53 protein-coding genes and 2 riboswitches (2 of these 55 running past the window's edge) are annotated in these 56,463 nt (G+C 72.2%); of the genes, 23 read left to right on the forward strand and 30 right to left on the reverse strand.

Annotation, left to right across the window (positions count from 1 at the left end; translation table 11 throughout):
• On the forward strand, positions 1-2,252 hold the 3' portion of the coding sequence (locus ACFWWU_RS13765; RefSeq protein WP_384143729.1) for a DUF3488 and DUF4129 domain-containing transglutaminase family protein. It extends 175 nt beyond the left edge of the window; 2,252 of the gene's 2,427 nt are visible here — the last part of the coding sequence; its start codon lies off the left edge, out of view; it ends in the stop codon at positions 2,250-2,252.
• Between the two features lie 154 nt (positions 2,253-2,406).
• Here the strand turns inward: ACFWWU_RS13765 and ACFWWU_RS13770 are convergent, their stop codons facing one another.
• The 3 genes from ACFWWU_RS13770 to ACFWWU_RS13780 form a co-directional block, all read right to left on the reverse strand.
• Complete coding sequence (locus ACFWWU_RS13770) at positions 2,407-2,811, reverse strand: DUF3040 domain-containing protein (protein ID WP_384143732.1); 405 nt, start codon at positions 2,809-2,811, stop codon at positions 2,407-2,409.
• Between the two features lie 273 nt (positions 2,812-3,084).
• Positions 3,085-3,873, reverse strand: coding sequence for a methyltransferase (locus ACFWWU_RS13775; RefSeq protein ID WP_384143735.1), 789 nt, complete (start codon positions 3,871-3,873; stop codon positions 3,085-3,087).
• Positions 3,874-3,940: 67 nt separating this feature from the next.
• Entirely contained in the window at positions 3,941-4,471 is a 531-nt protein-coding gene (locus tag ACFWWU_RS13780) for an SAV_6107 family HEPN domain-containing protein (protein WP_384143738.1), read from the reverse strand.
• 164 nt (positions 4,472-4,635) lie between these two features.
• Here ACFWWU_RS13780 and ACFWWU_RS13785 point away from each other — a divergent pair, with 164 nt between their 5' ends.
• From ACFWWU_RS13785 to ACFWWU_RS13805, 5 genes are all read left to right on the forward strand, one after another.
• A complete protein-coding gene (locus ACFWWU_RS13785) occupies positions 4,636-5,559 on the forward strand; it encodes an ATP-binding cassette domain-containing protein (RefSeq protein ID WP_384143741.1) in 924 nt (307 codons plus the stop codon).
• Entirely contained in the window at positions 5,531-7,618 is a 2,088-nt protein-coding gene (locus ACFWWU_RS13790; protein WP_384143744.1) for a YhgE/Pip family protein, read from the forward strand. Before ACFWWU_RS13785 ends, ACFWWU_RS13790 begins: the two co-directional genes overlap by 29 nt.
• Positions 7,619-7,661: 43 nt before the next feature.
• Positions 7,662-8,270 carry a TetR/AcrR family transcriptional regulator gene (locus ACFWWU_RS13795; RefSeq protein ID WP_384143746.1) on the forward strand — a complete coding sequence of 203 codons (609 nt, stop codon included), beginning with the start codon at positions 7,662-7,664 and terminating at the stop codon, positions 8,268-8,270.
• 334 nt (positions 8,271-8,604) lie between these two features.
• Positions 8,605-9,255, forward strand: a complete 651-nt coding sequence (locus tag ACFWWU_RS13800; RefSeq protein WP_384143749.1) for a DUF4126 domain-containing protein — start codon at positions 8,605-8,607, stop codon at positions 9,253-9,255.
• A 33-nt stretch (positions 9,256-9,288) separates the two neighbouring features.
• Positions 9,289-10,734 carry a phytoene desaturase family protein gene (locus ACFWWU_RS13805; RefSeq protein ID WP_384143752.1) on the forward strand — a complete coding sequence of 482 codons (1,446 nt, stop codon included), beginning with the start codon at positions 9,289-9,291 and terminating at the stop codon, positions 10,732-10,734.
• A 19-nt stretch (positions 10,735-10,753) separates the two neighbouring features.
• Here ACFWWU_RS13805 and ACFWWU_RS13810 read toward each other — a convergent pair whose 3' ends face one another.
• The 5 genes from ACFWWU_RS13810 to ACFWWU_RS13830 all read right to left on the reverse strand — a co-directional run bounded on the left by ACFWWU_RS13810 (position 10,754) and on the right by ACFWWU_RS13830 (position 15,065).
• Positions 10,754-11,629 (reverse strand): hypothetical protein, encoded by an 876-nt coding sequence (locus ACFWWU_RS13810; protein ID WP_384143755.1) that lies wholly within the window; start codon positions 11,627-11,629, stop codon positions 10,754-10,756.
• A 54-nt stretch (positions 11,630-11,683) separates the two neighbouring features.
• Complete coding sequence (gene metF / locus ACFWWU_RS13815; RefSeq protein WP_384143758.1) at positions 11,684-12,601, reverse strand: methylenetetrahydrofolate reductase [NAD(P)H]; 918 nt, start codon at positions 12,599-12,601, stop codon at positions 11,684-11,686.
• A gap of 129 nt (positions 12,602-12,730) precedes the next feature.
• Positions 12,731-13,390 carry a thiamine phosphate synthase gene (gene thiE / locus ACFWWU_RS13820; protein WP_384143761.1) on the reverse strand — a complete coding sequence of 220 codons (660 nt, stop codon included), beginning with the start codon at positions 13,388-13,390 and terminating at the stop codon, positions 12,731-12,733.
• Between the two features lie 102 nt (positions 13,391-13,492).
• A complete protein-coding gene (locus ACFWWU_RS13825) occupies positions 13,493-13,858 on the reverse strand; it encodes an Rv2175c family DNA-binding protein (protein ID WP_267043143.1) in 366 nt (121 codons plus the stop codon).
• Positions 13,859-13,901: 43 nt separating this feature from the next.
• A complete protein-coding gene (locus ACFWWU_RS13830; RefSeq protein ID WP_384143944.1) occupies positions 13,902-15,065 on the reverse strand; it encodes an NAD(P)/FAD-dependent oxidoreductase in 1,164 nt (387 codons plus the stop codon).
• A 145-nt stretch (positions 15,066-15,210) separates the two neighbouring features.
• Positions 15,211-15,323, forward strand: a riboswitch (TPP riboswitch).
• On the opposite strand from ACFWWU_RS13830, the gene thiO reads away from it, so the two are divergent.
• From thiO to ACFWWU_RS13860, 6 genes are all read left to right on the forward strand, one after another.
• The gene (gene thiO, locus ACFWWU_RS13835) at positions 15,321-16,484 is read left to right on the forward strand and encodes a glycine oxidase ThiO (RefSeq protein WP_384143764.1); all 1,164 of its coding nucleotides are present in this window, start codon (positions 15,321-15,323) and stop codon (positions 16,482-16,484) included. Its footprint overlaps the riboswitch before it by 3 nt.
• Positions 16,481-16,693 (forward strand): sulfur carrier protein ThiS, encoded by a 213-nt coding sequence (gene thiS / locus ACFWWU_RS13840; protein WP_384143768.1) that lies wholly within the window; start codon positions 16,481-16,483, stop codon positions 16,691-16,693. Before thiO ends, thiS begins: the two co-directional genes overlap by 4 nt.
• Before the next feature lie 5 nt (positions 16,694-16,698).
• Positions 16,699-17,496 carry a thiazole synthase gene (locus ACFWWU_RS13845; RefSeq protein ID WP_384143770.1) on the forward strand — a complete coding sequence of 266 codons (798 nt, stop codon included), beginning with the start codon at positions 16,699-16,701 and terminating at the stop codon, positions 17,494-17,496.
• Positions 17,497-17,581: 85 nt separating this feature from the next.
• Complete coding sequence (pknB, locus tag ACFWWU_RS13850; protein ID WP_384143773.1) at positions 17,582-19,489, forward strand: Stk1 family PASTA domain-containing Ser/Thr kinase; 1,908 nt, start codon at positions 17,582-17,584, stop codon at positions 19,487-19,489.
• A 6-nt stretch (positions 19,490-19,495) separates the two neighbouring features.
• Positions 19,496-20,347 (forward strand): deoxyribonuclease IV, encoded by an 852-nt coding sequence (locus ACFWWU_RS13855; protein WP_384143775.1) that lies wholly within the window; start codon positions 19,496-19,498, stop codon positions 20,345-20,347.
• Between the two features lie 68 nt (positions 20,348-20,415).
• A complete protein-coding gene (locus ACFWWU_RS13860; protein WP_384143778.1) occupies positions 20,416-20,943 on the forward strand; it encodes a DUF4396 domain-containing protein in 528 nt (175 codons plus the stop codon).
• A 21-nt stretch (positions 20,944-20,964) separates the two neighbouring features.
• Here the strand turns inward: ACFWWU_RS13860 and ACFWWU_RS13865 are convergent, their stop codons facing one another.
• Positions 20,965-21,615 (reverse strand): sulfite oxidase-like oxidoreductase, encoded by a 651-nt coding sequence (locus tag ACFWWU_RS13865; protein WP_384143781.1) that lies wholly within the window; start codon positions 21,613-21,615, stop codon positions 20,965-20,967.
• A 184-nt stretch (positions 21,616-21,799) separates the two neighbouring features.
• Here ACFWWU_RS13865 and bfr point away from each other — a divergent pair, with 184 nt between their 5' ends.
• Entirely contained in the window at positions 21,800-22,276 is a 477-nt protein-coding gene (bfr, locus tag ACFWWU_RS13870) for a bacterioferritin (protein WP_024755581.1), read from the forward strand.
• Between the two features lie 4 nt (positions 22,277-22,280).
• On the opposite strand, the gene ACFWWU_RS13875 is transcribed toward bfr, so the two are convergent.
• Positions 22,281-22,529: a bacterioferritin-associated ferredoxin gene (locus tag ACFWWU_RS13875; protein WP_384143784.1), complete on the reverse strand. Its 249-nt coding sequence runs from the start codon at positions 22,527-22,529 to the stop codon at positions 22,281-22,283.
• Between the two features lie 134 nt (positions 22,530-22,663).
• Positions 22,664-24,010 carry a class II 3-deoxy-7-phosphoheptulonate synthase gene (locus ACFWWU_RS13880; RefSeq protein WP_317601835.1) on the reverse strand — a complete coding sequence of 449 codons (1,347 nt, stop codon included), beginning with the start codon at positions 24,008-24,010 and terminating at the stop codon, positions 22,664-22,666.
• A gap of 202 nt (positions 24,011-24,212) precedes the next feature.
• Between ACFWWU_RS13880 and ACFWWU_RS13885 the strand changes: the two genes are divergently transcribed.
• The 3 genes from ACFWWU_RS13885 to ACFWWU_RS13895 all read left to right on the forward strand — a co-directional run bounded on the left by ACFWWU_RS13885 (position 24,213) and on the right by ACFWWU_RS13895 (position 29,092).
• A complete protein-coding gene (locus ACFWWU_RS13885; RefSeq protein ID WP_384143948.1) occupies positions 24,213-26,969 on the forward strand; it encodes an N-acetylmuramoyl-L-alanine amidase in 2,757 nt (918 codons plus the stop codon).
• 90 nt (positions 26,970-27,059) lie between these two features.
• A complete protein-coding gene (locus ACFWWU_RS13890; protein WP_071892416.1) occupies positions 27,060-27,116 on the forward strand; it encodes a trp operon leader peptide in 57 nt (18 codons plus the stop codon).
• A gap of 104 nt (positions 27,117-27,220) precedes the next feature.
• Positions 27,221-29,092 (forward strand): anthranilate synthase family protein, encoded by a 1,872-nt coding sequence (locus tag ACFWWU_RS13895; protein ID WP_384143787.1) that lies wholly within the window; start codon positions 27,221-27,223, stop codon positions 29,090-29,092.
• Here ACFWWU_RS13895 and ACFWWU_RS13900 read toward each other — a convergent pair.
• From ACFWWU_RS13900 to ACFWWU_RS13915, 4 genes are all read right to left on the reverse strand, one after another.
• Positions 29,089-30,087 (reverse strand): 2-hydroxyacid dehydrogenase, encoded by a 999-nt coding sequence (locus ACFWWU_RS13900; RefSeq protein ID WP_384143790.1) that lies wholly within the window; start codon positions 30,085-30,087, stop codon positions 29,089-29,091. The genes ACFWWU_RS13895 and ACFWWU_RS13900 overlap by 4 nt on opposite strands.
• A 126-nt stretch (positions 30,088-30,213) precedes the next feature.
• The gene (locus ACFWWU_RS13905; protein WP_384143793.1) at positions 30,214-30,900 is read right to left on the reverse strand and encodes a response regulator; all 687 of its coding nucleotides are present in this window, start codon (positions 30,898-30,900) and stop codon (positions 30,214-30,216) included.
• Positions 30,897-32,111 (reverse strand): MacS family sensor histidine kinase, encoded by a 1,215-nt coding sequence (gene macS, locus ACFWWU_RS13910; protein WP_384143796.1) that lies wholly within the window; start codon positions 32,109-32,111, stop codon positions 30,897-30,899. Before macS ends, ACFWWU_RS13905 begins: the two co-directional genes overlap by 4 nt.
• Before the next feature lie 85 nt (positions 32,112-32,196).
• A complete protein-coding gene (locus ACFWWU_RS13915; protein ID WP_384143799.1) occupies positions 32,197-32,928 on the reverse strand; it encodes a lysophospholipid acyltransferase family protein in 732 nt (243 codons plus the stop codon).
• Between the two features lie 177 nt (positions 32,929-33,105).
• Between ACFWWU_RS13915 and ACFWWU_RS13920 the strand changes: the two genes are divergently transcribed.
• A complete protein-coding gene (locus ACFWWU_RS13920; RefSeq protein ID WP_384143802.1) occupies positions 33,106-33,888 on the forward strand; it encodes an alpha/beta hydrolase in 783 nt (260 codons plus the stop codon).
• Positions 33,881-34,648, forward strand: coding sequence for a hypothetical protein (locus tag ACFWWU_RS13925; protein WP_384143805.1), 768 nt, complete (start codon positions 33,881-33,883; stop codon positions 34,646-34,648). The genes ACFWWU_RS13920 and ACFWWU_RS13925 overlap by 8 nt, the downstream gene beginning before the upstream one ends.
• Positions 34,649-34,879: 231 nt before the next feature.
• On the opposite strand, the gene ACFWWU_RS13930 is transcribed toward ACFWWU_RS13925, so the two are convergent.
• The 6 genes from ACFWWU_RS13930 to ACFWWU_RS13955 all read right to left on the reverse strand — a co-directional run bounded on the left by ACFWWU_RS13930 (position 34,880) and on the right by ACFWWU_RS13955 (position 39,839).
• Positions 34,880-35,626 (reverse strand): endonuclease/exonuclease/phosphatase family protein, encoded by a 747-nt coding sequence (locus tag ACFWWU_RS13930; protein ID WP_384143808.1) that lies wholly within the window; start codon positions 35,624-35,626, stop codon positions 34,880-34,882.
• A 162-nt stretch (positions 35,627-35,788) separates the two neighbouring features.
• Positions 35,789-36,730 carry an ROK family glucokinase gene (locus ACFWWU_RS13935; RefSeq protein WP_384143811.1) on the reverse strand — a complete coding sequence of 314 codons (942 nt, stop codon included), beginning with the start codon at positions 36,728-36,730 and terminating at the stop codon, positions 35,789-35,791.
• A gap of 66 nt (positions 36,731-36,796) precedes the next feature.
• Positions 36,797-37,291: a DUF5304 domain-containing protein gene (locus ACFWWU_RS13940; protein WP_384143814.1), complete on the reverse strand. Its 495-nt coding sequence runs from the start codon at positions 37,289-37,291 to the stop codon at positions 36,797-36,799.
• A gap of 41 nt (positions 37,292-37,332) precedes the next feature.
• Positions 37,333-38,490 carry an ArsA-related P-loop ATPase gene (locus ACFWWU_RS13945; RefSeq protein WP_384143817.1) on the reverse strand — a complete coding sequence of 386 codons (1,158 nt, stop codon included), beginning with the start codon at positions 38,488-38,490 and terminating at the stop codon, positions 37,333-37,335.
• Between the two features lie 31 nt (positions 38,491-38,521).
• A complete protein-coding gene (locus ACFWWU_RS13950) occupies positions 38,522-38,965 on the reverse strand; it encodes an SRPBCC family protein (RefSeq protein WP_384143820.1) in 444 nt (147 codons plus the stop codon).
• Positions 38,966-39,071: 106 nt separating this feature from the next.
• A complete protein-coding gene (locus ACFWWU_RS13955; RefSeq protein ID WP_384143823.1) occupies positions 39,072-39,839 on the reverse strand; it encodes a metallophosphoesterase in 768 nt (255 codons plus the stop codon).
• A gap of 254 nt (positions 39,840-40,093) precedes the next feature.
• Here ACFWWU_RS13955 and ACFWWU_RS13960 point away from each other — a divergent pair, with 254 nt between their 5' ends.
• Positions 40,094-41,890, forward strand: a complete 1,797-nt coding sequence (locus ACFWWU_RS13960; RefSeq protein ID WP_384143826.1) for an AMP-dependent synthetase/ligase — start codon at positions 40,094-40,096, stop codon at positions 41,888-41,890.
• A gap of 128 nt (positions 41,891-42,018) precedes the next feature.
• Here the strand turns inward: ACFWWU_RS13960 and ACFWWU_RS13965 are convergent, their stop codons facing one another.
• The gene (locus ACFWWU_RS13965; RefSeq protein WP_384143829.1) at positions 42,019-43,161 is read right to left on the reverse strand and encodes a glycosyltransferase family 4 protein; all 1,143 of its coding nucleotides are present in this window, start codon (positions 43,159-43,161) and stop codon (positions 42,019-42,021) included.
• 85 nt (positions 43,162-43,246) lie between these two features.
• Between ACFWWU_RS13965 and ACFWWU_RS13970 the strand changes: the two genes are divergently transcribed.
• Positions 43,247-44,512 carry a glycosyltransferase 87 family protein gene (locus ACFWWU_RS13970; RefSeq protein WP_384143832.1) on the forward strand — a complete coding sequence of 422 codons (1,266 nt, stop codon included), beginning with the start codon at positions 43,247-43,249 and terminating at the stop codon, positions 44,510-44,512.
• A gap of 47 nt (positions 44,513-44,559) precedes the next feature.
• Entirely contained in the window at positions 44,560-46,089 is a 1,530-nt protein-coding gene (locus ACFWWU_RS13975; RefSeq protein ID WP_384143835.1) for a DUF2079 domain-containing protein, read from the forward strand.
• Between the two features lie 179 nt (positions 46,090-46,268).
• Here the strand turns inward: ACFWWU_RS13975 and ACFWWU_RS13980 are convergent, their stop codons facing one another.
• From ACFWWU_RS13980 to ACFWWU_RS14000, 5 genes are all read right to left on the reverse strand, one after another.
• On the reverse strand, positions 46,269-47,522 hold the full coding sequence (locus tag ACFWWU_RS13980) for a hypothetical protein (RefSeq protein WP_384143838.1): 1,254 nt from the start codon (positions 47,520-47,522) through the stop codon (positions 46,269-46,271).
• A 69-nt stretch (positions 47,523-47,591) separates the two neighbouring features.
• Positions 47,592-48,614, reverse strand: coding sequence for an NlpC/P60 family protein (locus ACFWWU_RS13985; RefSeq protein ID WP_384143841.1), 1,023 nt, complete (start codon positions 48,612-48,614; stop codon positions 47,592-47,594).
• A gap of 190 nt (positions 48,615-48,804) precedes the next feature.
• Positions 48,805-49,851, reverse strand: coding sequence for an NlpC/P60 family protein (locus ACFWWU_RS13990; RefSeq protein ID WP_384143844.1), 1,047 nt, complete (start codon positions 49,849-49,851; stop codon positions 48,805-48,807).
• A 258-nt stretch (positions 49,852-50,109) separates the two neighbouring features.
• Positions 50,110-51,474, reverse strand: coding sequence for an NYN domain-containing protein (locus ACFWWU_RS13995; protein ID WP_384143847.1), 1,365 nt, complete (start codon positions 51,472-51,474; stop codon positions 50,110-50,112).
• 33 nt (positions 51,475-51,507) lie between these two features.
• On the reverse strand, positions 51,508-51,750 hold the full coding sequence (locus ACFWWU_RS14000; RefSeq protein ID WP_017238847.1) for a hypothetical protein: 243 nt from the start codon (positions 51,748-51,750) through the stop codon (positions 51,508-51,510).
• Positions 51,751-51,907: 157 nt separating this feature from the next.
• On the opposite strand from ACFWWU_RS14000, the gene ACFWWU_RS14005 reads away from it, so the two are divergent.
• Both ACFWWU_RS14005 and ACFWWU_RS14010 read left to right on the forward strand, forming a co-directional pair.
• Complete coding sequence (locus tag ACFWWU_RS14005; RefSeq protein ID WP_384143850.1) at positions 51,908-52,642, forward strand: rhomboid family intramembrane serine protease; 735 nt, start codon at positions 51,908-51,910, stop codon at positions 52,640-52,642.
• Positions 52,639-52,920, forward strand: a complete 282-nt coding sequence (locus tag ACFWWU_RS14010; RefSeq protein WP_024755605.1) for an Lrp/AsnC family transcriptional regulator — start codon at positions 52,639-52,641, stop codon at positions 52,918-52,920. The genes ACFWWU_RS14005 and ACFWWU_RS14010 overlap by 4 nt, the downstream gene beginning before the upstream one ends.
• Positions 52,921-52,991: 71 nt before the next feature.
• Here the strand turns inward: ACFWWU_RS14010 and ACFWWU_RS14015 are convergent, their stop codons facing one another.
• The 3 genes from ACFWWU_RS14015 to ACFWWU_RS14025 all read right to left on the reverse strand — a co-directional run.
• On the reverse strand, positions 52,992-54,458 hold the full coding sequence (locus ACFWWU_RS14015; RefSeq protein WP_384143854.1) for an aminotransferase class V-fold PLP-dependent enzyme: 1,467 nt from the start codon (positions 54,456-54,458) through the stop codon (positions 52,992-52,994).
• Positions 54,459-54,667: 209 nt separating this feature from the next.
• Positions 54,668-54,784: riboswitch (SAM riboswitch) on the reverse strand.
• A 76-nt stretch (positions 54,785-54,860) separates the two neighbouring features.
• The gene (trpD, locus tag ACFWWU_RS14020; RefSeq protein WP_384143857.1) at positions 54,861-55,925 is read right to left on the reverse strand and encodes an anthranilate phosphoribosyltransferase; all 1,065 of its coding nucleotides are present in this window, start codon (positions 55,923-55,925) and stop codon (positions 54,861-54,863) included.
• A gap of 132 nt (positions 55,926-56,057) precedes the next feature.
• On the reverse strand, positions 56,058-56,463 hold the end of the coding sequence (locus ACFWWU_RS14025) for a cytochrome bc complex cytochrome b subunit (RefSeq protein ID WP_384143860.1). Its footprint extends 1,220 nt past the window's final position; the window shows 406 of its 1,626 coding nt (coding positions 1,221-1,626); the start codon falls outside the window, past its right edge; it ends in the stop codon at positions 56,058-56,060.

The raw sequence follows: 56,463 nt of genomic DNA on the forward strand, positions 1-56,463 counted from the left end.
CCCTGCTGGCGCAGGCGGCCGTCGCGCTGCTCGCGCTGACCCTGTTCTTCGCCCGGGAGCAGGCGGTCCTCTGGCTGATCCCCGGCCCGCAGGCCATCGCGCACGCCGTCGACCTGTTCTCGGCGGGCGCCGAGGACGTCGGCCGGTACGCGATCCCGGCGCCGGACACCGAGGGCATCCGGCTCATGCTCGTCGGCGGTGTGGTCGCGATCGGGCTCCTGGTGGACGCCCTCGCGGTGACCTTCCGCAGGGCGGCCCCGGCCGGTCTTCCGCTGCTCGCGCTGTACTCGGTGGCCGCCGGTCTCTCGGGCGGCGGCGCGGGCTGGCTCTGGTTCCTCCTCGCGGCCTCCGGCTATCTGCTGCTGCTCCTCGCGGAGGGCCGCGACCGGCTCTCCCAGTGGGGGCGGGTCTTCGGCGGCGCCCAGCGTGCCGGCCGGCCGGGCTCGGCGGTCGCGAGCGGCGGCACCGCCTTCGCCCCGGCCCGCACCGGCCGCCGGATCGGCGCCGTCGCGATGGGCGTCGCCATGGTGGTGCCGCTCGCGCTGCCGGGTCTCTCCGGCGGCCTGTTCGGCGGCGGCAGCGGCGCGGGGAACGGGGGGTCGGGCACGGGCGGCACCATCTCCGCCGTGAACCCGCTGGTCTCCCTCCAGGACAATCTGCGCCAGCCCGAGGACCGGGAGGTCCTCCGCTACCGGACCAACGCCCTCGACAACAGTGGCCTGTACCTGCGCCTCGTCGCCCTCGACCAGTTCGACGGCGCCTCCTGGAAGTCCTCGGTCCGCCCGATCGAGGACGTGCCGAAGCAGTTGCCGTGGCCCGAGGGGCTCGGCCAGGACGTCAAGGTCAGCGAGGTGACCACCAACATCGTCGCCTCCGACGCGTACGAGCAGCGGTGGCTGCCCATGCCGTACCCGGCGGGCCGGGTCGACATCAGCGGGAAGTGGCGCTTCGAGCCGGCCGGCCGGATGCTCGTCGGCGACGACAAGCAGACCACCGCCGGCGCCCGCTACCAGGTCTCCAGCCTGGACGTGCAGCCCACGTCCGGGCAGCTGGCCGCGGCCGGGACCGCTCCGGAGAAGCTGCGCGCCGAGTACACGAAGGTCCCCGAGTCCCTCCCCGCCGATGTGCGGGCGAAGGCCCGGGAGGTCACCAAGGACGCGCGCAACGACTACGAGAAGGCGGTGAAGCTCCAGGACTGGTTCGCCGAGGACGGCGGCTTCCGCTACGACGTCGAGGTGAGCTCCGGGACCGGGGTGCAGGCGATCTCCCGCTTCCTGAAGGACAAGGAGGGCTTCTGCGTCCACTTCTCCTTCTCCATGGCGGCGATGGCCCGCTCGCTGGGCATCCCCGCGCGGGTGGCCGTCGGTTTCATGCCGGGCACGACGCAGACCGACGGCTCGGTCTCGGTGGGCATCCGGGACGCGCACGCCTGGCCCGAGCTGTACTTCGACGGGGCGGGCTGGATGCGGTTCGAGCCGACGCCGTCGCGGGGCTCCACCCCGGCGTACACCCGGCAGAACACGCCCTCGGGCACGGCCACCGGTCCCACGCGGCCCCAGCAGAGCGCCTCGGCCCAGCCGTCCGCCGCGCCGAGCGCCTCGGAGAGCTGCACGCCGCAGATGCGCCGGCTCGGTGACTGCGGTCCGGACACCGCCGTGGCCGGCGACGTCTCGGACGGTTCCGGTGCGGATCCGCTGAAGGTGGGGCTGCTGTCCCTGGGGGCGCTCGTGGTGCTCACGCTGCCGTTCGTTCCGGCGCTGTGGCGGACCCGTGTGCGGGCCCGGCGGCTCGGTCCGGGCGGCGGACGCGGCCCGGAGGACCTGGTGGCGCGGACGCTCGCGGTCTGGCGGGAGATCACCGACACGGCCTGGGATCACGGGGTCGAGCCGGACGAGTCGATGACGCCGAGGAAGACGGCGGCGCGCATGGTCCGACTGGGTGAGCTGAGGGGCGAACCGGCGGACGCCGTGCACCGCGTGGCCCGTGCGGTGGAGGAGGCGCTCTACGCGCCCCGGCCCGTGCCGGCCGCGGGTCTCGCCGAGGAGGCCGCCCGGATCAGGGCGGGTTTCCACGCGAGCGCGGACCGCTCCGCGCGCCTCCGCGCCACCCTGGCCCCGCGCTCGGCGGTCCGCCTCCGCTGGGAGGCGTCGGCCCGCTGGTCGGCCGCGACGGCGACGTGGTCGGTACGACGCCACACGCTGGTGTCGCGCGCGACGTCCCGGTTCCGCCGCACCCCCCGCGAAGCGGGCTGACGCCAGGGGGCGGGGTCGCCACCGGCGGCCCCGCCCCCCTGGCTCCCCACGTACGGACGGGGGTACGGCCGAGCCCCGCAGGGCGTCGCGCGTCTGCGCGGGCCCTGCGGGGCTCGGTCATGTAAGGGGTGCGGGGCTGCCGCTCAGGGGGCCGTCAGTGGCCGCCGCCCTGCTGTTCGTCGCGGCGGCGCTGCCACCGCTCTTCGATCCGATTCATGGTGGAGCGTCGCTGCCGGGTCTGGCGACCACCGGTCGTCGTCCCGCCACTGGCCTGCTGTTCACCTGGCTTGGGCGCCTTGCGCCATCCGGTGACCGCCAGGACCGCGCAGCCCAGCATGACGAGGAATCCCACCACGCTGATCCAGATCTGCTGTGCGACCATTCCGGCCATGAGGAGCGCGATACCCACCAGGAAGCCGGCGACTGCCTGGTAAACCCGTCGGCGGGTGTACGTGCGCAGCCCGCTTCCCTCGAGCGCTGTCGCGAACTTGGGATCTTCGGCGTACAGCGCTCGCTCCATCTGCTCGAGCATTCGCTGCTCGTGCTCCGAGAGCGGCACGGAGTCCTCCTAGTCGTCGGTCGCGGGGGCGACCGGTTTGCGGCCCTTTCAGGATAGGCAGGGAATCGCCCCCGTGAAACCCGCCCACAATGCCGAATAGCCAATCCGGGCCGCCATGCGGATCGGTTGCTGAGGCGTTGATTCCCCGGCGCCATCTCCGTCATGCCGGATGGTGTCCCCCGATCATACGGGGCCGAACCCCAGATCGGGCGGGCAGTGGCGTACTCCATCGACACCCGCTGCCCGCACCGCCGAACGGGTGCCGGTGGCCAGTCAGGCGCGCTTCTCGCCGAGAACGTGCAGCTGGGTGGCGATGGCGTGGAAGGAGGGCAGCTCCGCGGCGGCGGCCTCCAGCTTGAGCAGGGCCTCCGCGGCCCCCGGCTCGGTGTCCACGAGGACGCCCGGAACCAGGTCGGCGAAGACCCGGACGCCGTGCACGGCGCCGATCTCCAGTCCGGCCTCCGCCGTCAGCTCGGCGAGCTGCTCGGCGGTGAAGCGCCGGGGCACGGGGTCGCCCGCGCCCCAGCGGCCGTCGGGGTCGGTCAGCGCGTGCCGGGCCTCGGTGAAGTGTCCGGCGAGCGCGCGGGCCAGCACGGCGCCGCCGAGCCCGGCGGCGAGCAGGCTGAGGCTGCCGCCGGTGCGCAGCGCGGCGACCGCGTTCCGCACGCCCTCGGCGGGGTCGTCGACGTACTCCAGGACGCCGTGGCAGAGCACGACGTCGTACCCCTCGCGCTCGACCACGTCGAAGAGACCCCGGACGTCGCCCTGAACGCCGGTGACGCGGTCGGCGACCCCGGCCTCGGCGGCCCGTCGCTCCAGCGCGAAGAGCGCGTTGGGGCTGGGGTCGACGACGGTGACGCGGTGACCGAGGCGGGCCGCCGGTACGGCGAAGTTCCCGGAGCCGCCGCCCGTGTCGAGGACATCGAGGCTGTCCTTCCCGGTGGCCTTGGCCCGGCGGTCGAGGGCGTCCTTGAGAACGTCCCAGACGACGGCGGTACGCAGGGAGGCGCGCGACGGTCGCGACGACGTCTCTCGACCGAAGACAGGGGAAGGGTCCGGCACGGCTGTTGACTCCTCGGTGACGGGTACGGACGCTCCCCACCCTATGGCCTCGGGCCCGCGTTTCGGATCATCCGCCGCCCTCTCCGGCCCCCGGCTGGCGGGGCAGCACCGGCTGGAGGACGAGCAGCCGCTCAACCAGCCGCAGGAACAGGGCGGCGTCCCGGAGCAGGTCGTCGGCCTCGCGTCGGCTCGCCGCGCTCGTGATGCCCGCCTCGGCGCGGGCCCTGCGCTGGGCGCCGGAGGCGAAGAGGGCGCTCCACTCGGTCAGCTCGGGCGCGAGCTGCGGAAGCAGCTCCCAGGTGCTCCTTATGCGCTGCCGGTGGCGGGGCGCGGTCTCGGGCCTGCCCCGGGCGGCGAGCACGGCGGCCGCGGCCCGCAGGGCGGCGAGGTGGGCGGTGGCGTACCGCTCGTGGGGCCGGTCGAGCGTGGCGGCCTCGACCAGTCCGGTGCGGGCCTTGGCGAGCAGGTCGAGGGCGGCGGGCGGGGCGGTGGCGCGGCGCGGGACGGGGTGGACGTCGGAAGCGGGTCCGGACCGAGCGGGGGTGGCGTGGCCACCGGGGCGGGGGCGGGGCGCGGCTGCTGCGGAAGGGCTGGCCATGACGTGCCTCCTGTCGTCGCGTGACGGCTCTGTGGCCGTATGTGTCCATCGTGCAGGGCCCCACTGACAATCCGGCTGACCTGGGGTTTTGCCTGATCGACTACCCCGCGCTAACTTTTGCACTGACCAGTCAGTGCAAAAATGGGGAAGTGGGGGGTGGGCCCGTGGGAGCGGAGGCAGAGGAGCAGCCGCACGGCGCCGCCGTCGTCGCGGACGGCTTCGGACTGAAGGGACCGCGCGGCTGGGCCTTCCGGGAGGTCTCCTTCCGGGCCGGGCCGGGCGCGCTGGTGGCGATCGAGGGACCGTCCGGCTCCGGCCGTACGTGCCTGCTGCTCGCCCTCACCGGCCGCATGAAGGCCACGGAGGGACACGCCGAGGTCGGCGGGGTGCGGCTGCCCCGCAAGCTGGGCGCGGTGCGCCGGATCAGCGCGCTCGGCCAGGTACCCGGCGTGAGCGAGCTGGACCCCGCCTTCACGGTCGCCGAGCACCTGCGCGAGCGGGCCCTGCTCCAGCGCCGCTACGACGGCTCCGTACGGGCGCTCCTGCGGCGCCCCGCCGAGCGGGCGGCGCAGGCGCGGGCCCGGATCGACGAGGCCGTCGCGGCCTCCGGCCTCGACCTCGCCGCCCTGCCGAAGGGCGAGCGGACCTCCGTACGCGATCTGGAGCGGCTCGAAGCGCTGCGGCTCTCGATCGCCCTGGCCCTCATCGGCCGGCCCCGGCTGCTCGCCCTGGACGACACGGACCTCAAGCTCTCGGACGCCGACCGGGCCGAGGCCTGGGCACTGCTGCGCTCGGTGGCCGAGGCCGGGACGACCGTCCTCGCGGTCTGCGCGGAAGCCCCGGCGGACACCCAACGGATCACGACGATCGCCGACACGGCGGATCCCGAGGAACCGGAGAGGCCCGCGGAGCCGAAGGCAGACCCGGAAACGGAGCCGGAGGCAAAGCCGGAAGCCGGGCCGGAAACGGAGCCGGAGGCAGGGCCGGCAACGGAGCCGGAAGCCGGGCCGGCAACGGAAGCAGACGACACCGCAGACGACACCGAGGAGGGGGCGGCCGATGCGCTCGCCGAAACTGGCCGCTCTTGAGCTGAAGCGCTTCGGCAGGGGGAAGCTGCCGCGCGCCGCGCTCGTCGCGATCCTGCTGCTGCCGCTGCTCTACGGCGCCCTGTACCTGTACTCGTTCTGGGACCCGTACAGCAGGCTCGACAAGATCCCCGTCGCCCTCGTCAACGAGGACCGGGGCGCCACCGCCGACGGCAAGAAGATCAACGCCGGCGACGACATCGCCGAAGGGCTCCTGGAGAGCAACACCTTCGCGTGGCACCGGGTGAGCGACGCCGAGGCGCGCAAGGGCGTCGAGGACGGGACGTACTACCTGTCCCTGACCATGCCCGGCGACTTCAGCTCGCGGATCGCCTCCAGCTCCGGCGACTCCCCCGAGACCGGCGCCCTCCGGGTTCGGACGAACGACGCCAACAACTACATCGTCGGCCAGATCTCCCGCACGGTCTTCTCCGAGGTGCGCACGGCGGCCTCCACCAAGTCCTCGCGCACCTTCCTCGACAAGATCTTCATCTCCTTCTCCGACATCCACGAGGCCACCGCGAAGGCCGCCAAGGGCGCGGACGACCTCAAGGACGGTGTGGACAAGGCGAAGAAGGGCTCCAAGGACCTGGCCGACGGCCTCAAGGACGCGAAGCAGGGCAGCGGCGACCTGGCCGCCGGGCTGAAGAAGCTCGACAAGGGCGCCAAGGAACTGGAGAGCGGTTCCCGCAAGGTCGCCAAGGGCACGCAGGAGCTCGCCGACAAGGTGAACGGCACCGCCGACAAGGTCCGCCCGTACCTGGCGAACAACGGCACGTCGATCCGCGACAGCGCCCGCCTCGCCTCGGACTCCATCGCGGCCGCCCGCAACAACCTCGACGACCTGGTCCGGCGCGCCCCGGTGGTCCGCGCCGCCGCGCACAAGGCGGACGACGGCCTCGCCGCCCTCCACCGCGAGGAGTGCGAGACGAACCCGGAGCCCGACGCCCGGGTGTGCGGGGTGCTCAAGAAGGCCTCGGTCTCCGCCGACGACGTGGCCACCATCGCCGACGACGTGCACGTCCTGACCAAGGACAGCACCGGCGACCTCAAGACCCTGGACGCACGGCTCGTCACGCTCAAGAAGCAGGCCGACGAGCTGGCCGTCCGCGCCCCGCACCTCGACGAGGACGTCGAGGGCGCCATCAAGAAGATCAACGAGCTCAACGCGGGCGCCAAGAAGGTCGCCGAGGGCGCGGACCGACTGCACACCGGCATCGGCGGCGCCAAGACCGGGTCGGCGAACCTCGACACCGGTGTCGGCAAGCTCAAGAAGGGCGCGGGCGAGCTCGACGGCGGTCTGTTCAAGCTGGCCGACGGCTCCGGCGCACTGGCCGTCGGTCTGCACGACGGGGTCAAGCAGATCCCCGACTACGACGAGAAGGACCGCGACCGGCGTACGGAGGTCATGGCCGACCCGGTGCAGCTGGCCTCGCAGTCGATGCACAAGGCGCCCAACTACGGCACCGGCTTCGCCCCGTACTTCATCCCGCTCTCCCTCTGGGTCGGCGCGATGGTCGCGTACATGATCATCCAGCCGCTGAACCGGCGCGCCCTCGCCGCCGGCGGCTCCGCCTGGCGGATCGCGCTGGCGGGCTGGCTCCCGGTGGCGGCGATCGGCGTCCTCCAGGTCGGGGCCCTCATGTCGGTCCTGCACTGGGGCCTCGGCCTCCAGATGGCCAGGGCCGCCGGCACGGTCGGCTTCCTCGCCCTGGTCACCTGCTGCTTCGCCGCGATCATCCAGTGGCTCAACGCCCGCTTCGGCGCGGCGGGCCGGATCCTCGTGCTCGCGGTGCTCATGCTCCAGCTGACCTCGGCGGGCGGCACGTACCCCGTCCAGACCAGCCCGGGCTTCTTCAACGCGATCCACCCCTTCCTGCCGATGACCTACGTGGTCGAGGCGCTGCGCCGGCTGATCACGGGCGGCGGGATCGAACCGGTCTGGCAGGCCTGCGCGGTGCTGACCGCGTTCACCCTGGGCGCCCTGGCCCTGACCGCCCTCTCCGCCCGCAAGCGTCAGGTCTGGACGCTCGACCGACTCCACCCCGAGCTGACCCTGTGAGACAGGGCCGGTGACACCCGCGACACCTGTGAGAATCGACCCCATGGACAGCAGCAGCACCCGACGCCAGGCCACCCGCGCGAAGCTTTACGAGGCGGCCGTCACCCTCATCGCGGAGCAGGGATTCTCCGCGACGACGGTCGACGAGATCGCCGAGCGGGCCGGCGTGGCCAAGGGCACGGTCTACTACAACTTCAAGAGCAAGTCCGAGCTCTTCGAGGAGCTGCTGCGGCACGGGGTCTCGCTGCTCACCGCCTCGCTGCGGGCGGCGGCGGAGGAGACCGACGAGCGGGGCGGGAGCCGGGTCGACGCGCTGGACGCGATGATCCGGGCGGGACTCGTCTTCATCGACCGCTACCCGGCCTTCACCCAGCTGTACGTGGCCGAGCTCTGGCGCACCAACCGGGCCTGGAACTCGACGCTCCTGGTGGTCCGTCAGGAGGCCGTCGCGGTGGTCGAGGGGGTGCTGCGGGAGGGTGTCGCGGCCGGTGAGCTGAGCGAGGACATCGACGTCCAGCTGACGGCGGCGGCGCTGGTCGGCATGGTGCTCGTGGCGGCGCTCGACTGGCAGGCCTTCCAGAGCGAGCGTTCGCTCGACGACGTGCACGCGGCGCTCTCGCGCCTGCTCCACGGCCGGGTCGGCGGCCGGTAGGCCCGCTCCGGCACCTCAGGGCACAGGACCGCGACACGCCCGAACCACCCTCCCCACCACGCGAAGAGGCCGGTGCGGCGAGGCTCGATCCCCCCGAGCCTCGCCGCACCGGCTTCCTTCTTCGCGTGCACCCCCGTGCACCCCCGTGGCACATCCCCCGTACCCCGGAGTCGGCAGGCGCGCGGCCCCGTTCCGCAGCCCCGTGCCGGCGGTACCGGAGCCGCGCCCCTTCCGTGGGCTCCACTCTCCCCTCTCGGCCGGTCCGCGCCCATCCGCGTACCTACTCATCTCGACCTCTAGGTACGGATACTCAGTCCTGGTTACGATCGCGGGCGTGTCGGTACTCCCCCTGGTGTTCACCAGCGGCTGGGCGAGCGGGATCAACGCGTACGCGGTGGTCCTGCTGTTCGGCGTCTTCGGCGCGACCGGGCTGACCGACGAGGTGCCCGAGTCCTTGCAGCGCACCGATGTCCTCGTCGTCGCGGGCGTGCTGTTCCTGTGCGAGGCGGTGGCGGACAAGATTCCGTACGTCGACTCGGCCTGGGACTCCGTCCACACCGTGATCCGGCCGATCGCGGGGGCCGTGATCGCGGCCCTCCTGGCCGGCCAGAACGGCTCGCTGCCGGAGCTCGCGGCGGGCGCGGTCGGCGGCTCGACGGCCCTCCTGAGCCACTTCGTCAAGGCCGGGACGAGGATGGCGGTCAACACCTCGCCGGAGCCGTTCTCCAACGTCGCGCTGAGCCTGGCGGAGGACCTCGGGGTGGCCGCGATCGTCACCTTCGCGATCTTCAACCCCGTGGCGGCGGCGAGCATCGCAGCCGTCCTGCTCGTCCTCGGCCTGGCCATACTGTTCTTCCTCGCCCAGCGGATCCGCCGCTTCCTGCGCCGCAGGTCCCAGCGTCGCGAGGAGCGTCACCTCATGGACGCCACCGCGGGGAGACGTACGCGGACGCCACCCCCACCTGACGAGTCCGACCACTTCTGAGCGGTGTCCGACCTGCCGGATAGGGTCGCTGACATGGCACGGATTGTGGTGATCGGCGCGGGACTCGGCGCCATGGCGACGGCGGCCCGACTGGCCGTGGCGGGCCACCGGGTGACGGTGTACGAGCGGACGGCGACGTACGGCGGGGCGGTCGGCCGCTTCGCCCGCGAGGGCTTCGCCTTCGACACCGGCCCGGGGCTGCTGCATCTGCCCGCCGTCTACCGGGACCTGTTCGTGAAGACGGGCAAGGAGCCCCTGGAGGAGTGCGTCGCGCTGACCCAGGTCGATCCGGCGAGCCGTCATGTCTTCGCCGACGGCACGCGCGTCGACCTGCCGAACGCCTCCCGGGCCGGCACGGTCGCCGCCCTGGACGCGGCGCTCGGCGCGGGCGCGGGCGAGCGCTGGGGCGAGTTCCTGGTGCGGGCCCGCGAGGCCTGGGACCGGACCCGGCGCCCGCTCCTGGAGGAGCCGCAGCCGGCGGACCCGACGCCGCTGGCCCGGGAGCCGTACCCGGCGCTCAAGGCGGGCCTGCTGCGCCGTCCGACGACGACGCTCGCCCAGGTCGGGGCGCGGGAGCTGGGCGACCCCCGGCTCGCCGCCCTGCTCGACGCGTACGCGTGGTCGTACGGTTTCGACCCGGCGACCGCCCCGGCGGCGGCCGTCGTCCTGCCGTACATGGAGCAGACGTTCGGCAGTTGGTACGTGGGCGGGGGCCTGCGGGCGCTCGCCGACGCGGTCCACGAGCGGTGCCGGAAGCGGCGGGTGGAGTTCGTCTTCGAGACACCGGTCGAGGACGTCCTGGAGAAGGACGGCCGGGCGGTCGGCGTCCGGCTGGCCGGGGGCGAGACGGTCGAGGCGGACCACGTGGTCTCCGGGGCGCCGGTGCCCGCGCTCTACCAGGAGCACGTCGTCGCGTCGGGCCGCGCCGACGACGACTGGCCGCACTACCAGACCAACGGGACGAGCCGGGTGACGGTCTGTCTGGCCCTGCGCGGCCCCCGGGAGGCGGCTGCGGTCCACCGCACGGTGGTGCACGCGGCCGGCGAGCGGCCGGCCGTGACGGTGCTGCGGCCGGACGACCCGGCGCTGCGGCCCGACGCGGAGCACGAGTCGGTGACGGTCACGGCGACGGTCCGCACGTCTCCGGAGCGGGACCCACAGGGCTGGGAGGCCTTCGCCGACCGGATGGTCGAGGCGGCCGGGGAGGCGGTGCCGGGGCTGCGGGAGCGGCTGTTGTGGCGGCACGTCCGCACGCCGGAGGACGTACGGCGGGACACCGGGTCCGCGGAGGTGCCGGGACCCGCGCTCGCCGGCGCGCGCGGGCTGCTGCTCCCGGCCGCCAACCGCTCCCCGCTGCCGGGGCTCTGGTTCGCGGGCGGCTGGTCCCACCCGGGCGGCGGACTCGCCCACGCGGGCATGTCGGGAGCGCTGGTGGCGGGCCTGATCGTGGAGGGCGCGGAGTTCCGCGGCTCGCGGTGACGGGCCCGCCGGAGTCCGCTCAGTAGCGGTACTGCTGCTGCTCGTCCGGGTGCTGCTCGTAGCCGTACGGGCTCTGCGGCTGCGGCGCCTGCTGCGGGGGCTGTTCGGTGTCGCGCTGCTGCGGGACCCAGACGCCGCCGGGCGGGGTGTCGTAGGTGTACGACGGGGCGTAGGGGTCGCCGTAGTACGAGGTGTACTGCTGGCCGTCCGTGCCCGGGCCGATGTACGGGTCGGAGTAGGCGGCGTACTGCTGCTGCGGGGCGGGCGCGCCGTAGTCGTAGGCCGGCTGCTGCTGCTCGTACGCCGGGGCGTACGGGTCGTAGGCGGGCTGCTGCGGCTGCTCGTACCCCGTGCCGTAACCCGCGCCCTGACCGGAGTCCTGGTGGCCGGAGTCCTGGTGGCCGGTGCCGTGGTGGCCGCCGTCCTGGTGGCCGGTGCCATAGATCCCGTACTGGCCGGTGTCGTCCGGCAGCGGCTGGGGTTCGTAGACCGCGGTGGTCTCGGCGGCGGTGGCGTCGTCATAACGCTCGCCGTCAGCCGGGGCGTAGGCGTCGACGGCGTCGTACGAGACCTCGGTGACCTCGAGCGTGGGCCCCGCCTGGGTCTGGGCGCCCGCCTTGCGGCGGCGGCTCGCCCCCGGGTTGCCGCCGATCGCCCAGCCGGTGGAGAAGCCGCGGCGGAAGGAGAGCGTCACATAGGTCTGGCCGACGGCGAAGGCGACCGCGCCGGCGATGATGACCGCCACCGAGGGCAGCAGCACGCCCAGGACGACGCCGAGGAATCCGGTGAAGGCGAGCAATCGCCATCGCAGCCGCGCTTTGTACTGGAGGAGCACCTCCCCCAGCAGCCACAACGCGACCACGCCGAATGCGATATAGAGGACCGTCCACCCCATGCCCCGCCGCCCCTCTCCACGGTCACCGCCGCGAGTCGGGGCGGGTACGACCGGTCACGACTGCTGGTGCAGTCCGAGATTCTCGTAGATCTCGAGCGTCGCGGTGGAGCTGTTCAGCGTGATGAAGTGCAGTCCGGGGACACCCTCGGAGAGCAGACGCGCGCAGAACTCCGTCGCGAACTCGATGCCAATGGAGCGTACAGCGGCCGGATCGTCCTTGACCGCGAGGATGCGGTCTTTCACATCCGCCGGGAAAGCGGCGTTGCTCAGCTGGGGCAGCCGGTCGAGGGTCTTCACATTCACAACGGGCATGACCTCGGGGATGATCGGGGTCTCGCAGCCGGCCTTCGCCACGCTGTCCCGCAGCCGCAGATAGTTCTCCGGGTCGAAGAACATCTGGGTGATCGCGTAGTCGGCGCCCGCGCGGCACTTGTCCACGAAGTGCCGGATGTCCGTGTCCCAGTCGGTGGAGCGGGGATGCATCTCGGGGAAGGCCGCGACGCCGACGCAGAAGTCTCCCGACTCCTTGATGAGCCGGACGAGGTCGGCGGCGTACCGGACGCCCTCCGGGTGCTCGATCCACTCCCCCAGCGGGTCGCCGGCCGGGTCGCCGCGCAGCGCGAGCATGTTGCGGATGCCGGCGTCGGCGTACTGGCCGAGGATGTTGCGCAGTTCGGCCACCGAGTGGTCGACGGCGGTGAGGTGCGCGACGGGGGTGAGCGTGGTGTCGGAGGCGACCTTCTGGGTGGCCTTGACCGTGCCGCCCCGGGTGGTGCCGCCGGCGCCGTAGGTCACGGAGACGAAGCTGGGGCCGACTGCCTCGACCCGGCGCATCGCGTTCCAGAGACCCTGCTCGCCCTTCGCGGTCCGCGGCGCGTAGAACTCGAAGGAGTACGACGTGCCGCCGGAGGCGAGGATCTCGCGGACCGTGCGTGCGCGGTCCGAGCGGATGGAAGCGGTACCTAGGGCCATACGGGCAGGTTAGACGGGGGACGCGGACCCGCGTAGACAGCGTCCGCGTTGTGGACAATTTTTCGGACATTCTTCCGGGACGCCGCTCAGGGCGCCCGGAGAACACCGCCAGGCCCCCGCGGGACCCGATCAGGCGCCGGCGCGCTCCCGGACGCGCTTGGCGAGGGCGGCGGTCGCGGCCGCCGGGTCCTCGGCCTCGGTGATCGCGCGGACGACGACGATCCGGCGGGCGCCCGCGTCCAGGACCTCGTCGAGGTTGGTCTCGTCGATGCCGCCGATGGCGAACCAGGGGCGGTTCTGAGCCAGACCCGCCGCGTACCGCACGAGGTCGAGCCCCGGCGCGTACCGCCCGGGCTTCGTGGGGGTGGGCCAGCAGGGCCCGGTGCAGAAGTAGTCCACGCCCGGTTCGACGGCGGCCGCGGCCGCCTCGGACTCGGCGTGGCAGGAGCGGCCGATCAGTACGTCGTCACCGCCGCCGAGGATCGCACGGGCCGCGGGCACGGGCAGGTCGCCCTGGCCGAGGTGGAGCACGTCGGAGGCGATGGCGTGGGCGACGTCGGCCCGGTCGTTCACCGCGAGGAGCTTGCCGTGGCGGCGGGCGGCCTCGGCGAAGACGGCGAGGTGCTCCAGCTCCTCGCCGGCCTCCATGCCCTTGTCGCGGAGCTGCACGATGTCCACGCCGGAGGAGAGCACGGCGTCGAGGAAGGCGGGCAGGTCACCCTGGCGCTTCCGGGCGTCGGTGCACAGGTAGAGCCGGGCGTCGGCGAGCCGCTCACGAGGCGTGGGCATGGGTGGGTTCCCCCCGTCGGTGTCGCCGGTGCCGCGGTGGCCGGCCCGTGAGGGGCCGGCCACCGCGTCACCCGCTGGTGGCGTCTTCGGTGCGTGCGCGCGTCAGAGGGCGAGCGCCTGGGCGCGGCGCTTCACCTCCGTGCCGCGATTCTCGTTGAGCGCCTGCGCGGGCGTGCCCGGCAGACTCTCGTCCGGAGTGAAGAGCCACTCCAGCATCTCCTCGTCGGTGAAGCCGTCGTCCCGCAGGACGGTCAGCAGCCCGACGAGGCCCTTGACGATCGCGTCGCCCTGGATGAAGGCGGCGGGGATCTGCAGGGCGTTGTTCTCTCCACGGCGCACGGCGATGAGCTGACCTTCCTTGATCAGCTGCCGCACGCGCGTCACCTCGACATCGAGCATCTCCGCGATGTCGGGCACGTAGAGCCAGGCGGGGACGAGCGCATCGATCTTTACGTCAATCTCGGTCACAGGACAAGCCTGCCATCCCGGACCGACAGCCGGTACCCGGGCCCTACCTCACTGCCGCCTTCAGAGGGACGGACGGGTCGGCGGCGCGCTCCGGATCGACGGGGGTGGCCGCCTCGATGAGCTTGCGGCCCTGGGCCAGGTCACGGGGGCGGCCGACGGCGAGGAGGGCCACCGGAACCCCGGCGCGCAGCCAGAGCACGGACCAGGTGTCGTCCGCCGGGTCGCCGCGCCACAGGAGCTCGTCGGCGTCCGCGTGGTGCCCGGCGTACTGGACGAACCGGCCGAACTGCTCGGACCAGAAGTACGGCACCGGGTCGTACGGGCCGGTGTCGGCGCCGGTGATCGTCGCGGCGACCGTGCGCGGGCCCTGGAGCGCGTTGTCCCAGTGGTGCACGAGGAGGCGCCGGCCGTAGCGGGCGGAGGGGTAGGAGGCGCAGTCGCCGACCGCGTACACGTCGGGCAGGGAGGTGCGCAGCCGCTCGTCGGCCGTGACGGCGCCGCTCGGGTCGAGGGCGATGCCGGAGCCGGCGAGCCAGCCGGTGGCGGGGCGGGCGCCGATGCCGACGACGACCGCGTCGGCGGGCAGCTCGCGGCCGTCGGCGAGGACGACCCGGCCGGGTTCGACCGTGTCCACGCGCGCGTGGGTGAGGAGTTCGGCGCCGTTCGCCCCGTACCAGCCGACCATGGGGGCGGTGACCTCGGCGGGCAGGGCCCCGGCGAGGGGGCGGTCGGCCGCCTCGACGACGGTGACGGCGCAGCCGGCCTCGCGCGCGGCGGTGGCGAACTCGGCGCCGATCCAGCCCGCGCCGACGACCACGACGGTGTGGCGGCGCTCCAGGACGGGGCCGAGGCGCACGGCGTCGTCGAGGGTGCGCAGCAGGTGGACCCCGGGGACGCCCTCGGCGCCGGGCAGGGTGACGGGGTGGGCTCCGGTGGCGACGACCAGGACGTCGTACGGGACGGGCCCGGCCTCGGTGTCGATCTCGTGGTCGGCGGCGCGCAGCCCGGTGACGTCGACGCCGAGGCGGAGTTCGACGTCGAGCGCCTCGAAGTCGACGTCGAAGGCGGAGTCCTCGGCCTTGCCGAGGAGGATCGCCTTGGAGAGCGGGGGCCGGTCGTAGGGCTGGTGGGGCTCGGCCCCGATGAGGGTCACGGGGCCGGTGAAGCCCTGTTCGCGCAGGGCGACGGCGGTCTGCACACCCGCCATCCCGGCTCCGACGATCACGACCTGCTGCTGGGACTGCTTCTGCTCGCTCACCCGACCACCTTACGCATCTGACGATCCGTCAGGAAGACGGTGGTTCGGGGAGGGGCCTGGGACCGCACCGGGGCTGCGGCTAGTCTGGCGGGCGTAAAGCACTCGCGGGAGCCCGGACGCACCGGGCTGAGAGGGAGGCTGGCCGGCCTCCGACCGTACGAACCTGATCCGGGTCATGCCGGCGAAGGGAGGGGCTGGACGCCCATGCGTTCTTCCGATGTCCTCGTGGTCGGGGGCGGCATCATCGGCCTGGTCACGGCCTGGCGGGCCGCACGGCGCGGGCTGCGCACCGCCGTGGTCGACCCGGATCCGGGCGGCGGCGCCGCGCGGGTCGCGGCCGGGATGCTCGCCGCCGTCACCGAACTCCACTACGGCGAGGAGACCCTGCTCGGGCTCAACCTCGCCTCCGCCGCGCGCTATCCCGCGTTCGTCGCCGACCTGGAGGAGTCCACCGGCCATGACGTGGGGTACCGCGCCTGCGGGACCCTCGCCGTCGCCCTCGACTCCGACGACCGGGCCCATCTGCGCGAACTCCACGCCCTCCAGACCCGCTGCGGCCTCACCTCGGAGTGGCTGAGCGGGCGCGAGTGCCGCCGTCTCGAACCGATGCTCGCCCCCGGGGTGCGCGGCGGGCTGCGCGTGGACGGCGACCACCAGGTCGACCCGCGCCGGCTGACCGCCGCGCTCCTCGTCGCCTGCGAGCGGGCCGGGGTGGTCTTCCACCGCGTCCTCGCGGAGCGCCTGACGGTCGTACGCGACCGGGCCCGCGGGGTCCTCCTCGCCGACGGCGAGGAGCTGAGCGCCGGCCAGGTCGTCCTGGCCGCGGGCAGCCTGAGCGGGCGGCTCGCGGGCGTGCCGGACGAGGTGCTGCCGCCGGTCCGCCCCGTGAAGGGCCAGGTCCTGCGGCTACGCGTGCCCGCCCCGTACGCCCCCTTCCTCTCCCGTACCGTCCGGGCCGTCGTCCGCGGCAGCCACGTCTACCTCGTGCCGCGCGAGAACGGCGAGCTCGTCGTCGGCGCCACCAGCGAGGAGCTCGGCTGGGACACCACGGTGACCGCGGGCGGGATGTACGAGCTGCTGCGCGACGCCCACGAGCTCGTCCCCGGCATCACCGAGCTCCCGCTCACCGAAACGCTGGCCGGACTGCGCCCGGCGTCCCCGGACAACGCGCCGCTGCTCGGCCCCAGCGCCCTGCCCGGCCTGCACCTGGCCACGGGCCACTACCGCAACGGGGTGCTGCTCACCCCCGTCACCGGCGACGTCATGGCGGAGGTGCTCACCACGGGCGCCCTCCCCGTCGAGGCCCGCGCCTTCACCCCCCGGCGGTTCTCCGTCGCCCCTCCCGTACGTCTGGAGCAACCCGCATGAACGTGCCCGTGAACGTGTCCGTGAACGGAGAACCCCGAGAGCTCACCGGCCCCGTCTCCCTCGACGCCCTCGTCGCGACCCTGAGCACGGCCCCGTCCGGGGTGGCCGCGGCCGTGAACGAGGCGGTCGTCCCGCGCAGCGAGTGGGCGGCGACGCTGCTCGGCGAGGGCGACCGGGTGGAGGTCCTGACCGCGGTGCAGGGAGGCTGAGCGCGATGTCCGACGACGTGTTCACCCTCGGCGGTACGGAGTTCTCCTCGCGCCTGATCATGGGCACCGGCGGCGCGCCGAGCCTCGACGTCCTGGAGCGCTCGCTGGTCGCCAGCGGCACCGAGCTGACCACCGTCGCGATGCGGCGGCTCGACCCGACGGTCCAGGGCTCGGTCCTCTCCGTCCTGGAGCGGCTCGGCATCCGGGTCCTGCCCAACACGGCGGGCTGCTTCACGGCGGGCGAGGCGGTCCTGACCGCCCGGCTCGCCCGGGAGGCGCTCGGCACCGACTGGATCAAACTGGAGGTCGTCGCCGACGAGCGGACGCTGCTGCCGGACGGGGTGGAGCTCCTCGACGCGGCGGAGACGCTGGTCGACGAGGGCTTCACCGTCCTGCCGTACACGAACGACGACCCGGTCCTCGCGCGGAAGCTGGAGGACGTGGGGTGTGCGGCGATCATGCCGCTCGGCTCCCCCATCGGCTCGGGACTCGGCATCCGCAACCCGCACAACTTCCAGCTGATCGCGGAGCGGGCAGGGGTGCCGGTGATCCTGGACGCCGGGGCGGGCACGGCCTCGGACGCGGCGCTCGCGATGGAGCTGGGGTGCGCGGCGGTGATGCTGGCCTCGGCGGTGACGCGGGCGCAGGAGCCGGTGCTGATGGCCTCGGCGATGCGGCACGCGGTGGAGGCGGGCCGGCTCGCGCACCGGGCGGGCCGCATCCCCCGCCGTCACTTCGCGGAGGCCTCGTCCCCCGTGGAGGGCCGCCCCCACCTGGACCCGGAACGCCCGGCGTTCCCGTAAGCGTCCTGCGGCGCTCGTCACAGCCGCGCTGCAGTACCGGGGCATCCGCACGGGGGCCGTGTCCACGGCTCGTAGACTCGACGCCGTGGACACGACCCTTCAGGACCCCCTCGTCGGGCGGCTGCTCGACGGCCGCTACCGCGTCGACGCGCGCATCGCCGTCGGCGGGATGGCCACGGTCTACCGGGCCGTCGACACCCGCCTCGACCGCGTCCTCGCGCTCAAGGTGATGCACCCCGCCCTCGCGACGGACGCCGCCTTCGTCGAGCGTTTCATCCGCGAGGCGAAGTCCGTCGCCCGGCTCGCCCACCCGAACGTCGTCGGCGTCTTCGACCAGGGCGCCGAGGGCGCGTACGTCTATCTGGCGATGGAGTACGTCGCCGGCTGCACCCTCCGCGACGTCCTGCGCGAGCGGGGCGCCCTCGCGCCCCGTGCCGCGCTCGACATCCTGGAGCCCGTCCTCGCCGCGCTGGGCGCCGCGCACCGGGCCGGGTTCGTGCACCGGGACATGAAGCCGGAGAACGTCCTGATAGGGGACGACGGCCGGGTCAAGGTGGCCGACTTCGGTCTCGTACGGGCCGTGGGCTCGGCGACCGCCACCACCGGCTCGGTCCTCGGCACGGTCTCGTACCTCGCGCCGGAGCAGATCGAGCACGGCACGGCCGACACCCGCGCCGACGTGTACGCCTGCGGTGTCGTGCTGTACGAGATGCTGACCGGCGGCAAGCCCCACGCCGGCGACACCCCCGCCCAGGTCCTCTACCAGCACCTCCACACGGACGTGCCCGCCCCCTCCGCCACCGTCCCCGGGCTCGCCTTCGAGCTGGACGAGCTGGTGGCGGCCGCCACCGTCCGCAACGCCGAGCTCCGCCCGCACGACGCCGTCGCGCTGCTCGCCCTGCTCCGGGAGGCCCGCGCCGCCCTCGACGACGAGCAGCTGGACGCCGAGCCGCCGCGGGCGCGCTCCGGGGCCCGGGACACCGCCGAGGACCGGACGAGCGTGATCGCCCGCGTCGTCCCGGCCGCGGAAGACCTCCAGCAGGTGCAGCACACGAACCGGCTGCCGGCCCCGGAGCCGCCCCCGGCCCCCACCGGCCGCGGGCGCGCGCCTCGCGGCCCGCTGATGATCGTCCTCGGCGTCCTGCTCGCGCTCGGTCTCGGCGGCGGTGTCTGGTACATCAATTCCGGCCAGTTCACCCGTGTCCCGGCCGTCCTCGGCCAGACCGAGGCCACCGCGACCCAGCGGCTCGAGGACACCGGCCTGGACGTCGGCACGACGAAACGTGCCTTCAGCGAGGTGTACGAGCGCGGCACGGTCATGGCCGTCGACCCCGCCCCCGGCGAGCGCGTCCGGGGCAACGCCACGGTCACCCTCACGCTCTCCCGCGGCCCCGAGATCGTGAAGGTGCCCAACCTCAGGAACAAGCCGCTCCCGGAGGCCAAGCGCCTGCTGAAGAAGGAGGGGCTGGCCCCCGGGGTGATCACCGAGGAGTTCAGCGACTCCGTCGCCCAGGGCGCCGTGATCGGCTCCGACCCCGAGCCCGGCACCGAGCGCCGCCCCGACTCGGCCGTCGCCCTGGTGGTCAGCAAGGGCTCCCCGATCGACATGCCCGACGTCACCGCCGAGACCGTGGCCGACGCCACGGCCACGCTCCAGGAGGCCGGCCTCACCGTGCGGGTCGCGCCGGAGCGGATCAACTCCCCGGAGGGCGCCGGCACGATCGCCGCCCAGTCCCTCGCCGAGGGCAGCCGGGCCGCCGAGGGCGACACCATCACCCTCACCGTCTCCAAGGGACCGAAGCTGGTCGAGGTCCCGGACGTCACGGGCGAATCCACCGACGACGCCCGTACGGCGCTTGAGGACGCGGGCTTCGAGGTGGAGGTCAAGAAGTCCTTCCCCTTCCTCGGCGACAAGGTCGCGAGCCAGTCCGTGGACGGCGGCACCACCGCCCCCGAGGGCTCCATCGTCACCATCACGATCAAGGGACTCTAGAAACTCATGCGCAACCCCGTCGGCGGTCACGTCCCCGTGGCCGGTGGCCTCGCCACGACCGGCCTCGCCTACGCCCGCGTGCTCGGCGCCGAGACCGTGCAGGTCTTCGTCGCCAACCCGCGCGGCTGGGCCACCCCGGTCGGCAATCCGGTTCAGGACGAGGCCTTCCGGGCGGAGTGCGAGGCCGAGTCGATCTCGGCCTGGGTCCACGCCCCGTACCTGATCAACTTCGGCTCCCACACCGAGGCCACCGTGGAGAAGTCGGTCGACTCGCTGCGGCACTCGCTGCGCCGGGGCCGCGAGATCGGCGCGAAGGGCGTCGTGGTGCACACCGGCTCGGCGACCGAGGGCCGCCCGCGCGAGGTGGCCCTCGCGCAGGTACGGGAGCGGATGCTGCCGCTCCTCGACGAGCTGACACACGAGGACGATCCGTACCTGCTCCTGGAGTCGACGGCCGGCCAGGGCTTCTCGCTCTGTTCGCGCGCGGAGGACTTCGGCCCGTACTTCGACGCCCTCGACCGCCACCCTAGGCTCGGCATCTGCCTCGACACCTGCCACATCTTCGCGGCGGGCCACGACCTCGCGGCGCCGGGCGGCGCGGTACGGACGCTCGACGAGCTGGTGGCGACCGTCGGCGAGGGCCGGCTGAAGCTGATCCACGCCAACGACTCGAAGGAGGCCGTGGGCGCCCACAAGGACCGCCACGCCAACATCGGCGCCGGTCACATCGGCGAGGACGCCTTCCGCGCGCTGCTGCGCCACCCGGAGACGGACGGGGTGCCGCTGATCATCGAGACCCCGGGCGGCACGGAGGGGCACGTGGCCGACGTGGAGCTCCTGAAGAAGCTCCGCGGTTGAGGTATACCCCAGGGGGGTATAGTTTTCTTGTGACGGCAGGAACCGCTACCCGACCTTGGGGGGCACCCATGCAGCACGACGCGCACGCCCATCACGACCACACCGCCCACGAGGACCACAGCGGGCACGAGCACCAGGGGCACCACCAGCCTCACGGCAAGGTCTCCTGGTCCATGGCCGCCAAAGCCACGCTGCACTGCCTCACCGGCTGCGCCATCGGCGAGGTGCTCGGCATGGTCATCGGCACGGCACTCGGCTGGGGCAACGTCCAGACGATGATCCTCGCGATCATCCTGGCCTTCTTCTTCGGCTACGCGCTGACCCTGCGCTCCATCCTCGCCGCCGGCGTCGACTTCCGGACGGCCTTCAAGGTCGCGCTCGCCGCCGACACCCTCTCGATCGCCGTCATGGAGATCATCGACAACGGCGTCCTGGCCCTCTGGCCGGGCGCCATGGACGCACACCTCGACGAGCCGTTCTTCTGGATCGTGCTCGCCATCGCGCTCGCCGCCGCGTTCGTGATCACCACGCCGGTGAACAAGTGGATGATCGGCCGCGGCAGGGGCCACGCGGTGGTCCACCAGTACCACCACTGAACGAACCGACGGTCCGGAGCGCTACAGCTCCGGGCCGTCACCCGGTCCCTCCTGGTACGAGTAGCGCTGCTCCGTCCACGGGTCACCGAGGTTGTGGTAGCCGCGCTCCTCCCAGAAGCCCCGGCGGTCGGCGGCCATGTACTCCACGCCCCGGATCCACTTGGGCCCCTTCCAGGCGTACAGGTGGGGGACCACGAGCCGCAGCGGGAAGCCGTGCTCGGCGGTGAGCAGCTCGCCCCCCTTGTGGGTGGCGAAGATCGTGCGGTCGGCGGCGAAGTCGGAGAGCCGCATGTTGGCGCTGTAGCCGTACTCGGCCCAGACCATCACATGCGTGACCTGCGGCGCGGGCGGAGCCAGTTCGAGGATGGTCCGGGCGGGCACTCCACCCCATTCGGCCCCGAGCATGCTGAATTTCGTCACGCAGTGCAGATCGGCCATGACCGTGGAGAACGGCAGGGCCGAGAACTCCTCATGGTTCCAGCACCGCTTGTCACCGTCCGCCGTCGCGCCGAAGACGCGGAACTCCCAGCGCTCCGGCTTGAACTTGGGGACGGGCCCGTAGTGAGTGACCGGCCAGCCGCGCTGCAGCCGCTGACCCGGCGGGAGGTCCGGCGAACGATCCGGCGCCCCCGCTTCCCCTTCCCGGCGTTCTCCGCTCTCCGGCTGACCCATGTCATCCATGGTGACAGACGGCGAGGGGTGGTCATGACCAGCCGACCTCCCACCCGTCCGGGATTCGGGCAACTCCCACTAAGCCTGCACTTACTGGACGCCCCCCATTCGGGGTGCGAGGATGCGGCCATCCTGCCCAGTGACGGCACAGACACGCAACGTGGAAGTGGAAGGAGCCTCTGCGATGCAGGGCGACCCCGAGGTCCTCGAGTTTCTCAACGAGCAGCTGACCGGCGAGCTGACGGCCATCAACCAGTACTGGCTGCACTATCGCATCCAGGACAACAAGGGGTGGACGAAGCTCGCCAAGTACACCCGCGAAGAGTCCATCGATGAGATGAAGCACGCGGACAAGATCACCGAGCGCATCCTGATGCTCGACGGTCTGCCGAACTACCAGCGGCTCTTCCATGTCCGGGTCGGCCAGACGATCACCGAGATGTTCCAGGCGGACCGCCAGGTCGAGGTGGAGGCGATCGACCGCCTCAAGCGCGGGATCGAGGTCATGCGCGCCAAGGGGGACATCACGTCCGCCAACCTCTTCGAGGAGATCCTCGCCGACGAGGAGCACCACATCGACTACCTGGACACGCAGCTGGAGCTGATCGAGTCCCTGGGCGAGGCGCTCTACATCTCGACCCTGATCGAGCAGCCGAGCTAGCTCCCTAGGCGGCTTCGCGGAGCTCCGTGACGGTCTCCGCCGTCAGGGCCGGCATGCCCTGGTCGACGAGGTCGCGGCGGGGGCAGTTGCCACGCCCGAGGATGGCCTGGATGCGGCGGACACAGGAACCGCAGTCCGTTCCGGCCTTGCAGGCCGAGGCGATCTGGCGCGGCGTACAGGCACCCGCGTCCGCATGCTGCTTGACCTGCTTCTCCGTGACACCGAAGCATGAGCAGACGTACACGCGGTTCACCTCCCGCCGAGATCGATAAGGCTAACCTAACCTTACCCGGCGGGCCTGAGCCTCAAAAGCCCTGGATACGACGATGGGGCGCGGATCACATGGATCCGCGCCCCATCGTCGTAGGTACCTACCGACTGATCACGTCACTGGTCGCGGTACATCTCCGCGACGAGGAACGCCAGGTCGAGCGACTGGCTGCGGTTGAGGCGCGGGTCGCAGGCCGTCTCGTAGCGCTGGTGCAGGTCGTCGACGAAGATCTCGTCGCCGCCGCCCACGCACTCGGTGACGTCGTCACCGGTGAGCTCGACGTGGATGCCGCCCGGGTGGGTGCCGAGTGCCTTGTGGACCTCGAAGAAGCCCTTGACCTCGTCGAGCACGTCGTCGAAACGGCGCGTCTTGTGCCCGGAGGCGGCCTCGAAGGTGTTGCCGTGCATCGGGTCGGTGACCCAGGCGACGACCGCGCCCGAGGCGGTGACCTTCTCGACGAGCTCGGGGAGCTTGTCGCGGACCTTGTCGGCGCCCATGCGGACGATGAAGGTGAGCCGGCCCGCCTCGCGCTCCGGGTCGAGCCGGTCGATGTACGTGAGCGCCTCGTCCACCGAGGTGGTCGGGCCCAGCTTGATGCCGATCGGGTTCGCGATCCGCGAGGCGAACTCGATGTGGGCGTGGTCGAGCTGGCGGGTGCGCTCACCGATCCAGACCATGTGGCCGGAGGTGTCGTACAGCTTGCCGGTGCGCGAGTCCGTACGGGTCAGGGCGCCCTCGTAGTCGAGCAGCAGCGCCTCGTGGGAGGCGTAGAACTCGACGGCCTTGAACTCGGCCGGGTCGGTGCCACAGGCCTTCATGAAGTTCAGCGCGTTGTCGATCTCCCGCGCCAGCTGCTCGTAGCGCTGGCCCGAGGGGGACGACTTCACGAAGTCCTGGTTCCAGGCGTGCACCTGGCGCAGGTCGGCGTAGCCACCGGTGGTGAAGGCGCGCACCAGGTTGAGCGTGGAGGCGGAGGCGTTGTACATCCGCTTCAGGCGCTCGGGGTCCGGGACGCGGGACTTCTCGTTGAAGTCGAAGCCGTTGACCGAGTCGCCCCGGTACGTCGGCAGGGTCACGCCGTCACGGGTCTCGGTGCCCTTGGAGCGGGGCTTCGAGTACTGGCCGGCGATACGACCGACCTTCACCACGGGCACGGAGGCCGCGTAGGTGAGGACGGCGCTCATCTGGAGCAGCGTCTTGAGCTTGGCCCTGATGTGGTCGGCGGACACGGCGTCGAAGGCCTCGGCGCAGTCGCCGCCCTGGAGCAGGAACGCCTCGCCACGGGCGACGGCTCCCATCCGGGCGCGCAGCTGGTCGCACTCGCCGGCGAAGACGAGCGGAGGATACGACTCGAGGTCCGCGATCACATCGCGCAGAGCCTCGGCATCGGGGTACTCGGGCTGCTGCGCCGCGGGCAGGTCTCGCCAGGTCGCCTTGGCGACGGCGTGGGTATCAGCGTTCACGGTCACGCGCACAACATTACGGGGTCCTTCGCCCGATCTCGTCCCCCTGCCCAGTGGCTGAGACGCGCGCCCGAAATGTCCGTCGGCGATCTTCACGCCTTCGGGTGGTGTTACCCTCTGGCCCGTTTCACAAGTTGATAGTCGAATCACAGGGGTGGGCGTGACCCAGGGGCACCGCAGGGACCGCAAGAAGAAACGACTCATGTACGGAGCGGCGGCAGCGGTCGTCGCCACCGCCACGATCGGCACCATCGCGGTCGCCTCGCCGAGCCTGCTCGGCGCGGCGGGCGACGCCAAGGTGCCTGCTGGGGACGTTTCCCTCCAGTCACAGTTCGCAAACGCGGCGCGCGAGTTCGATGTGCCGCAGAGCGTGCTGATGGCGGTGTCGTACAACCAGACCCGCTGGGAGTCGCACGACGGCGAGCCGAGCGTGACCGGCGCGTACAACGTCATGGGTCTGACGAAGGTCGACCCGGAGGACGTGCCCCAGCAGGTCACCGACGAGCAGATCGAGCACTTCAACGGCAGCGGCAAGGAGGAGTTCGAGAAGAACTTCGACCGCGAGAAGGTCCGCAGCATCCTGGAGAAGGCGCTCGTCGACACGGACGACCCCAAGCTCCACACCCTGGACAAGGCCGCCGAGCTGATCGACAGCTCCACCGAGGCCGTCCAGAACGACACCAACGCCTCCATCCGGGCCGGTGCCGCGCTGCTCGCCGACTACCAGAAGCAGGCGGGCGCCGAGCTGTCCGAGGAGCCGGGTGACTGGTACCCGGCCGTGGCCCGCTACGGCCAGTCCTCCGACCGGAAGGGCGCCGATCTCTTCGCGAAGCGCGTCTTCGAGTCGATCAAGACGGGTGAGCGGGAGCTCACCGTGGACGGCGAGCAGGTCGCCCTGCCGGCCGACCCCGCTGTCGAGCCGGTCAAGCCGGCGAACGTGCCGCTGGCGGCGAACTTCGCGAGCACGACGGCGGCCGCGCTCCCCGAGTGCCCGCAGAACCTGCAGTGCAACGTCAAGCTGACCGTGCCCAACTCCGCGGGGACGAAGAACTACACCGCGGGTGACCGCCCCAACCAGGGCGTCGACATCCGTCAGATCGTCATCCACGACACCGAGGGCCCCTACGACGGCTCGCTCAGGGTGCTCACCGACCCGACGGGCGGTGGTAGCGCGCACTACCTGATCAAGGCGTCGGACGGCCTGGTCACCCAGATGCTCGAGAACAAGAACCTGGCGTGGCATGCGGGCAACTGGACGCACAACATGCACGCCATCGGCGTGGAGCACGAGGGCTTCGCCATCAAGGAGGGCAGCTGGTACACGGAGCCCCAGTACCGGTCCTCCGCGGAGCTGGTGAAGTTCCTGGCGACCACGTACAAGGTGCCGCTGGACCGTGAGCACATCATCGGCCACGACGAGGTCGCGCTCCAGACCGACGGCGACCTCGACAAGCTGCACTGGGACGCCGGCCCGTACTGGGACTGGAACTACTACATGTCCCTGCTCGGCGTCCCGCAGGGCGACAAGGGCGCGGGGGGCCTGCTCAAGGCCGGCCAGGTGGTCCGCGTGGTGCCGCCGTTCACCACGGCGAACCAGCCGAAGCTGACGTACTCGGAGAAGGTCGACGGCGTCTGGTACACCCGGAACGCCTCGCCGCGGCCCTCGAACTTCGGCTACCTCTACACCGAGCCGTCGACCGCTTCGGCAACCCTCACGGACCCGTACTTCTCGTCCCTGTGGACGCACGGCTCGAACTACGGCAACAAGGTCCGCGCCGGCGGCCTCTACGTGGTCGCCGAGGCCCAGTACAACTGGACGGCGATCTGGTACGCGGGCAAGAAGGCCTGGTTCTACAACCCGGGCGGCCAGTACACCGCGCCCGTGAAGACCGCCACGACGGTCAAGGCCGCGTCGGGCTCGGCCAAGATCTACGGCCGCTCCTTCCCGGAGACCGCCGCCTACACGGCAGCGGGCCTCACCAAGCCGGGCGACGAGAACGACCCGCTGACGAAGTTCTCCCTCCCCGCCGGCCAGGCGTACGTGAAGGCCGGTCCGGCGGTGAAGGGCGACGACTGGTTCGGCTCCGCCCAGAAGAACGTCATCGGCAACACGATGTTCGTGCCGATCCGCTACCACCACAAGATCGTCTGGGTGAAGCAGAGCGAGATCACGGAGGCCACCGGCGCCACCCCCGTCGCCACGAACAACCGCTACAACGTCCTCGCCCGGGACGCCGCCGGTGTGCTCTGGCAGTACCAGGGCACCGGCAAGGGCGCGTTCCTGAACCGGTACCGGGTCGGCCCCGGCTGGGACGCGTACAACATGATCACCCCGATGACCGCGTTCCGTGCCGACGGCACCGGTGACGCCGTGGCCCGGGACAAGGACGGCGTGCTCTGGTACTACCGGGGCAGCGGCAACCCCTCCGCGCCGTTCGCGAGCCGCCTTCGGGTCGGCGCCGGCTGGAACGTCTACGACAAGCTCCTCGGCGCTCGCGACATGAACGCCGACGGCCGGCCGGACCTGATCGCCCGCGACAAGACCGGCGTGCTGTGGCTGTACACGAACACGGGCGCCTCCCCGAACCCCTTCGCGACCCGCGTCCGGGTCGGCGGCGGCTGGAACATCTACAACGAGCTGATCAGCACCGGTGACATGACCGGGGACGGCAAGCCCGACCTGATCGCCCGCGACAAGACCGGCGTGCTGTGGCTGTACAAGAACACGGGCGGCTCCCCGAACCCGTTCGCCACCCGTGGCCAGGTCGGCGGCGGCTGGAACGCCTACAACGTCATGGTCGGCCCGAGCGACCTCGACCTCGACGGCAAGGCTGACCTGATCGCCCGGGATGCCGCCGGCGACCTGTGGTTCTACAAGAACACGAACGGCTACCCGAACCCGTACGCCACCCGCGTCCGCGTCGGTGGCGGCTGGGGCATCTACAACCTGATCGTCTGATCGGGTCTGCACGACCACGGGGCCCGTTCCCCACCGTCCGCGGTGTGGGACGGGCCCCGTTCCCGTGTCCGGCTGGGTTACAGTGCTCGCATGTTCGCGCCGCAGATCCAGAACTGGTGGTGGACCGCTCATCCGGCGGCCCACTGATCGCGCGTACACCGACTGACACGCGAAGGCCGCCCGAGGGGCGGCCTTTTCTCGTACCCGGGCCGTTCCTCTCCGTACTCCCCTCGGAAGGAACGACACACCCCATGGACCTCTCCCGTCTGCTGGACGACTCCTGCCCGCCCTTCGCCCTGCTGCGCAGGCGCACTCCCGGCCGTGACCACGACACCGTCGAGGTGCTGATCGGCCGGGTCCACGAGGCGGAGCGCCTCGCCGAGCTGCCCGTGGGCCCGCTGCCGACGCTCGCGCTCGTGCCCTTCCGGCAGATCCGGGAGCGCGGCTTCGACGTGCGGGACGACGGCACCCCGCTCTCCGTGCTCGTCGCGGAGGAGACGTACGAGCTGCCGCTCGCGGAGGCGCTCGCGCAGCTGCCCGCGCACGACGTGAGCGTCGAGGGCGGCCGGTTCGACGTCTCCGACGAGGAGTACGCGGGGACCGTCCGCCGGGTCATCGACGAGGAGATCGGCTCGGGCGAGGGCGCGAACTTCGTCATCCGGCGCACCTACACCGGCGAGATCCCGGGCTTCGGCCGGGCCGACGCCCTCGCCCTGTTCCGGCGGCTCCTCGCGGGCGAGCGGGGCGCGTACTGGACGTTCGTCGTGCACACCGGCGACCGGACGCTCGTCGGGGCGAGCCCCGAGGTGCACGTGCGGATGACGGGCGGCACGGTCGTGATGAACCCGATCAGCGGCACGTACCGCTACCCGGCCGGCGCCGCCCCGACCCCCGAGGACCTGCTCCCCTTCCTCGCCGACCGCAAGGAGACCGAGGAGCTCTCCATGGTGGTGGACGAGGAGCTCAAGATGATGTGCACGGTCGGCGACATGGGCGGGGTCGTGATCGGCCCGCGGCTGAAGGAGATGGCCCATCTCGCGCACACCGAGTACGAGTTGCGGGGCCGTTCCACGCTGGACGTGCGGGAGGTGCTGCGGGAGACGATGTTCGCGGCGACCGTGACCGGGTCGCCGGTGCAGAACGCCTGCCGGGTGATCGAGCGTCACGAGACCGGCGGACGCGGCTACTACGCGGGGGCGCTCGCCCTGCTCGGTACGGACGAGAACGGGGCGCAGACGCTGGACTCGCCCATTCTGATCCGGACCGCGGACATCTCCCCGGACGGAAGGCTGCGCGTACCGGTCGGCGCGACGCTCGTCCGGCACTCGGACCCCGCCGGCGAGGTCGCCGAGACGCACGCGAAGGCCGCCGGGGTGCTGACCGCGCTCGGGGTGCGGGAGGGCCGTCCGGCGGCGGGCACGGCGGAGGCGCCCGCGCGCCTGGCCGACGATCCGCGCGTACGGGCCGCTCTGGACGCGCGGCGGGCCGATCTGGCGCCGTTCTGGCTGAAGATGCAGGTGCGGTCGGCGGAGCTGTCCGGGCATGCGCTGGTGATCGACGCCGAGGACACGTTCACGGCGATGCTCGCGCACGTCCTGCGCTCCTCGGGCCTTGAGGTGTCCGTCCTGCGCTACGACGAGCCGGGGCTGCGGGAACTGGCCCTCGCCCACGAGGGGCCGGTGGTGCTCGGCCCGGGCCCCGGTGACCCGGCGGACGCCGCCGACCCGAAGATGCGCTTCCTGCGCGGTCTGACGGCGGAGCTGGTGCGGGACCACCGGCACGGTCTGCTCGGGGTGTGCCTGGGGCACGAGCTGATCGCCGCGGAGCTGGGCCTGGAGATCGTCCGCAAGCGGACCCCGTTCCAGGGGGCCCAGTTGCGGATCGACCTCTTCGGGCAGGAGCGGACCGTCGGCTTCTACAACAGCTTCACGGCCCGCTGCGACGACCGGGCGGCGACGGAGCTCGCCCTGCACCGGATCGAGGTCAGCCGGGACCGGGAGACCGACGAGGTCCACGCGCTGCGCGGACCGGGCTTCGCCGGGGTGCAGTTCCACCCCGAGTCGGTGCTGACGATGGAGGGGGCCGCACTGACGGCCTCGCTGCTCGCGGGCGTACTGGTCTAGGAAGCCCTCGGCACCAGGACATTCTCGCTGCGCCGCCCGGCGGTGTAGTCGAGGACGTTCCGGACCGTGGTGTCGATGATCTGGCCGACGGCGTCGACCGTGTAGTACGCCTGGTGGGAGGTGACCACCACGTTCGGGAAGGTGACGAGACGGGCCAGGGTGTCGTCCTCGACGACCTCCAGGGACTTGTCGAGGAAGAAGAGCCCGGCCTCCGCCTCGTACACGTCCAGGCCGACACCGGTGAAGCGGCCGGTCCTGAGCTCGGCGACCAGGGCCTCGGTGTCGATGAGACCGCCGCGGCTGGAGTTCACCAGGATCACGTCGTCCTTCATCGCCCTGAGGGCGTCGGCGTCGATGAGGTGATGGGTGGACGGGAGCAGCGGCACGTGCAGGCTGATGAGGTCGGCCTCGGTGAAGAGCCGCTCCTTGTCCACGTACTCCATGCCCAGCGCGAGGCAGACCGGGTTCTCGGCGACGTCCCAGCCGAGCAGGTTCATGCCGAAGCCCTCGGCGATCCGGGTGAAGGCCTCGCCGATCTTGCCGGTGCCGAGGACGCCGACGGTACGGCCCCTCAGGTCACGGCCCATCAGTCCGTCGAGGCGGAAGTCGAAGTCGCGGGTCCGGTTGGAGGCGCGGACGATCCGGCGATTGACGGCCATCGCGAGCGTCCAGGCGAACTCGGCGACGGAGTACGGGGAGTAGTAGGAGACCCGGGCGACGGTGAGGCCGAGGCGCTCGGCTACCTCCAGGTCGATGTTGTTGAAGCCCGTGGAGCGCTGGGCGATCATCTGGGTGCCGCCGGCGGCGAGGGTCTGCAGGACCTTGTGGTCGAGAATGGCGTTGACGCTGGTGGAGACGATCTCGTACCCGGCGGCGATCGGCGCGGTGTCCTCGGTGAGGAACACGTCCAGACAGCGGACGTCGTGGTGCCCCTCGAACGCCTTCTCGATCAGGGGCTTCTCGTCCGCCTGCACGCCGAATGCCAGGATTTCCACGGATTTCCCCTAGAAGCGCTAGAAGCGGTGATGGGCCGGATATGCGCGGTCTTCGCGAATATACGGCCCATCAGGTCTCCGCGCCCGGTGCGGGGCACTCCTCGGGGCCACTCCTCGGAGCATGCCTCAGGCGTCGTCGAGCCCGCGCTCGATGGCGTACCGGACGAGCTCCACCCGGTTGTGGAGCTGGAGCTTGCCGAGCGTGTTCTGGACATGGTTCTGGACGGTGCGGTGCGAGATCACCAGGCGCTCGGCGATCTGCTTGTAGCTGAGCCCCTTGGCGACGAGCCGCAGGACCTCGGTCTCGCGCTCGGTCAACTGCGGGGCCTTCGGTTCGTCGGCGCCGGCCGCCGGGGCGGGCTCGGAGGCCAGCCTGCGGTACTCGCCGAGGACCAGACCGGCGAGGCCGGGGGTGAAGACGGGGTCGCCGACGGCCGTCCGCCGCACGGCGTCCGTCAGTTCCGCCGTACTGGCCGACTTGAGGAGGTAGCCGGTGGCACCGGACTTGACCGCCTCCAGGACGTCGGCGTGCTCGCCGCTCGCCGAGAGGACGAGGACCCGCAGCGCCGGGTGCGCGCCGACGAGCTCCTTGCAGACCTGGACGCCGGGCTTGACCGGCAGGTTCAGGTCCAGGACGAGGACGTCGGGGCCGGCCGCCGTGGCCCGGCGCACGGCCTGCTCACCGTCGCCCGCCGTGGCGACCACGTCGAAGCCCGCCTCCGCGAGGTCGCGGGCGACCGCGTCCCGCCACATCGGGTGGTCGTCGACGACCATCACCTTGATCCGCTGCCGGTCGGCCTGCTGCTCGCTCATCTTTCCTGTCCTGCCTTCCCCCGTGGAACCGTCAACTCGACTTCCGTGCCCTGCCCCGGGACCGAGATCAGCTCGGCCGAGCCGCCCAGGTCCCGCAGTCTGCCCCGGATGGAGAGGGCGACCCCCATCCGGCCCTCGCCCTCGGCCTGCGCGAGGCGGCCCTCCGGGATGCCGGGTCCGTCGTCCCGGACGGTGACGATCACCTCGTCCGTCCAGTCCTCGACCAGGATCCAGGCCTGGGCGTCCTCGCCCGCGTGCACCCGGACATTGTCCAGGGCGGCGCCGACGGCGGCGGCCAGCTCGCGGGCGGCGGGCGGCGGTAGGAGGACCGGCGCGCCCGGCTCGGAGAGGGTGACACGGGCCCCGGCGCGCGGCGCGAGCAGGAGGCGCAGGTCGACGGGGGTGTCCTCGTCGGGCTCGTCGTCCACCTCGACGACCCGGACCACGGCCCCCTCCGACTCGTCCTCCGAGACCAGGCTGGGCCGGGCGAGACCGCCCGCGACGAGCGTACGGAGCGCCACCTCCTGCTCCCCCGCCATCCGGCCGAGCTCGGCGGCCTCGCCGCCCAGCGCCGTGCCGCGCCGCTGCACCATCGCGAGCACCTGGAGGACGCTGTCGTGGATGTCCCGGGCCAGCCGCTCGCGCTCCCGCGTCGCGGCCTCGATCTCCAGGGCGCGGGCGAGGGTGCGCTCGGAGGCGCGGGCCACCTCGACGACGTACCCGATGGCGATGGAGGCCACCCAGACGAGCAGCACGTTGTGGAGGGTGTCCCGGCTGGGGTCGCCTCGCTCGACGATGTTGGCGACGGCGACCAGGGAGGAGGCGACTCCGGCCCAGCGCCAGCCGCCCTTGATCGCGAACGCGAGGACGGAGCCGGCGGTCCATATCGACGGCAGGGTGGGGCCGTCGACCGTCTGGGCGTGGGCGTCGGCGAGCGGGGTGAGCAGGATGCCGACGAGGGCGACGGTGAGGTCGGCGCCGAGGAAGCGCTTGGTGCAGCTGGCCGCGTTCGCCACCCTGGGGAGGGTCGCGAGGGTCCAGACGCACATCACCGCCAGATAGACGACGGCGATCCAGGGCCGCTCGTACCGCTCCCGCCCGAAGGCGAAGAGCAGGACCGCGTAGATCATCGTCAGGACGCGGTAGCCGGTCAGAGCCCGCCACAGCGGCTGCTCGACCGACATGCGCACGACACGCTCGCGCTTGGCCATCTCCCCCACCACCCCCGACACCCCTAGGGGGTGTCCTGCCCGGTCCGCGTACGCGCCGGTCCGGTCTGCATACGCGCCGGCCCGCTTACGCGCCGGACTCTTCCCGTGCCGCGATCTCGGCCTTGACGGCCTCCTTGGCCGCCTTCTCCGCGTCCGCGATCTGCCGCTTGGCGGCGGTCGCGTAGATGTCGACGTACTCCTGGCCGGACAGCTTCATGATCTCGTACATGACCTCGTCGGTCACCGAGCGGAGGATGAAGCGGTCCCCCTCCATGCCCTGGTAGCGGGTGAAGTCCAGCGGCTTGCCGATCCGGATACCCGGGCGCATCAGCTTGGGGACGACCTTGCCGGGCGGCTGGATCTTCTCCGTGTCGATCATGGCGACCGGGATCACGGGCGCGCCGGTGGCCAGGGCCACCCGGGCCAGACCGCCGGGCTTGCCCCGGTAGAGCCGGCCGTCGGGCGAACGGGTGCCCTCGGGGTAGATCCCGAAGAGCCCGCCCTTCTCGATGACGTCGATGCCGGCCTTGATCGCCGCCTCGCCGGCGCCGCGGGCACCCGAACGGTCGACCGGGAGCTGGCCGACGCCCTTGAAGAAGGCGGCGGTGAGCTTGCCCTTCACCCCCGGGGAGGTGAAGTACTCGGCCTTCGCGATGAACGTGACCTTGCGGTCGAGGACGGCGGGGAGGAAGAAGGAGTCGGAGAAGGAGAGGTGGTTGCTCGCCAGGATCGCGGGACCCTCGGCCGGAATGTTCTCCAAACCCTCGACCCAGGGCCGGAAGGCAAGCTTCAGGGACCCTCCGATGGAGAACTTCATTGCGCCGTAGATCAACTCGCCATGCCTTCCGTGTGCCGTGGCGACGACTTTATCCCGTACCTGCCCACGGCCCCCGCTACGGCCCTGGTCGGTGTCGGTCCGGTCGCGTACCGTGAAGGTCCTTCCCCATTTTCCGTCGCTTCGGCGCACCCGAAGTCGAACGAACAGGAGACCCCGGTGCCGGTCCTTCCCGGAGCCGAGCCGTACCGCCACGAAGGCGGAGAGGTCGGCGTCCTTCTCTGTCACGGATTCACCGGTTCCCCGCAGTCGATGCGCCCGTGGGCCGAGTATCTGGCCGGCCGCGGGCTCACCGTGTCACTGCCGCTGCTGCCGGGCCACGGCACCCGCTGGGAGGACCTCCAGCTCACCACCTGGCGCGACTGGTACGCGGAGGTGGACCGCGCCCTGCGCGAGCTCCTGGACCGGTGCGAGACCGTCTTCGTCATGGGCCTCTCCATGGGCGGGGCGCTCACGCTGCGGCTGGCCGCCCAGCACGGTGACGCGGTGCGCGGCATCGTCCTCGTCAACCCGGGCAACAAGGTGCACGGCCTGGCGGCGCACGCGCTGCCGGTCGCCCGGCACCTGGTCCGCACGACGAGCGGCATCGCGAGCGACATCGCCAAGGAGGGCGTGACGGAGGTCGGCTACGACCGGGTCCCGCTGCACGCCGCGCACTCGCTGCGCCAGTTCTTCCGCACGGTGGACGCGGAGCTCCCGCAGGTCACGCAGCCGCTGGTGCTGCTGCACAGCCCGCAGGACCACGTGGTGCCGCCGGCCGACTCGGCCCGCGTCCTGAGCCGCGTGTCCTCGACGGACGTCCGGGAGATCCTGCTGGAACAGAGCTACCACGTCGCGACGTTGGACCATGACGCGGAGCGGATCTTCGAGGAGAGCTGGGCGTTCGTCGAGCGCCTCGCCCCGAGTCCGGTCGACGGGAAGAGGAGCAGCAGCGGTGGCTGATCAGCAGGACGGCGGCGAGCGGGAGCCGCAGCCCATCGACGAGGAAGCGGCGTGGGCCGCGATCGTCGCCGGGTACGGGGACGAGCCCGCGGATCCCCCGGGGGCGCGGCCGTACCGGCCGATCGAGAACCTCGCGCTGCCCGAACCGGAGGACGAGCCGGCGGGGCCGGATGCCGAGAAGGGGCCGGGCCCGAGCACGAAGCCGGGGGGTACGGAGGCGGGGGCCCCTGCCGGATCCGCCGAGGCCGGCGCCGACACCGAGTCGGGAGCCGATTCGGGTCCCGAGGCGGGCACGTCCGGGACCGGGACCGGGACCGCGTCGGACGGCGAATCCGGTGCCGGCACGGGCGGCGAGCCCTCGGGCGATGCGGGCCGGAAGCCGGAGGCCGGAGCGGAGAAGCCCGCGCTGGGCAGCTCCGTCGTCTTCGCCCCCGGGGTGCGCCCGAGCGGCCCGCGGGACTACTCCCCGGCCGAGCCGGAGCAGGGCCCGGACGGCTCCGAGGAGGGACACTTCGTCCCGCCGGAGCCCCCGCCGCTGCCGGAGGCGGACGCGACGACCAAGTTCGCCTGGCTGGGCGTGGTCGGCGGTCCGGTGCTGATGCTGGTGGCCGTCCTGCTCCAGTGGGACATGACCTGGTGGCTGACGACGCTCTGCGTGGGCGGCTTCCTCGGCGGCTTCGCGACCCTGGTCGCGCGCATGAAGCACGACGACGATGACGACGACGGCTTCGGCGACCCGGGCCGCGGGGCGGTCGTCTAGACCCCCTGATCCCCTCGTCGCCGAAGGCGCCTCGCGGGCTTCGCACGGCCGCACGTCGCCGTCAGGTCACCGCAGGCACACGGACCGCCGCCAACACCGGCAGGTGGGCTACTCCCCTCGACGCCGCCCTCGCACCCCTCGGCGCCGAGGGCGCCTCGCGGGCTTCGCACGGCTGCGCCGGACTCCGTCCGCCGACCGCGCGGCCAGGGGCCCGCAGGCCGCACGTCGCCGTCAGGTCACCGCGGGCACACGGACCGCCGCCAACACCGGCAGGTGGTCCGTGGCCGTCTTCAGGTCCTTGGGGTCGAGGTGGGGTGGGACCCCGCAGCCGAGGAACTCGATGCCCGGGGTGGCCAGGATCGCGTCGATGCGCTGGTGCGGGTCGGCCGGGGTCGAGGTGTACTCACCGCCCCAGGGGCTGACCGCCCAGCCGTCCCGGAGCTCCGTCGCGAGCCGGGTGAAGGCGCGGCCGCCGGGCCGTTCGTTGAGGTCTCCGGCGACCAGGGCGTACGGGGTGCCCAGCGCGGCGACCCGGTCGAGGACCACCCCGGCCTGGGCGTACCGCTCGTCGTCCCGCAGGCTCAGGTGGCAGCTGATCAGCCCGACCCTGGCCCCGGCGAAGCGGACGACGGCGGTCGCGAGGCCCCGGCGGTGCAGGCCGGGGGTGAGCGGCAGCAGCACGTCCTCGGTGCGTTCCACGGTGGCCCGCAGGGAGCAGAGGAGCATCGGTCCCGCCGCGGTGGCGCCGCCGCTCAGCATGACGAGCTCGCTCTTGGCGGCGAGCCGGGCCGCGTGCTTGCGCCAGCGGAAGAAACGCGGGGCCTCCTGGACGAAGACGAGGTCCGGGGCGCAGGCGCGGATCACCCGGGCGAGGGCGTCCTCGTCGTCGCGCATCGAGCGGACGTTGTAGCTCAGGACCCGGAGGACGGCCGAACCGTCCGCTTCGGTGCGGGAGTTGGGCAGCTCGCTGATCGCCATGGCAGCCAACATACGACGACCGCCCGCCGCATCCGAGAGGACGCGACGGGCGTATGCCGTACGACTAGGGAGCGACGATGGCGGCAACCATCGGTTGAGCACCCCCGACGGCGATCAACCACCTCCGCGAGAGCGGCGCCGGTTGAGACGCACAAGGGGGTGTCAGCCCTGGCGGGCCAGGTCCGCCGCGCCGACCAGGCCGGCCTTGTTGCCGAGCTGGGCCGCGAGGACCTGCGCGTGCGGACGCCACTGGCCGCCGATCAGCCAGCGCCGGAAGGACTTCCGGATCGGGTCGAGGACGAGGTCGCCCTCGTCCGAGACGCCGCCGCCGACGATGAACGCCGAGGGGTCGAAGAGCGAGGCCAGGTCGGCGAGACCGGCGCCCGCCCAGCGGGCCAGCTCGCGGAAGGAGTCGACGGCGACCGGGTCGCCGGCCCGCGCCGCCTGGCTGACGTGCTTGCCCTCGATGCCCGCCGGGGTGCCGTCGCCGAGGCCCAGCAGGACCTTCGCGCGCTCCGGGGTGGCGTTGGCGCGCTGCTTGGCGTACCGGACGAGCGCCCGCCCGGAGGCGTACTGCTCCCAGCAGCCCTGGCTGCCGCAGCCGCACAGCAGGCCGTCCGGGACGACCCGGATGTGGCCGAACTCCGCGGCCACGCCGAAGCGCCCGCGGCGCAGCTTGTTGCCGATGATGATGCCGCCGCCGAGGCCGGTGCCGAGGGTGATGCAGATGACGTCCTCGTGGCCCTGGCCGGCGCCGAACTTGTACTCGCCCCAGGCCGCCGCGTTGGCGTCGTTCTCGACGACGACGGGGAGGCCGACCCGCTGCTCGACCTTGTCCTTCAGCGGCTCGTGCCGCCAGTCGATGTTCGGCGCGAAGAGGACGGTGGCGCGCTTGTCGTCGACGTAGCCGGCGGCACCGATGCCCACGGCCTCGATCACGTGGCCCTTGCCCGCCTCGGAGACGGCGGCGCTGATCGCGTCGACGATGCCCTCGGGGGTCGGCGGGGTGGGCACCTTGTGCGTGTCGAGGATGTTGCCCTCCTCGTCGACCACGCCGGCCGCGATCTTCGTGCCGCCGATGTCGACGCCGATGGTGAGTCCCATGTGTCCCTCAGTTTTCGGTCGAGCCCCGCTACGGCCCACCGTACCCGAGGGGAGGCGTCGTCCCGATCAGTCGAGGTCGATGTGCTGGCCCGTACCGGGGCCTTCGTCGTCGCGGCGCGGCTTCTCCTCACCGTCACCGTCACCGTCACCGCCGGTGCCGGTCTCGGCGTCGGCCTCGCGGCGCGGGTCGTCCTCGGCGACGGTCCCGCCGCGGGTCCAGCGGGTCTCGTGGCCCTCGACGGCGGAGCGGTAGGCGGCGAGGAGTTCGTTTCCGGCGGCGGCGAGGTGGTCGAAGACCTGCGGGTTGCGCTCGATGACGGGCTCGACGACGGCCTTCGCCTGGCTGACGACCTGCTTGACGGTCTCGCCGCTGATGCCGCCGAGTCCGCCGAGCAGCGGGCCCCCGAGCCCCCCGGCGACCTTGTCGGCGACGGCGTCGAAGAGCTTGCGGAGCTCCTCGGCCGCCGAGCCGGGCTCGGTGCCGCGCTCCGCACGGCGGCGGGCCTTCTCCGCCTCCAGGTCCTCGGCGCACGCCTTGGCCCAGGCATCCGAATCGCTCATGGCGTACTCCTCAGTGGCTGGTACTTCGACGGTACACGCCCTCAGGGGGTCCGTGGCCAGAGTCCCGGGTCCGGGGTGAAGCGCACCCTGAGGTCCCCTTCGACGAGCCCCGCGCCGGTCACGGTGCAGCGGCGCAGGACGGACGGCAGGGGCAGGTGGCGGCGGAACGGGCCGACGGTCAGGAGTAGTTCGTCGCCGCGGCGGACGAGGGCGAGCTCCTCCTTGACGGCGCCGGGCAGGGCGATGTGCCAGACGAGGACGCCGTCCTCTTCCCGCCGGTCCTCGACCTCTCGGCCGGGTACGGGGGCGAGGGGGGCGGCGTGCGGGACGGGCGCCAGGAGGGCGAGGCCCTCGGCGCCGCGCGGGTCGCGTCCGAGGTGCGGCAGCTCGTGCACGGCGCCCGCGGCGGTACGGAGCTCCTCCAGGTGCCGGTGCTGCCGGCCGGCCAGCCCGGCGAGCCAGGGGTCCTCGGAGGCGGCGGGGAGCAGCCGGTTGGCGACGACGGCGTCGAGGGCGAGGCCCTGGAGGGCGAGGCCGAGCCGGGCGGTGCGCAGGGCGCGGACGGCGGCGGGTCCGGGTTCGAGGACGAGGCGGACGCGGGTGGTGGGGGCGTCGGCGACGGCCTGGGCGGCGGCGAGCTCGGCCTCCCAGCGGCCGGTGGTCTCGTACAGCCACTGCGCGGGCATGGGGACGCCGGCGAGCTGGGCGAGCATCGGGCGCAGCGCGCGGGCGGCCTGCCGTTCGGGGGGCAGGAGGCGGCGCAGGTAGCGGCGGAGCTGCTCGGGCAGGGCGAGGAGGGCGAGGGCCTCGGGGAGCGGGGGCAGGTCGACGACGGCGAGGTCGTGCTCGCCGTGGGCGGCGTCGCGCAGGGCCCTCAGGAGGGCGAACTGGCGGCTGCCGGGGAGTTCGGTGAGCTCGGCGTCCTCGAAGGGCGCGGCGCCGAGGAGGTCGAGGGCGGCGCCTGAGCGGGCCTGGAGCGCGAGGAACTCGCGGCGGAAGTCCGCGGCGGGGTCGGGCCGCAGGACCCGCAGGCTCCCGCCGCCCGCCCGGGGCGGGTCCGGAAGCGGCCCCCCGAGCGGATCCGCCTCCTCGGAGACGAGCACGACCCGGCGCCCCGCCCGCGCCTCGGCGAGGGCGGTCGCGGCGGCGACGGTGGTGCGCCCGGCGCCGCCGAGGCCGGTGACAAGGATGATCCGCATGCGGAGGACGTTACCGCCGCCCTCCGGAGCGTCACACGCCGGATTCGACGCGCTTCTTCAGGCCCGCCAGGGCGCGGTCGATGATGACCTTCTCGGCCTTGCGCTTGATCATGCCGAGCATGGGGATCTTGACGTCGACGGTCAGCTGGTACGTGACCTCGGTGCGGGCGCCGCCGCCGAGCGCGGCGAGCCGGTAGGAGCCGTCGAGGGAGCGGAGCATCTGGGACTTGACCAGGGTCCAGCTGACCTCGTCGGCGCCGGTCCAGGTGTACGCCAGGGTGTGGTCGTCCTTGATGGCGCCGGCGTCGAGGAGCAGCCGGACCTTCTCGGCGCGACCGGAGGTGTCCGTCTCCAGGACCTCGGCCTCCTTCACCTCGCCCGTCCACTCCGGGTAGCGGGCGAAGTCGGCGATCACACCCATGACGTCGGCCGGCGCCGCCTCGATGGTGATGCTCGAGCTGGTGTGTTCGGCCATCGCGGTGGCTCCTCCACTGTGCGGTCCGGCGAGAACTAGAGGAAAACAGGGGCACAGACGTACAGATGTGCCGTCGGAAGGCTATCGCGCCGCGGGTCCGCGCCCGTCACCACTCCAGGGCGAAGGGCCTGCCGGTCGACGCGAAGTGGCCGACGTTGACGCACTCGGTCGCGGCGATCCGCATCCGCCGGGCGAGCGGCTGGTGGACGTGGCCGAAGAGGGCGTACCGGGGCCGGGTGCGCCGGATCGCGTCGAGCAGGGCGCGGCTGCCGCGCTCGAAGCGGCGGGCCACCGTGTCGTACGTCAGCTCCGGCACGTCCGGCGGGATGTGGGAGCAGAGGATGTCGACGTCCCCGAGGGCCTCGACCTTGGCGGCGTACTCCTCGTCCGAGATCTCGTACGGGGTGCGCATCGGGGTGCGCAGTCCGCCGCCGACGAAGCCGACGGTGAGGCCGCCGAGCTCGACGCGCTGCCCGTCGAGGACGGTCGTGCCCGGCCCGGCGAACTCGGGCCAGAGCCGGGGGATGTCGACGTTCCCGAAGGTGGCGTAGGTGGGGGTGGGGAAGGCGGCGAAGAGTTCGGCGTACTGGCGGCGGACGGCGGCCTCGATGGCGGTGTCGCGGTCGACGTCGAGCTCGGCCCAGAGGCGGCGGCCCAGGTCACGTGCCTCGTCGAAGCGGCGGGCGGTGCGCAGCTCCACGAGTCGGTCGGCGTTCTCGATGCCGAAGAGGTCGGGGAAGATCCCGCGGCCGTGGTCGGCGTAGTCGAGGAAGAGGACCAGGTCCCCCAGGCATATGAGGGCGTCGGCGCCCTCCCCCGCCGTGGCGAGGTCTTCGGCGTTGCCGTGCACGTCACTGACCACATGGACTCGCATGAGCTCACCTTAGGGGGTGTCACCTGCGGTTACTTCCGAGTCGGGAAACCTGTGGATTACTGTGCGCACAGCACCGTCATGCATGTGTGACGCACGGAACATCTGGCCGGGACCCCCTATCGGAACCATCTACTGATGGGTAACGTCCGGGCAGTCCAGTCGTGCTCATCCCCACTGAGCACCTGCCCGATCATGGACCACACCGGTGCATCACACAGAGCCGTGGCGCCGGCGCCCGATGAGGAGCAGCAGTCTTGCGCGAGTTCAGCCTTCCGGCCCTGTACGAGGTCCCCACGGACGGCAACCTGACGGATCTCATCCGCCGCAACGCCTCCCGGCACCCAGACGTCGCCGTGATGGGACGGAAGGTCGACGGGGTCTGGACGGACGTGACCGCGACGCAGTTCCTCGCGGAGGTCCGCGGGGCCGCCAAGGGGCTGATCGCCGCGGGCGTCGAGCCGGGCGACCGGGTCGCGCTGCTGTCCCGTACGCGTTACGAGTGGGTGCTGCTCGACTTCGCGATCTGGAGCGCGGGCGGCGTGACCGTGCCGGTCTACGAGACGAGCTCGCCGGAGCAGATCCAGTGGATCCTCGGCGACTCGGGCGCCTCGCTGGCGCTGGTGGAGAGCGCGGCCCACGAGGCGTCGGTGGAGTCCGTCCGGGCGGAGCTCCCCGAGCTCAAGGGCATCCGGCAGATCGACGCCGGCGCGGTCGCCCGGCTCACCGCCGACGGGGCGGACGTCTCCGACGAGCTGCTCGACGCGCGCATGTCGGCGGCGAACGCCGACGACCCGGCCACGATCGTCTACACCTCGGGCACGACCGGCCGCCCCAAGGGCTGTGTCCTGTCCCACCGGGCCTTCTTCGCCGAGTGCGGCAACATCGTGGAGCGGCTGAAGCCCCTCTTCCGTACCGGCGAGTGCTCGGTGCTGCTCTTCCTGCCGGCCGCGCACGTCTTCGGGCGGCTCGTCGAGGTCGCGTCCGTCATGGCGCCGATCCGGCTGGGCTGCGTCCCGGACATCAAGAACCTCACCGACGAGCTGGCCTCGTTCCGGCCGACGCTGATCCTGGGCGTGCCGCGGGTCTTCGAGAAGGTCTACAACTCGGCCCGGGCCAAGGCGCAGGCCGACGGCAAGGGCAAGATCTTCGACAAGGCCGCGCACACGGCGATCGCGTACAGCCGGGCGATCGGGACCCCCGAGGGCCCGTCCTTCGGCCTCAAGCTCAAGCACAAGGTCTTCGACAAGCTGGTCTACAGCAAGCTGCGGGCGGTCCTCGGCGGGCGCGGCGAGTACGCGATCTCGGGCGGCGCGCCGCTGGGCGAGCGGCTCGGCCACTTCTTCCGGGGCATCGGCTTCACGGTCCTGGAGGGGTACGGCCTGACGGAGTCGTGCGCGGCGACCGCGTTCAACCCGTGGGACCGGCAGAAGATCGGCACGGTCGGGCAGCCGCTGCCGGGCTCGGTGGTGCGGATCGCCGACGACGGCGAGGTGCTGCTGCACGGCGAGCACATCTTCTCGCGGTACTGGAACAACGAGGCGGCGACGGCCGAGGCGCTGGCGGACGGCTGGTTCCACACGGGTGACATCGGCACGCTCGACGAGGACGGCTACCTCGCGATCACGGGCCGCAAGAAGGAGATCCTGGTGACGGCGGGCGGCAAGAACGTCGCCCCGGCGGTCATCGAGGACCGCATCCGGGCGCACGCGCTGGTCGCGGAGTGCATGGTGGTCGGCGACGGACGCCCGTTCGTGGGCGCGCTCGTCACCCTGGACGAGGAGTTCGTCGGCCGCTGGGCCGCCGACCACGGCAAGCCGGCCGACTCGACGGCGGCCTCCCTGCGCGACGACGCGGAGCTCCTCGCAGAGGTCCAGCGGGCGATCGACGACGGCAACGCGGCGGTCTCCAAGGCGGAGTCGGTCCGCAAGTTCCGTGTCCTCCCGGCCCAGTTCACTGAGGAGGCGGGGCACATCACCCCGTCCCTGAAGCTGAAGCGGAACGTGGTGGCGAGGGAGTTCGCGGACGAGATCGAGGCGATCTACCAGGGCTGAGCCCGGTCGCGCGACGCAACGGAAAGGGGCCCGGGTGATGTCACCCGGGCCCCTTCCGTATGTCTCGGGGCGAGTCCGTCTCGGAGCGCGTACGTCTCGGAGCGCGTACGTCTCGGAGCGCGTACGTCTCAGAGCAGTTCGCGCAGCCGTTCCGCGAGGAGGTCCCAGCGCCACTTCTCCTCGACCCAGGCGCGGCCCCGCTCGCCCATGCGGGCGCGGAGTTCGGGGTCGAGGAGGAGGGTGGCGACGCGGTCGGCGGTCTCCGCGGCGGACTCGCCGCGGACGACCCAGCCGGTCTCGCCGTCGAGGACGGCGTCGGGGGCGCCGCCGGAGTCGCCGGCGACGACCGGGAGGCCGGTGGCCGAGGCCTCCAGGTAGACGATGCCGAGGCCCTCGACGTCGAGGCCGCCGCGGCGGGTGCGGCAGGGCATGGCGAAGACGTCGCCGGCCCCGTAGTGGGCGGGGAGTTCGGCCCAGGGGACGGCGCCGGTGAAGCGTACGGATCCGGCCACGCCGGTCTCGCCGGCGAGACGGCGCAGGTCCTTCTCGTACGGGCCGCCGCCGACGATCAGGAGGACCGCGTCCGGGACCCGGCGCAGGATCGCGGGCAGGGCCCGGATCAGGGTGTCCTGGCCCTTGCGCGGGACGAGCCGGGAGACGCAGACGACGACGGGCCGGTCGCTGAGCCCGAGGCGGGCGCGGACCTCGGCGCCGCCCGAGTCGGGGTGGAACGTCTTCTCGTCCACACCGGGCGGGAGCTGGACCATCCGCCCGGCGGCGGCGGGCGTGAGGGCCTCCGCGATCCGGGAGCGGGTGTACTCGCCGAGGTAGGTGATGGTGTCCGTGCCCTCGCCGATCCGCCGCAGCAGCTGCCGGGCGGCGGGCAGCTGGGCCCAGCCGGCCTCGTGCCCGTGGGTGGTGGCGACGAGCCGCTTCGCGCCCGCCCTGCGCAGCGCGGGGGCCATCAGACCGAGCGGCGCGGCGGCGCCGAACCACACGGACCGGCAGCCGTGTTCGCGCAGCAGCGCGGTGGCGCGGGCGGTGACCCGAGGTGTGGGCAACAGCATGGTGGTGCGATCGCGGACAACCGTGAAAGGCTGTTCGGCGTCAAACAGAGCGGTCGCTTCGACTCCGTCGCGGCTTCGCTTCCATGTGGAGGCGTAGACCACGATCTGTTCGGGGTCCAGGCGCAGCGCCATGTTGTGCAGGAACGCCTGGATTCCGCCGGGTCGCGGCGGGAAGTCGTTCGTTACGATCAGGGTCTTGTCCATCGTGGCCGACAGTACGCGATGGCACTCACCGCCCGGCACCACCACTCTCCGCGCGAGCGGACCGCGAGACGAGGACAGGACAGGCATGACGGGCGCAGTGAGGAACGGCTCGCGCATGGGCCTGCGGCTTCCGCTCGGCCTGTGGGGCCTGACCCGGATCATCCTCTTGCTGTGCACGTTCAAGGTCGTGGTCGTCCCCGGCCCGGACGCGACGTTCGAGGTCGAGCAGATCTACCAGGGCTGGTTCGAGGTCCTGCAGTCCGGCACGTATCCCCGGAACGACGTGACCTGGCAGTACCCGCCCGGCGCCGCCCTGGCGATCCTCTCCCCCGTGCTGCTGCCGTTCCTCGGCTACGCCCCCGCCTTCTTCCTGCTCGCGTTCCTGTGCGACGCGTTCGTCTTCGGACTGCTCGTCCATACGGGGCGCCGGCCGGGCCGGTCGATGCGGGGCGCCTGGTTCTGGCTCGCGGCGGTACCTCTCCTTGGGCCGACCGCCTACGCCCGTTACGACGTCATGGTGACGGCGGTCGCCGTGGCGGCTCTGCTGGCCGCCGTCCGCAGTCCGCGGGTACTCGGGGCGCTCGCCGGTTTCGGCGCGGTCCTCAAGGTGTGGCCGGCGCTGCTGCTCGTGGGCAGCCCGAAAGGCCGGGCGACCTGGTCGTCCTGGTCGATGGCGGCGGGCGGGGCGGCCGCGGTGCTGCTGCTGTGCACGGCGTGGATGCCGGGATCGCTGGCCTTCCTCTCGTACCAGAGCGAGCGGGGCACGGAGGTCGAGTCGCTGGGCGCGATGGTGTTCCACATAGCCCGGCACTTCGGCTGGGACGGCGAGGCACGGATGAACTACGGCTCGATGGAGTTCCTCGGCCCGTACGTCTCCTGGGTCTCGGCCGCCGCGATGGCGCTGACGGTCGCCGCCTTCGGGTGGCTGGCTCTGTGGCGGTTCAAGGCCCGGCGCTTCGCGACGTCGACGACGGCGGACGCGGCCTTCGTGGCGGTGCTGCTCTTCACCGTGACGAGCCGGGTGATCTCGCCGCAGTACATGATCTGGCTGGTCGGTCTCGCCGCCGTCTGTCTCGTCTACCGGTCGAGCCGGATGCGCCGCCCCGCCCACCTGGTGCTGTGGGCGACGGCCGTGACCCAGTTCGAGTTCCCCGTCTGGTTCTCGCATGTGACGTCCAGCGATCCGCTGGGCATCGCCGTGCTGTTCCTGCGCAACGGCCTGCTGATCGCCGCGGCCTTCTCCGCCTGCCGCATCCTGTGGCGGCACACCGTGACGGAGGCCGGATCGGTGCACATCCCGGTCCCGGCGGGCCGGCCCGAGCAAGAGAAGGTACTGGCCGGTTCGATCTGACCGGTGCGGATTAGCCGTACGACCTTCACCCGACCGGCCGAAGAGCTGTGCTGGTACTCTTGGGCACCTTTGTCTCCCTGTTAGGTTCTTCTGCCGACATGAATATCTCGAATCTCTCGGTCGACACGCTTCAACGGCGCACAGGGACCGGGGGTGACGAGAGAACCACAGAGGGATCATCGGAAGCAGCGGCAGGCACGTTCTCGAAGGCCTCCCTGCTGACTTCCGGCGCTTTCTTCCTGATCTATCTGCTTTTGTCGGCGCGGCGCCACGCGACAAACCTTTCGACTGGATACGACCTGGGGATCTTCACCCAGATCGCCAAGTCGTACTCCGAGCTCACCGCCCCGTATTCCGATCTCAAGGGGCCCGCGTACAACACGCTCGGGGATCATTTCCATCCGATCCTCGCATTGCTGGGACCGGCCTACAAGATATTCCCCTCCAGCTACACCCTGCTCGTTTGCCAGGCGGCACTCGTCGCCTTCTCCATAGCCCCCTTGATGAAATGGGCATACCAGGTCAAGGGGCGGAAGTTCGCCTACTGGATCGGTATTTCGTACGGGGCTTCCTGGGGCATCGCCGAACTGATCTCCTTCGACTTCCATGAAGTCGCTTTCGCGGTGCCGCTGCTTTCCCTTTCCCTCTGCGCCGCCGGGCAGAAGAATTGGCGCTCGGCCGCCCTGTGGTCGATTCCACTGGTCCTGGTCAAGGAGGACCTGGGGCTCACGGTCGCCGCGATCGGCGTCTACGTGGCATGGAAGGGGCCGAGGGTCACGGGGCTCGTCGTGGCCGCCTTCGGGGCGGGGGCGACGGCGCTGGAGATGCTGGTGGTCCTCCCGTACTTCAACCCGTTGGGGCAGTTCGCCTACTGGCCGCCCGAGGCCGCCCAGGAAGTGGGCCTGCTGATGCAGGTCACCGGAGCTTTCTGGCCTCCGGTGAAGTGGCTGACACTCCTCTTGATCGTCGCCCCCACCGGCTTCCTGGCCCTCCGCTCCCCGATCCTGCTCGTGGCGCTGCCGACCCTCGCCTGGCGCTTCACCTCGGAGAACCCCTTCTACTGGGGCACGGGCTTCCACTACAGCGCCGTCCTCATGCCCGTCGCGTTCGCCGCCGCCGTTCACGCCGTGGCCACGGGCGTGCCCTCCCGACGGGTCGTGCCCGCCTGTGTCATCGGAGCGGTGGCCACGAGCGTCACCTTCTTCACCCACCCCCTGCACGAGCTCGTACTGCCGCGGACATGGAGCGAATCCGCCCACGTCAAGGCGGCGGACGAGCTGCTCGAAGAGATTCCCGACGGCGCGACCGTGGCCGCGTCGAATCGCCTGGCCGCTCAGCTCGCGGACCGGGCCACCGTCAGCGAGGTGTGCCTGTTCCCGCGGTCCTTCCCGCCGAAGGAACCAGCCCAGTGGGTGATTTACGACGTCACCGACAACACGGACCCGGACTGTGCGACCGGAGCGCGGCTGGAAGCGCCCTCGCCGGGCCTCGCCGGGTATCGCGTCGTCGAGACGCGGGACGGGATATCGCTCCTCAAGAGGATCGACGACCGGAAGAGCGGGAACACGGGTCACTGACCCTCCGCTCCCCCTCCTACAGCGCCCGGCCGCCCGTGTGCGGCCGGGCGCCGTCGTTTCGCAGGCAGCCATTCTCACGAGAATTCGCCCGCACGATCGGCGATCGATCGCAGATTCGCATCCGGTACAACAAGAAGTCCGGCAACCTGCCGGCGGCCGGTTCGCGGGCGCGGGTCGGCTCAGCCGAGCCGCTCCCCCAGGTACGTCCGCCACGTGGCCGTGAACTCCTCCGGTGTGGTGTCCAGGACCTCCTGGAGCGCCTTCTCGACCGCGCCCTCCCGGCCCGGATGCGCCCCCACCGCCCGGTAGAACGCGGTCAGCTTCGTCTCGCCCCAGCGCTCCGCGATCAGCGCGCACGCGAGCCAGCCGCCCTCGTAGGCCCGCGCGAGCGCCTCCGCGTCGCCGCCGAAGCCGAAGTCCGCGTCCTCCGGAAGCCGGGCCGGCAGCTCGCCCGCGCGGACGGCTCGGCGCAGCTCGGGGGCCGCCTCGGCGGGCGTCCTGCCGGTGCCCCGGTAGCCGACCCAGTCGGCGAAGCCCTCGGAGAGCCAGACCGGGGTGGCCGGGGAGGTGTGGGCCCGGGTGGCGACATGGACCGTCTCGTGGGTGAGGACGAGTTGCCGGCCGAAGGCGCCGAGGAGCCCGTACGCCTCGGGGTTGACGATGACCCGGTCCGCGGGCGCGTCCGCCCCGCCCTCGGTCTCCCCCGTCGTGACGGCGGCGATCCCCCGGTAGGAGCTGCCCGGCGCCCCGAGGAGCCCGCCCATCGCGTCCAGCGAGCCGGGGACGAGGACGACGACCTCGCGGGCCCACTCCGAGGGCCAGGCCGCGCTCACGGCGGGGACCGCCCGGTCGGCGGCCGCGGCGATCTCCCGGAGCCGCTCCGGGTCCTGGCCGACGCCGAGGACGAGCGAGCGGGCGCCCCGCACGGTCCGCACGTCCCCCTGTTCCCAGAGCTGCCGCGGCGCGCCCTCCGCGGGCCGGTCACCGGTCACGTACCAGCGTCCGTCCCGCTCGGCCAGGTCCAGGACGCGGCCGCTGGTGACGGGCCCACGGTCGTGGCCCTGGAGGCGGTAGCCGAGCTCGGCGCGGGCGCTGACCCGGCCGTCGCCGGTGTGGTCGATCCCGGTGACCCGGTACGTCCAGTCGTCGAGCGGCACCTTCGCGAGCCGCCGGAACCCGGTCAGGGCGGTCGGCGCGTACGCGGGGTCGAGGGCTGCCCGGAAGCCGGGTTCGTCGCGGTCGAGGAGCGCCCTGGCGTGCCCGTCGAGCAGCGTCTGTATCTCCCGGGACGCCGTGGCCGTGGCCGGGTCGGGGGCCGAGGTCGTGTCGATGGGGCGGGCCGCGGTGCAGCCGGCGAGCCCCGTGAGCGTGAGCAGCAGGGCGAGCAGGCAGGCCACGGCCGGTCGCCGCGCTCCACACCCCTGACCTGCCACGCCTCCGATCGTACGGTCGGACCGGCCGGTACCGCTTCCGGTACGGCGGGACCGGCGCCCGGCCCGGGCTCAGACCCGCGTCACCGTCACGTTCGACATCATGTTCACCGGGTCGTAGCGGACCCGCGCCCCCGGATAGGGGGCGTGGATGACCTGTCCGTTGCCCGCGTAGATCCCCACATGGCTGGCGTCGCCGCGGTACGTGACCAGGTCGCCGGGCTGCGCCTGCGAGAGCGGCACCTGCCGGCCCGCGTACCGCTGGGCCGAGGAGGTGCGCGGCAGGCTGATCCCGGCCTGCCGGTACGACCAGACCATCAGGCCCGAGCAGTCGAAGCCCGAGGGCCCCGTCGCCCCCCAGACGTACGGCTTGCCGATCGCGCTGCGGGCGGCGATCACCGCGGCGGAGGCCCGCGAGGAACCGGGGCCGAGGTCGGCGAGGGGCGGCAGCTCCCCGGCTGCGTCCGCGCGCCCGCCGGAGCGGGAGGCCCGGTCGTAGTCGGCGCGCTCCTCGACGGTGAGGGAGGCGAGGACCCGGCGGGCCTCGGCGAGCTTGCGCTCGACGGCGCGCTTGTGGCGGGCGACGTCGGCGCGGCTGCGCTCCAGCTCGGCGAGGGCGGTGCGCGCCTCGTCCCGCTTCTGGTTCAGCCGGCGCTGCTCCCGCTGGAGCTCGTTGAGCGCGGCGCCCTGCCGGGCGGTGGCGCGGTCGAGGGCGGAGGCGCGCTCCAGGTAGCTGTCCGGGTCGGAGGAGAGCAGCAGCGCGAGGGCGGGGTCGATGCCGCCGGAGCGGTACTGGGCCCCGGCCACCGCGCCGAGGGCGCCCCGCATGTGGTTGATGCGCTCCTGGCCGCGGGCGAGTCCGTCCTGCGCCCGGGAGACCGTCCTGCGCAGCGCGTCCGTCTTCTCGTCCGCCTGGTTGTACCCCTCGGTGGCCTTCTCGGCCTCCTCGAAGAGGCGGTCGACCGTGGCGCGGGTGGCCGCGCTCGTGGCCCCCGGGTCGGCGCTCGCAGGGACGGCCCCGAGGGACGCCGCCGCGGTGGCCGCGGCGGCTGCGGTCAGGACGGTGACCCTCGCGGGTCGGCGGTGGGACGCCACTAATCGCGCTCCGTTCGGCTCGACGCAGACTGGCGCGGCAGACAGTAGCCGCTGATCACGTCGCGTCCAACGAAGGCGCCGGGCACACAAAGTGACGCCCCGCCGGAGATCACAGGTCACCGGCGGGGCGTCAGGTCAGCACGTGTCCGGGCGAACCACCCGTTTGGGCGGCATGCCGGGTCGGGGCGGGTCAGCCTCCGATGCGGACGCCGAACTGGAAGGTGCCCATGTAGCCCATCGACTCGTAGCGGACGTTGGCGCCCGGCTTGGGGGCGTGCAGGATCGTGTTGTTGCCCGCGTACAGGCCCACGTGCGACAGGCCGTTGAAGAAGACCAGGTCGCCCGGCTTGAGCTGGCTGCGGCCGATCTTCGTGCCGTCGTTCTGCTGGGTGTAGGTGACGCGGCTGAGCCTGGCGCCGGCCTGGGCGTAGGCCCACTGGGTCAGACCGGAGCAGTCGTACGAGTTCGGGCCTTCCTGGCCGGAGGCGTACGGCTTGCCGATCTGCGTGGCGGCGGCGGCGAGCGCGGCGGCGCCGAGGCCGCTCGCGGGGGCCTCGTTGCCCAGGTCGATCCGCTCGCCTGCGGCGCGGCTGGCCCGCTGCTCCTTCGCCCGCTCCTCCTGCTCCAGCTTGGCCTTCTCGGCCGCCGTGAGGGTGTTGAGGAGCTTGCGCGCGTCGGCGAGCTTGCCCTGGTACTTCTTCTTCTTCTCGCCGAGCGTCTTGCGGACGTCCTCGAGGTCGGCCAGCTTCGTGGTCGCCTCGGCGCGCTGCTGCGCGAGGGTCCGCTGCTTGGCCTGGATCGAGGTGAGGACGTCGGCCTGCTGGGAGCTCAGCTGGTCGATCGCGGACGCCTTGTCGAGGTAGGTGTCCGGGTCGGCGGAGAGGAAGAGCTGGAGCGCCGGGTCGATGCCACCGGAGCGGTACTGCGCGGTGGCGACCGAACCGATCTGGTCGCGCAGGGTGTTGAGCTCCTGCTGACCGCGGGCCACCTTGTCCTGGAGGTTGCCGATCTCCTCCTGGAGCTTGCCGCGGCGCTCCTCGGCCTGGTTGTACTGCTCCGTGGCCTCTTCGGCCTCGTGGTGGAGCTCGTCGACCTTCGACTTGACCTCGTCGATCTTGGGCTTGGGGGCCGCCTGGGCTCCGGACTGGGCGGAGAGTGCGACGGCGGCGGCCGCGGCCGCGGTGAGCACGGTCACACGGGCACGGCTCGGCTGCTTGGGTCGACGGTGGGACGCCACGAAGGCGAGCTCCTTCTTCCTCAGAGCCGCCCGACCCGTGAGGGGCAGGCGGTTCCTCCGCCGTCACCCCGGATGGGTGATCGACCGCGCGAAGGTTCGAAGCCTGACCCTAGTGACCAAGTTGTGATCAGTTCAAATCCCACTGGCAAAAATATCGCTCACGCGGCACTTTGTTTACACACACCGCACGGGCAGTGATGGCCACTTGACGGTGCGCCATCCAGAATTCGGGCATACCGCCCAGGAGTTACGAGGTGCCTACGAGAGCCGCGAAAGCCGCTTCAGCAACAAGGCGGACGCCACCGGCCGCGCCCCCGCCTTCGCCACCCCGTCGGCCACCTCGCGGTCGGTGGAGACCACCACCACGGGGCGCCCCGGCGGCTCGGCCCGCACCAGCTGCCGGATCAACTCGTCCGCCGTGACGCCGGGCTTGGAGAAGAGCACCCGCACCCCGCGCGGCGGCGCGAGCAGCACCGGAGCCGCCAGCTCGGCCCCGTCGAAGACACAGGTGACCTCGGCGCCCGACCGGGCCGCGAGGGCCGAGAGGCTGCCGAGCAGCCGCAGCCGCTGCTTCTCCAGCGGCATCGTCGGATAGCCGGTCTTGGTGACGTTGTAGCCGTCGACGACCAGATGGGCCTGCGGCAGCGCGAGCAGCTGGTCGAGCAGCGCCGGATCCGTCTCGGAGAGCGCCCGCGCCGCGATGTCCTTCGGGGACATCCGCCCCGGCTCCACCGCGTCCACGGTGTCCGCCGGATGCACGGAGACGGGCGGCAGCGCCAGTTCGCGGCGCAGCCCCTGGGCCGCGTCCAGCACCGTGTCGAGCAGCAGCCGCAGCCGCATGTCCTCCACCGAGCGGCCCTCGCGGGCGGTCCTGCGGCTCGCCTCCAGGGCCGATTCCACCTCGCCGAGCCGGGCCTTGAGCCGCCGGCTCTCGCTCTCGGCGGCCGACACCTGGGCCGCCGCCTCCGCCTTCACGGCGTCGATCTCGCCCTGCGCGCGGCGCATCGCGGCCTCGCCGCGCTTCACGTCGCTCTGGGCGCTGCGCAGCTTGCGGTGAAGCGATTCCGCTTCCTTCCGGGCAACGTCCAGATCGTGGCGCAACTGCTCCGTCTCGCCGCGGGAGCGGTCCTTGGCCGCGGCGAGCTCCTCGCGCAGCCGCTCCAGCTCGCGCCGCCCGGCCTCGTCGGCCCGCTCGGCGTCCGCCCGCTGGGCCTCCTCGCCCGCGGCGGCCACGAGCTTGACCCAGCCGGGCGGGCGCAGCACGTAGGCGGCCGCGGCCACGTCGACCGGGTCGGCGGCGGCGGGCGGGGTGCCCGTCTCGACGGCCCCGGCCAGTTCGGGCTGGGCCTGCTTGAAGCGCTCGCCGATCCGCTGCCGGAAGAGCGGGTCGCTCTCCATGGCGGCCGCCATGGCGTTGCCGGCGAACTTGGCCCGCCGGCTCGCGGTGAACCGGGCGTACTGCCGCAGGGGGGCCGGCAGCTCCGCGACGGTCAGCCCGCCGAAGGCCTCCGCGACCAGCGCGACGACCCGCCGACGTACACCTTCCGTCAGTGGGTGGTCGAGCGTCTCGGCAGCGTCACCTGCCGCGCCGGCCGGCTCTCCACCGTGCGCGGGCTGCTCCACGATCCGTCACCCCTATGTCGTCCGCGCCGTCCCTCAGGAGGCGGCGCCCGGCCTGTCCACCAGTTCGATCTGGTCCACCGCGTTGCACCAGCGGCAGCGGACCGACTCGATGGTCTCACTGACCACCTGTCGCTCCTCGACCGTCGGGTCGCCGGCGAGGTCCAGATGGACGTACTCCACGACCTTGGAGGAGCGGGTCACGTCGAAGCGGGTCAGATTGCCGCAGAGCGTGCAGCGCCAGCGGGTCTCGGCGGTCGGCAGGGGAACCGTCGTCATCGTGCCGTCCTTCTTCCTGTTGCGTGTACCAGGTGCGGGAGCCGCGGTGCGCCGTCGAACTGCGGTTGTACTGCCCGTTACCCTACGGCCTCGCCGGTACGCCGGGGCACGGCGAGGCACTCTGTCCAGTTCGGCCCCGGTACGCGATGATCTGTCCATGATCGACTGGCGAGCGACGGCACTCGGTGCCTGGCGGGGCACCCGCGGCGGCCCCACGGTGACCTACGGCCTGATCGCCGCCTGTTGTCTCCTCTTCGCGATGAGCCCGGTCTCCGGACTCAACCCGGTGTACGGCACGGGCGACGCCCTCCTGGCGGCCCAGGGCACGTACTTCCGCCGCTGGGGTGTGGTCCCCGCCGAGCTGATGAGCGGCGACCCCCACGCCCTGCTCACGCCGCTCACCGCGCTCTTCGTCCACGGCAGCTGGCTCCACCTGCTCGGGAACATGCTCTTCCTCTACGTCTTCGGCGCGATGGCGGAGGAGCGCATGGGCCCGGTCGCGTTCGCCCTCTTCTACCTGGGCACCGGCTATCTCGCCCTCGTCGGGTACGCGGTGGCGCACGCGAACAGCGAGCAGACGCTCGTCGGGGCGTCCGGGGCGATCTCCGGGGTGCTCGGGGCCTTCCTCTTCCTCTTCCCGCGCTCCCGCGTGACCAGCCTCTTCCCCTTCCTCTTCTTCCTGCCGCTGCGCTTCCCCGCCTGGATCGTGCTGATCTTCTGGTTCGTGCTCCAGTGGCTGGCGGCGCGGGCGGCCGGACCGGGACCCGGCGTCGCCTATCTGTCCCATGTGGTGGGCTTCTCCGTCGGCTTCCTCTACGCCTGGGGCCGCTACCGGGGTGGGGATAGAGTGAAGGCTCCAGCCGCGGCGACCGAGGGAGAAAGCCAGCCGTGATCACCGCGATCGTGCTCATCAAGACCAGCGTGGACCGCATCCCCGAGATCGCCGAGTCGATCGCCGCGCTCGACAGCGTCAGCGAGGTCTTCTCGGTGACCGGCACCTACGACCTGATCGCCATGGTCCGGGTGTCGCGCCACGACGACCTGGCGGACGTGATCCCCGGAAGCATCAGCAAGATCCCCGGCGTCGAGGCCACGGACACGCACGTGGCGTTCCGTACGTACTCCCAGCACGACCTGGAGGCGGCCTTCGCCATCGGCCTGGAGTCCTGAGGCCGCGCACGCGTCATGAGTGAAGGGGGTCTCCCGGTCGGGAGGCCCCCTTCACCCGTACGAGTGAGTGCTCAGCCGCGGTCCGGGACGCAGCGGCCGTCCTCGGTACGGTACTTCCACTGGGCGCCGTCGCGGACGAGCTCCTTCACGGCGCCGACGAACCGCTCCACGTGCTCGTCCGGCGTACCGGCGCCGAAGCTCACCCGGATGGCGTTGAGCGACCTCTCACCCGGGGCCGCCTCGGGGGCGCCGCACTCGCCCGGGTCCTGCGGGTCGCTGCCGAGCAGCGTGCGGACCAGTGGGTGGGCGCAGAAGAGACCGTCGCGGACGCCGATGCCGTACTCGGCGGAGAGCGCGGCGGCGAAGTGGGAGCTGTTCCAGCCCTCCACGACGAAGGAGATGACGCCCACGCGGGGCGCGTCGTCGCCGAAGAGCGAGAGCACCCTGACCTCGGGCACCTCGGCGAGTCCGTCCCGGACCTTGGCGATCAGGTGCCGCTCACGCTCGACGAGGGTGTCGAATCCGGCCTCGGTGAGCGCCTTGCAGGCGGAGGCGATGGAGTAGACGCCGATGACGTTCGGGGAGCCGGCCTCGTGGCGGGCGGCGGTGGTGTGCCACTCCACGTCCACGCCGCCGTCGGCCCGGCGCGCCACCTTGCGGGAGGCACCGCCGCCGGCGAGGTACGGCTCGGCGTCCTGGAGCCAGTCGGAGCGGCCCGCGAGGACGCCCGAGCCGAAGGGCGCGTACAGCTTGTGTCCGGAGAAGGCGACCCAGTCCACGTCCAACTCCTGTACGGAGACGGGGTGGTGGGGCGCGAGCTGGGCGGCGTCGAGCACGATCCGGGCGCCGTGGGCGTGCGCGGCGGCGGCGAGCTCCTTCACCGGCCACAGCTCACCGGTGACGTTCGAGGCGCCGGTGACGCAGACCAGGGCCGGGCCGTAGCCCCCCTCGGATGTCACGGTGCGGTCGGCGAGCGCCCGCTCCAGGGTCTCGACGGCCTGCGCCGGGGTGCGCGGCGCGTTGAGGTAGGTGACGCGGGCGTCCTGCCACGGAAGGAGCGAGGCGTGGTGCTCGGTCTCGAAGACGAAGACCTCGCAACCGGCCGGGACGGCCCGGGCGAGCAGGTTGAGCGAGTCGGTGGTGGAGCGGGTGAAGACGACCTGGTCGCCGGGGCGGCAGTCGAGGAACTCGGCGACGGTGACGCGGCTGTTCTCGAAGAGGTCGGTGGAGAGCTGGGAGAGGTAGCCGGCGCCGCGGTGGACGCTGCCGTAGTAGGGGGCGTACGCGGCGACGTCGTCCCACACCCGCTGGAGCGCCGGGGCGCTGGCGGCGTAGTCGAGCGCCGCGTAGGTCACTTCGCCGCCGGTGACGAGCGGGACGGTGACGTCCCGGCCGAGGACGGGCAGCGGGGCGGCGCAGCAGGGGTCGGCGGACTCGGAGTCGGAGGTCTCAACGGCGGAGCTCTCGACGGCGGCGGTCTCGACGGCGGCGGTCTCGACGGCGGCGGTCTCGACGGCGGCGTTCGGGTATGCGGACATGGCGATATCTCCCGGCGGGCGGTGCGGAATGGCTTCGGTGATCCCGTACGCGGCCGGACACGGCGGGGTACGGGTGATGCCTCGGAGGACATGGGGGTACGCGAAAGTGACCCTGATCCGAGGGTGAAGAAGGGGCGGATTCGCCCTATCGCATTCGCTTGCTCACGGAAAAAGCTCCTCGAGAGACCAGGACCCCTGGTGTGTCGAGGGGCCCGCGCTTGCCGTGGACCTTGCTGTCCACGGCCTGGTCTTCACCCGGGGCACCCCGCCACGGACGGAGGGTTGCCGGACAGCAAGCCGGGGCTTCGTAGCTGTCACTCATGACCTGGCATGCATCCTGCCACATGATCGCGCATGCGCAAGACCCCGGTCCGCATGCTGGACCGGGGCCTCGGGGAACGGCTACGCGTTGCTGGCGGCGATCCAGCGCTCCAGGGCCTGGCGGGCCGCCCCGGAGTCGATCGCCTCCGCGGCCTTCGCGATGCCGGCCCGCAGCTGCTCCACGAGGGTGGCCTCGCCCGGTTCGAGCGCGGTGAGCGCCGCCGCGGTGTTGAGGAGCACCGCGTCCCGTACGGGCCCGGTCTCCCCCGCGAGCAGCCGCCGGGCCACGTCCGCGTTGAACGACGCGTCCGCGCCGCGCAGCGCCTCCAGGGGTACGAGGTCGATGCCCACGTCCCGCGGGTCGAAGCGCTCCTCGGTGACCGTGCCGCCGCGGACGACCCACACCCGGGAGGTGGAGGTGGTCGTCAGTTCGTCCAGGCCGTCGTCGCCGCGGAAGACCAGGGCGGAGTTGCCGCGCTCGGCGAAGACCCCGGCCACGATCGGCGCCATGCGCGCGTCGGCGACCCCGACGGCCTGGGCCCGGACCTTGGCCGGGTTGGTCAGCGGGCCGAGGACGTTGAAGGTCGTGCGGATCCCCAGCTGGCCGCGCGCGGCGGCGACGTGCCGCAGTGCCGGGTGGAACTTCACCGCGAAGCAGATGGTGATGCCGGCTTCCTCGGCGACCTCGGCGACCCGCTGCGGGGTCAGGTGCAGATTGATGCCGAGCTTCTCCAGCACGTCGGAGGAGCCGGAGGCGGAGGACGCGGCGCGGTTGCCGTGCTTGACGACCTTCGCGCCCGTGCCGGCGGCCACGATCGAGGCCATCGTGGAGATGTTGACGGTCTTGGCGCCGTCGCCGCCGGTGCCGACGATGTCGACGGCGGGGCCCGGCACCTCGATCACGTTGGCGTGCTCGTACATGCTCCGCACGAGACCGGTGATCTCCGCCACCGTCTCGCCCTTGGCCCGCAGCGCCACCATGAATCCGGCGATCTGGGCGTCGGTGGCCTCGCCGCGCATGATCAGGTCCATCGCCCAGGCCGTGTCGTCGGCGGCGAGGTCGCGGCCGTCGAGCAGGCCGTTCAGGAGGACGGGCCAGGAGCGGCCCGCCGACGTAGGTCCTCCAGCGGGGGTCGCAGCGCTCATGGCAGCTCCTGGATCGTCACGTAGGGAAAGACAAGAGCCACCCTATCGAGCCCGGGAGACGGCGAAGAGCCCCGTCCATCGAATGGACGGGGCTCTCACCGTGGCGACCTACGTCATCGGAAGGTCAGGGGATCAGTGGTGGCCGTGGCCGCTCTGGATCTCCTTGTACTCCTCCGAGGTGGGCTTGGCGATCTGGCTGTCCCCGCCGTAGTAGCCCTTGTTGAGCTTGACCCGGAGCTTCTCGATCGCGCCGATCTTGCGCTCCACGCCGTTCTCGTCGACGGCCGGCGGAAGCTCCGCGGGCTCGTGCTGCTCGTGCGCCGTGAGCTTGTGCAGCTCGCCCTGGCTCAGCGGCGTGTGCACCTCGACGAACTCACCGTGCGGCAGACGCTTGATGATGCCGGACTCGCGACCGTGCAGCACCTTGTCCTTGTCCCGGCGCTGGAGGCCGAGGCAGATCCGCTTGGTGACGATGAACGCGATGACCGGGCCGACGAAGAAGAAGATCCGTACGAACCAGGTGATCGAGTTGATCGAC

Source organism: Streptomyces sp. NPDC058650 (assembly GCF_042717315.1).
Classification (GTDB): Bacteria; Actinomycetota; Actinomycetes; order Streptomycetales; family Streptomycetaceae; genus Streptomyces.

Coding starts and splice junctions, on each gene's coding strand:
- ACFWWU_RS13955 (WP_384143823.1), bottom strand. CDS start 39,839: ATGCGAGTCCATGTGGTCAGTGACGTGCACGGCAACGCCGAAGACCTC.
- ACFWWU_RS13885 (WP_384143948.1), top strand. CDS start 24,213: ATGTACGGAGCGGCGGCAGCGGTCGTCGCCACCGCCACGATCGGCACC.
- thiE (WP_384143761.1), bottom strand. CDS start 13,390: ATGCCCACGCCTCGTGAGCGGCTCGCCGACGCCCGGCTCTACCTGTGC.
- ACFWWU_RS13780 (WP_384143738.1), bottom strand. CDS start 4,471: ATGGCCAGCCCTTCCGCAGCAGCCGCGCCCCGCCCCCGCCCCGGTGGC.
- ACFWWU_RS14000 (WP_017238847.1), bottom strand. CDS start 51,750: ATGACGACGGTTCCCCTGCCGACCGCCGAGACCCGCTGGCGCTGCACG.
- ACFWWU_RS13790 (WP_384143744.1), top strand. CDS start 5,531: ATGCGCTCGCCGAAACTGGCCGCTCTTGAGCTGAAGCGCTTCGGCAGG.
- thiO (WP_384143764.1), top strand. CDS start 15,321: ATGCGTTCTTCCGATGTCCTCGTGGTCGGGGGCGGCATCATCGGCCTG.
- ACFWWU_RS13805 (WP_384143752.1), top strand. CDS start 9,289: ATGGCACGGATTGTGGTGATCGGCGCGGGACTCGGCGCCATGGCGACG.
- ACFWWU_RS13860 (WP_384143778.1), top strand. CDS start 20,416: ATGCAGCACGACGCGCACGCCCATCACGACCACACCGCCCACGAGGAC.
- ACFWWU_RS13945 (WP_384143817.1), bottom strand. CDS start 38,490: ATGCGGATCATCCTTGTCACCGGCCTCGGCGGCGCCGGGCGCACCACC.
- ACFWWU_RS13830 (WP_384143944.1), bottom strand. CDS start 15,065: ATGGCGGGTGTGCAGACCGCCGTCGCCCTGCGCGAACAGGGCTTCACC.
- ACFWWU_RS13895 (WP_384143787.1), top strand. CDS start 27,221: ATGGACCTCTCCCGTCTGCTGGACGACTCCTGCCCGCCCTTCGCCCTG.
- ACFWWU_RS14005 (WP_384143850.1), top strand. CDS start 51,908: ATGATCGACTGGCGAGCGACGGCACTCGGTGCCTGGCGGGGCACCCGC.
- ACFWWU_RS13810 (WP_384143755.1), bottom strand. CDS start 11,629: ATGGGGTGGACGGTCCTCTATATCGCATTCGGCGTGGTCGCGTTGTGG.
- ACFWWU_RS13940 (WP_384143814.1), bottom strand. CDS start 37,291: ATGAGCGATTCGGATGCCTGGGCCAAGGCGTGCGCCGAGGACCTGGAG.
- ACFWWU_RS13905 (WP_384143793.1), bottom strand. CDS start 30,900: ATGAGCGAGCAGCAGGCCGACCGGCAGCGGATCAAGGTGATGGTCGTC.
- bfr (WP_024755581.1), top strand. CDS start 21,800: ATGCAGGGCGACCCCGAGGTCCTCGAGTTTCTCAACGAGCAGCTGACC.
- ACFWWU_RS13915 (WP_384143799.1), bottom strand. CDS start 32,928: ATGAAGTTCTCCATCGGAGGGTCCCTGAAGCTTGCCTTCCGGCCCTGG.
- ACFWWU_RS13795 (WP_384143746.1), top strand. CDS start 7,662: ATGGACAGCAGCAGCACCCGACGCCAGGCCACCCGCGCGAAGCTTTAC.
- thiS (WP_384143768.1), top strand. CDS start 16,481: ATGAACGTGCCCGTGAACGTGTCCGTGAACGGAGAACCCCGAGAGCTC.
- ACFWWU_RS13970 (WP_384143832.1), top strand. CDS start 43,247: ATGACGGGCGCAGTGAGGAACGGCTCGCGCATGGGCCTGCGGCTTCCG.
- trpD (WP_384143857.1), bottom strand. CDS start 55,925: ATGAGCGCTGCGACCCCCGCTGGAGGACCTACGTCGGCGGGCCGCTCC.
- ACFWWU_RS13950 (WP_384143820.1), bottom strand. CDS start 38,965: ATGGCCGAACACACCAGCTCGAGCATCACCATCGAGGCGGCGCCGGCC.
- ACFWWU_RS14015 (WP_384143854.1), bottom strand. CDS start 54,458: ATGTCCGCATACCCGAACGCCGCCGTCGAGACCGCCGCCGTCGAGACC.
- macS (WP_384143796.1), bottom strand. CDS start 32,111: ATGGCCAAGCGCGAGCGTGTCGTGCGCATGTCGGTCGAGCAGCCGCTG.
- ACFWWU_RS13930 (WP_384143808.1), bottom strand. CDS start 35,626: ATGGCGATCAGCGAGCTGCCCAACTCCCGCACCGAAGCGGACGGTTCG.
- ACFWWU_RS13865 (WP_384143781.1), bottom strand. CDS start 21,615: ATGGGTCAGCCGGAGAGCGGAGAACGCCGGGAAGGGGAAGCGGGGGCG.
- ACFWWU_RS13935 (WP_384143811.1), bottom strand. CDS start 36,730: ATGGGACTCACCATCGGCGTCGACATCGGCGGCACGAAGATCGCGGCC.
- ACFWWU_RS13845 (WP_384143770.1), top strand. CDS start 16,699: ATGTCCGACGACGTGTTCACCCTCGGCGGTACGGAGTTCTCCTCGCGC.
- ACFWWU_RS13855 (WP_384143775.1), top strand. CDS start 19,496: ATGCGCAACCCCGTCGGCGGTCACGTCCCCGTGGCCGGTGGCCTCGCC.
- ACFWWU_RS13965 (WP_384143829.1), bottom strand. CDS start 43,161: ATGGACAAGACCCTGATCGTAACGAACGACTTCCCGCCGCGACCCGGC.
- metF (WP_384143758.1), bottom strand. CDS start 12,601: ATGGCCCTAGGTACCGCTTCCATCCGCTCGGACCGCGCACGCACGGTC.